This is a genomic window from Alteromonas lipotrueae (assembly GCF_019249255.1).
GTDB lineage: Bacteria > Pseudomonadota > Gammaproteobacteria > Enterobacterales > Alteromonadaceae > Alteromonas > Alteromonas lipotrueae.
The window spans coordinates 1-57,671 of sequence record NZ_JAESDJ010000011.1; the positions used below are offsets into that span (position 1 = coordinate 1).

General features: G+C 44.2%; 43 protein-coding genes (1 of these 43 running past the window's edge). 20 read left to right on the forward strand and 23 right to left on the reverse strand.

Going from position 1 to position 57,671, the window contains the following annotated elements:
• The first annotated feature begins 551 nt into the window (after nt 1-551).
• From KYS23_RS14780 to KYS23_RS14795, 4 genes are all read left to right on the forward strand, one after another.
• Complete coding sequence (locus tag KYS23_RS14780; protein WP_218419205.1) at nt 552-1,964, forward strand: alkaline phosphatase PhoX; 1,413 nt, start codon at nt 552-554, stop codon at nt 1,962-1,964.
• 385 nt (nt 1,965-2,349) lie between these two features.
• Nucleotides 2,350-2,502: a hypothetical protein gene (locus KYS23_RS14785; protein ID WP_159533405.1), complete on the forward strand. Its 153-nt coding sequence runs from the start codon at nt 2,350-2,352 to the stop codon at nt 2,500-2,502.
• 48 nt (nt 2,503-2,550) lie between these two features.
• Nucleotides 2,551-4,113 carry a catalase gene (locus KYS23_RS14790; protein WP_246604426.1) on the forward strand — a complete coding sequence of 521 codons (1,563 nt, stop codon included), beginning with the start codon at nt 2,551-2,553 and terminating at the stop codon, nt 4,111-4,113.
• A gap of 149 nt (nt 4,114-4,262) precedes the next feature.
• Nucleotides 4,263-4,826 carry an ankyrin repeat domain-containing protein gene (locus tag KYS23_RS14795; protein ID WP_218419214.1) on the forward strand — a complete coding sequence of 188 codons (564 nt, stop codon included), beginning with the start codon at nt 4,263-4,265 and terminating at the stop codon, nt 4,824-4,826.
• Nucleotides 4,827-4,926: 100 nt separating this feature from the next.
• Here the strand turns inward: KYS23_RS14795 and KYS23_RS14800 are convergent, their stop codons facing one another.
• Both KYS23_RS14800 and KYS23_RS14805 read right to left on the reverse strand, forming a co-directional pair.
• Nucleotides 4,927-6,564, reverse strand: coding sequence for an alkaline phosphatase D family protein (locus tag KYS23_RS14800; RefSeq protein WP_218419215.1), 1,638 nt, complete (start codon nt 6,562-6,564; stop codon nt 4,927-4,929).
• 79 nt (nt 6,565-6,643) lie between these two features.
• Nucleotides 6,644-8,899 (reverse strand): metallophosphoesterase, encoded by a 2,256-nt coding sequence (locus KYS23_RS14805; protein ID WP_218419217.1) that lies wholly within the window; start codon nt 8,897-8,899, stop codon nt 6,644-6,646.
• Nucleotides 8,900-9,056: 157 nt separating this feature from the next.
• Here KYS23_RS14805 and KYS23_RS14810 point away from each other — a divergent pair, with 157 nt between their 5' ends.
• From KYS23_RS14810 to KYS23_RS14825, 4 genes are all read left to right on the forward strand, one after another.
• A complete protein-coding gene (locus KYS23_RS14810) occupies nt 9,057-10,565 on the forward strand; it encodes an ethylbenzene dehydrogenase-related protein (protein ID WP_218419219.1) in 1,509 nt (502 codons plus the stop codon).
• A gap of 37 nt (nt 10,566-10,602) precedes the next feature.
• Nucleotides 10,603-11,238: an Lcl C-terminal domain-containing protein gene (locus KYS23_RS14815; RefSeq protein WP_159533398.1), complete on the forward strand. Its 636-nt coding sequence runs from the start codon at nt 10,603-10,605 to the stop codon at nt 11,236-11,238.
• 165 nt (nt 11,239-11,403) lie between these two features.
• On the forward strand, nt 11,404-11,925 hold the full coding sequence (locus KYS23_RS14820; protein ID WP_159533396.1) for a hypothetical protein: 522 nt from the start codon (nt 11,404-11,406) through the stop codon (nt 11,923-11,925).
• 238 nt (nt 11,926-12,163) lie between these two features.
• Nucleotides 12,164-14,617, forward strand: coding sequence for a S8 family serine peptidase (locus KYS23_RS14825; RefSeq protein ID WP_218419221.1), 2,454 nt, complete (start codon nt 12,164-12,166; stop codon nt 14,615-14,617).
• 9 nt (nt 14,618-14,626) lie between these two features.
• Here KYS23_RS14825 and KYS23_RS14830 read toward each other — a convergent pair whose 3' ends face one another.
• The 6 genes from KYS23_RS14830 to KYS23_RS14855 form a co-directional block, all read right to left on the reverse strand.
• Nucleotides 14,627-15,256: a response regulator gene (locus KYS23_RS14830; RefSeq protein WP_159533392.1), complete on the reverse strand. Its 630-nt coding sequence runs from the start codon at nt 15,254-15,256 to the stop codon at nt 14,627-14,629.
• Nucleotides 15,253-15,942, reverse strand: a complete 690-nt coding sequence (locus tag KYS23_RS14835; RefSeq protein ID WP_159533390.1) for a sensor histidine kinase — start codon at nt 15,940-15,942, stop codon at nt 15,253-15,255. Before KYS23_RS14835 ends, KYS23_RS14830 begins: the two co-directional genes overlap by 4 nt.
• Nucleotides 15,935-19,057 carry a serine/threonine-protein kinase gene (locus KYS23_RS14840; RefSeq protein WP_246604421.1) on the reverse strand — a complete coding sequence of 1,041 codons (3,123 nt, stop codon included), beginning with the start codon at nt 19,055-19,057 and terminating at the stop codon, nt 15,935-15,937. Before KYS23_RS14840 ends, KYS23_RS14835 begins: the two co-directional genes overlap by 8 nt.
• 88 nt (nt 19,058-19,145) lie before the next feature.
• Nucleotides 19,146-19,973, reverse strand: coding sequence for a GAF domain-containing protein (locus KYS23_RS14845; protein WP_218397702.1), 828 nt, complete (start codon nt 19,971-19,973; stop codon nt 19,146-19,148).
• Nucleotides 19,974-19,998: 25 nt separating this feature from the next.
• Nucleotides 19,999-20,826, reverse strand: a complete 828-nt coding sequence (locus tag KYS23_RS14850; RefSeq protein WP_246604423.1) for a DUF6689 family protein — start codon at nt 20,824-20,826, stop codon at nt 19,999-20,001.
• A 108-nt stretch (nt 20,827-20,934) separates the two neighbouring features.
• Nucleotides 20,935-23,415, reverse strand: coding sequence for a S8 family peptidase (locus KYS23_RS14855; protein WP_218419233.1), 2,481 nt, complete (start codon nt 23,413-23,415; stop codon nt 20,935-20,937).
• Between the two features lie 345 nt (nt 23,416-23,760).
• On the opposite strand from KYS23_RS14855, the gene KYS23_RS14860 reads away from it, so the two are divergent.
• From KYS23_RS14860 to KYS23_RS14870, 3 genes are all read left to right on the forward strand, one after another.
• The gene (locus tag KYS23_RS14860; protein ID WP_159533380.1) at nt 23,761-24,840 is read left to right on the forward strand and encodes a chemotaxis protein; all 1,080 of its coding nucleotides are present in this window, start codon (nt 23,761-23,763) and stop codon (nt 24,838-24,840) included.
• Nucleotides 24,841-24,858: 18 nt separating this feature from the next.
• The gene (locus tag KYS23_RS14865) at nt 24,859-25,911 is read left to right on the forward strand and encodes an aldo/keto reductase (RefSeq protein ID WP_159533378.1); all 1,053 of its coding nucleotides are present in this window, start codon (nt 24,859-24,861) and stop codon (nt 25,909-25,911) included.
• Between the two features lie 126 nt (nt 25,912-26,037).
• Nucleotides 26,038-27,189, forward strand: a complete 1,152-nt coding sequence (locus tag KYS23_RS14870; RefSeq protein ID WP_218397698.1) for a Na/Pi symporter — start codon at nt 26,038-26,040, stop codon at nt 27,187-27,189.
• 99 nt (nt 27,190-27,288) lie between these two features.
• Here KYS23_RS14870 and KYS23_RS14875 read toward each other — a convergent pair whose 3' ends face one another.
• Both KYS23_RS14875 and KYS23_RS14880 read right to left on the reverse strand, forming a co-directional pair.
• Nucleotides 27,289-29,289 (reverse strand): alpha-amylase, encoded by a 2,001-nt coding sequence (locus KYS23_RS14875; protein ID WP_218419235.1) that lies wholly within the window; start codon nt 29,287-29,289, stop codon nt 27,289-27,291.
• A 156-nt stretch (nt 29,290-29,445) separates the two neighbouring features.
• Nucleotides 29,446-30,612, reverse strand: coding sequence for a DcaP family trimeric outer membrane transporter (locus KYS23_RS14880; RefSeq protein ID WP_218419236.1), 1,167 nt, complete (start codon nt 30,610-30,612; stop codon nt 29,446-29,448).
• Between the two features lie 253 nt (nt 30,613-30,865).
• Between KYS23_RS14880 and acs the strand changes: the two genes are divergently transcribed.
• Together acs and KYS23_RS14890 are read left to right on the forward strand one after the other, a co-directional pair.
• Nucleotides 30,866-32,815 carry an acetate--CoA ligase gene (gene acs, locus KYS23_RS14885; RefSeq protein WP_218419238.1) on the forward strand — a complete coding sequence of 650 codons (1,950 nt, stop codon included), beginning with the start codon at nt 30,866-30,868 and terminating at the stop codon, nt 32,813-32,815.
• 11 nt (nt 32,816-32,826) lie between these two features.
• Nucleotides 32,827-33,480 carry a response regulator transcription factor gene (locus KYS23_RS14890; protein ID WP_013782560.1) on the forward strand — a complete coding sequence of 218 codons (654 nt, stop codon included), beginning with the start codon at nt 32,827-32,829 and terminating at the stop codon, nt 33,478-33,480.
• On the opposite strand, the gene KYS23_RS14895 is transcribed toward KYS23_RS14890, so the two are convergent.
• From KYS23_RS14895 to rimK, 4 genes are read right to left on the reverse strand one after another with little or no spacing between them, the layout of a single operon-like run.
• Nucleotides 33,464-34,447, reverse strand: a complete 984-nt coding sequence (locus KYS23_RS14895; protein ID WP_159533370.1) for a type 2 periplasmic-binding domain-containing protein — start codon at nt 34,445-34,447, stop codon at nt 33,464-33,466. The genes KYS23_RS14890 and KYS23_RS14895 overlap by 17 nt on opposite strands.
• A gap of 11 nt (nt 34,448-34,458) precedes the next feature.
• Nucleotides 34,459-34,893, reverse strand: coding sequence for an ATP-dependent zinc protease family protein (locus KYS23_RS14900; protein WP_159533368.1), 435 nt, complete (start codon nt 34,891-34,893; stop codon nt 34,459-34,461).
• Between the two features lie 14 nt (nt 34,894-34,907).
• Nucleotides 34,908-35,930: a succinylglutamate desuccinylase/aspartoacylase family protein gene (locus KYS23_RS14905; protein WP_159534707.1), complete on the reverse strand. Its 1,023-nt coding sequence runs from the start codon at nt 35,928-35,930 to the stop codon at nt 34,908-34,910.
• A gap of 6 nt (nt 35,931-35,936) precedes the next feature.
• Complete coding sequence (gene rimK / locus KYS23_RS14910; protein WP_218419240.1) at nt 35,937-36,842, reverse strand: 30S ribosomal protein S6--L-glutamate ligase; 906 nt, start codon at nt 36,840-36,842, stop codon at nt 35,937-35,939.
• A 232-nt stretch (nt 36,843-37,074) separates the two neighbouring features.
• On the opposite strand from rimK, the gene KYS23_RS14915 reads away from it, so the two are divergent.
• Complete coding sequence (locus tag KYS23_RS14915; RefSeq protein WP_218419242.1) at nt 37,075-37,710, forward strand: mechanosensitive ion channel family protein; 636 nt, start codon at nt 37,075-37,077, stop codon at nt 37,708-37,710.
• On the opposite strand, the gene KYS23_RS14920 is transcribed toward KYS23_RS14915, so the two are convergent.
• The gene (locus KYS23_RS14920) at nt 37,707-41,159 is read right to left on the reverse strand and encodes a PAS domain-containing hybrid sensor histidine kinase/response regulator (protein WP_159533364.1); all 3,453 of its coding nucleotides are present in this window, start codon (nt 41,157-41,159) and stop codon (nt 37,707-37,709) included. The two genes, KYS23_RS14915 and KYS23_RS14920, sit on opposite strands and share 4 nt — an antisense overlap.
• Before the next feature lie 256 nt (nt 41,160-41,415).
• Here KYS23_RS14920 and KYS23_RS14925 point away from each other — a divergent pair, with 256 nt between their 5' ends.
• The 4 genes from KYS23_RS14925 to KYS23_RS14940 all read left to right on the forward strand — a co-directional run bounded on the left by KYS23_RS14925 (nt 41,416) and on the right by KYS23_RS14940 (nt 46,036).
• A complete protein-coding gene (locus KYS23_RS14925) occupies nt 41,416-41,682 on the forward strand; it encodes a DUF4212 domain-containing protein (protein ID WP_057789264.1) in 267 nt (88 codons plus the stop codon).
• Between the two features lie 4 nt (nt 41,683-41,686).
• Nucleotides 41,687-43,393 carry a sodium:solute symporter family protein gene (locus tag KYS23_RS14930; protein ID WP_159533362.1) on the forward strand — a complete coding sequence of 569 codons (1,707 nt, stop codon included), beginning with the start codon at nt 41,687-41,689 and terminating at the stop codon, nt 43,391-43,393.
• A gap of 127 nt (nt 43,394-43,520) precedes the next feature.
• The gene (locus KYS23_RS14935) at nt 43,521-45,350 is read left to right on the forward strand and encodes a DUF294 nucleotidyltransferase-like domain-containing protein (protein ID WP_218397694.1); all 1,830 of its coding nucleotides are present in this window, start codon (nt 43,521-43,523) and stop codon (nt 45,348-45,350) included.
• 2 nt (nt 45,351-45,352) lie between these two features.
• Nucleotides 45,353-46,036, forward strand: a complete 684-nt coding sequence (locus KYS23_RS14940; RefSeq protein WP_159533358.1) for a 3'-5' exonuclease — start codon at nt 45,353-45,355, stop codon at nt 46,034-46,036.
• 42 nt (nt 46,037-46,078) lie between these two features.
• On the opposite strand, the gene KYS23_RS14945 is transcribed toward KYS23_RS14940, so the two are convergent.
• From KYS23_RS14945 to KYS23_RS14955, 3 genes are all read right to left on the reverse strand, one after another.
• Entirely contained in the window at nt 46,079-47,029 is a 951-nt protein-coding gene (locus tag KYS23_RS14945; protein WP_218419246.1) for a GGDEF domain-containing response regulator, read from the reverse strand.
• A 120-nt stretch (nt 47,030-47,149) separates the two neighbouring features.
• Entirely contained in the window at nt 47,150-47,566 is a 417-nt protein-coding gene (locus tag KYS23_RS14950) for an MAPEG family protein (protein ID WP_159533354.1), read from the reverse strand.
• A 145-nt stretch (nt 47,567-47,711) separates the two neighbouring features.
• Nucleotides 47,712-48,218, reverse strand: a complete 507-nt coding sequence (locus tag KYS23_RS14955; RefSeq protein ID WP_159533352.1) for a fasciclin domain-containing protein — start codon at nt 48,216-48,218, stop codon at nt 47,712-47,714.
• Between the two features lie 188 nt (nt 48,219-48,406).
• Here KYS23_RS14955 and KYS23_RS14960 point away from each other — a divergent pair, with 188 nt between their 5' ends.
• Nucleotides 48,407-49,576 (forward strand): tetratricopeptide repeat protein, encoded by a 1,170-nt coding sequence (locus KYS23_RS14960; RefSeq protein ID WP_159533350.1) that lies wholly within the window; start codon nt 48,407-48,409, stop codon nt 49,574-49,576.
• Between the two features lie 110 nt (nt 49,577-49,686).
• Here KYS23_RS14960 and KYS23_RS14965 read toward each other — a convergent pair whose 3' ends face one another.
• The 5 genes from KYS23_RS14965 to KYS23_RS14985 form a co-directional block, all read right to left on the reverse strand.
• Nucleotides 49,687-50,526, reverse strand: a complete 840-nt coding sequence (locus tag KYS23_RS14965) for an isopenicillin N synthase family dioxygenase (protein WP_061997909.1) — start codon at nt 50,524-50,526, stop codon at nt 49,687-49,689.
• 185 nt (nt 50,527-50,711) lie between these two features.
• The gene (locus tag KYS23_RS14970) at nt 50,712-51,923 is read right to left on the reverse strand and encodes a NupC/NupG family nucleoside CNT transporter (RefSeq protein ID WP_159533348.1); all 1,212 of its coding nucleotides are present in this window, start codon (nt 51,921-51,923) and stop codon (nt 50,712-50,714) included.
• 12 nt (nt 51,924-51,935) lie between these two features.
• The gene (gene udk, locus KYS23_RS14975; protein WP_061997908.1) at nt 51,936-52,559 is read right to left on the reverse strand and encodes a uridine kinase; all 624 of its coding nucleotides are present in this window, start codon (nt 52,557-52,559) and stop codon (nt 51,936-51,938) included.
• A 188-nt stretch (nt 52,560-52,747) separates the two neighbouring features.
• Complete coding sequence (locus KYS23_RS14980) at nt 52,748-53,686, reverse strand: hypothetical protein (protein ID WP_232370692.1); 939 nt, start codon at nt 53,684-53,686, stop codon at nt 52,748-52,750.
• 1 nt (nt 53,687) lies between these two features.
• Nucleotides 53,688-54,548: a PhnD/SsuA/transferrin family substrate-binding protein gene (locus KYS23_RS14985; protein ID WP_246604425.1), complete on the reverse strand. Its 861-nt coding sequence runs from the start codon at nt 54,546-54,548 to the stop codon at nt 53,688-53,690.
• Between the two features lie 445 nt (nt 54,549-54,993).
• On the opposite strand from KYS23_RS14985, the gene KYS23_RS14990 reads away from it, so the two are divergent.
• Nucleotides 54,994-57,671, forward strand: the 5' portion of a protein-coding gene (locus KYS23_RS14990) for a TonB-dependent receptor (RefSeq protein ID WP_218419247.1). It continues 343 nt past the right edge of the window; only the first 2,678 of its 3,021 coding nucleotides appear in the window; the start codon lies at nt 54,994-54,996; its stop codon lies off the right edge, out of view.

Below are 57,671 nucleotides of genomic sequence, written 5' to 3' on the forward strand. Positions count from 1 at the left end.
AGTGATTAATCCCATCAGAAATGCGGCGTGAATCCATCAATGGAGCCTGTGCAGTCGCATCTATGCTGTGGAAGGTTTTAGATGGGGGCTACTCCCTCTCTTGTAAATGCCAGCATCTACTATTGCTATAGTAGGGGATAACCCATCCATGGGGCCTTCGCTATAGCATCCATGCTGTAGAAAGTTTCCTAAGTGCTCAAAACTCTATTTAACAATGAGAAGTTTGATATGAAGCCTAAGCTGCACTCAAAAGCTGACTCATTTTAGTTTTATCACTCTGAACTCATCCCTTATCTCTCGGTCTATTGCCATGTGTTTTCACCAACACAAGTAAACTTTGTCGTGCTTTTCTTTAAATATCATAGACCGGTTTAACTGCAATGGGTTACTAGGGTAGCTATCTTCTATAAAAACATCGGTAATTGTCATAGAGAAAAGGTAACAAACGTTATAATGTAACAATAGTGTGTGATGATAGATGCAGGCAGTATTTGGTTTAATCGGGTACACGTAAATCAGGTGCGTAAGTATTAGTACAAAGAGTGATAATAATGATTAATAGAAGGCAGTTTTTTAAAGGGGCGGGTACCTTGGCATTTGCTGGGTTGGCATCAAGTGCGTTGGGTAAGGCGAATGCGGGTGTGTTAACGCCAACCACCAGAGGCTATGGGCCACTTGTGCCTGATCCTAAGAAACTTCTCGATTTACCTCAGGGTTTTAGTTACCAGGTTATCTCTGAACTGGGTGATGCCATGAGCGATGGATTAAATGTGCCCGATAGAGCTGACGGCATGGGATGTTTCTCGCTAGGTAACAATAAGGTTGCCTTAGTACGAAATCACGAGTTACAGGCTGCTCATCTATCTATCCAGCCTGAATCTATTCAAACTCATACTACTGATTTAGCTTACGATAAATTTGAAAACGGTGTCGCGCTGCCAGGAGGCACCACCACGCTGGTTTATAATCTCGATACCAAGGTTGTTGAAAAAGAGTTTGTTAGCTTAGTCGGTACTATTCGCAACTGTGCTGGCGGTATTACGCCTTGGGGGACGTGGTTAACGTGCGAAGAATCGGTCGATAAACCTAACGGTGTTATTTCGAAAGAGCATGGCTATATCTTTGAAGTACCTGCTGATGCTGAGACGTTAGTAGAGGCTAAACCGCTTAAGGCTATGGGGCGGTTTAATCATGAAGCGGCTTGTGTCGACCCAGAAACGGGTATTGTTTATTTAACGGAAGACAGAGGTGATAGTTTGTTTTATCGCTTTATTCCTAATGTTAAAGGCCAGCTGGATAAAGGCGGTAAGTTACAGGCTTTGCGCATAAAAGGTGTGCCTCAGTTCGACTCTCGTAACTGGGATAAGGCGCGTATGAATCTGGGAGAATGGTTAAATGTGGATTGGGTTGATTTACATACCCCAGAAAGCCCTAATGATGACTTGCGCGTTCAAGGTTATAAGGCGGGCGCAACGTTGTTTGCTCGAGGTGAAGGGCTGCATTGGGGCAGCAACGAGCTTTATTTTTGCTGTACCAATGGTGGGGCAAAGCAACTAGGTCAGATAATGCGTTACCAGCCACACCGCTCTCAATCACAAGGCTCTCAACCACAAAGGTCTCAGCAACAAGGCGCTACAGCTGATTCTGCTTCAAGCCTAGAGACCTCTGGTGGCAGATTACAATTATTCGTTGAAAGTGATGACGCTAGCTTATTTAACTTTGGCGATAATCTAACAGTAAGCCCTAATGGCCATTTGATTGTATGTGAAGACCAGTACACCGAAGTGGTAGATAACCACCTTCGCGGGGTTACACCAGAGGGCGATATTTATAACGTTGCCAAACTACACGCGCAAACCGAACTTGCCGGCGCGTGCTTCACTAACGACGGCAGTGTGTTGTTCGTGAATATGTACTCTCCCAGTAAGACCTTGGCCATTACAGGCCCCTGGATGGCGCTTTAACTAGCACCATGTTCAAGTAACTGATTATCGGTAATGTGCTTTGTGTATGTGAAGTACATTACCTTTCTGTCTATCTTCCTACCTACCTTTGCTTCTGCCTTTGACCCCTTTGTGTATTCTCTTATCTACCATCGTTGTCACTCTGAAATAAGTATCAAAGATACTAACCTTTTGGTGTTAAGTTAAAAATTGACTTGTTAATTAAACTATCGAACAAATCGCAAATTTTCCCAAGCTCACCCAGTCTAAAATACCAATCGAAAAACTCAATCAGTTTTCTATTCTTTAGTCACATCTATAAATCAAATTAAGTTAATCAATTAATGTCATTTTAATAGTTTTCGCAGAACGTGAATAATCCTCGCATCTAACAAGGAGAGCTGATGTGAGCACAATTTTAAAAAAACTTACACCGCACAAATTCGTTGCTAAACCAGCACAATCGGTTTGCAACTATGCAAATAACTATTATGGCGACCAAGTTTGTGTCGCTCAGAAAACCCCGACCAATAAAACTCGTTTTTCAGGAGCAGCATAAATGAAGCGATCGTTTACCCGTAGTATTATAAGTTGTGTAACCGTAGGTATGTTAAGCATGGGCTTAACTGCTCAAGCGGATACCCTTACTCGTCAAAATGGCGCACCAGTTGGTGATAACCAGAACTCGCAAACTGCTGGTCCTTGGGGCCCTGTGCTTTTACAAGATTCTCACCTAATTGAGAAGCTAGCGGCGTTTGACCGTGAGCGTATTCCAGAGCGTGTGGTTCATGCCCGTGGTGTCGGTATTCATGGTTACTATGAAAACTACGAAGATTTGTCTGACGATACAGTTGCTGCACCTTTCCAAGGTGAAGGTAAAAAGACCGAAGTATTCGTGCGCTTTTCATCAGTAGTACACGGCCACCTTTCGCCTGAAACACTTCGTGATCCTCGTGGTTTCGCCGTTAAATTCTACACCGAACAAGGAAACTGGGATTTAGTCGGTAACAACTTCCCTGTGTTCTTTATCCGTGATGCAATTAAATTCCCAGATATGGTTCACGCATTTAAACCGTCTCCGGTAACCAACAAGCAAGATGCTAAGCGTGTATTCGACTTCTTCTCGCATGTTCCAGAGTCTACGCACACACTAACCATGTTGTTCTCTGACTATGGTACGCCTGCAAGCTACCTAAATATGGATGGTTCAGGTGTTCACGCATTCAAATTTGTTGATGATGAAGGCAATGTTAAATACGTGAAATTTACGTGGAAAGCGAACCAACCTATTAAGAACTTCACTGCTGAAGAAGCAATGAAACAACAAGGTATGGATTTCCAGCCACACACTACTGACGTTTACACTCGCATTGGTGAGAAAGGCGAAACCGCTTCATGGGATTTGTATTTGCAAGAACTTGAGCCAGAACAGTTAGACGATTTTGACTTCAACCCGTTAGATACCACAAAGATCTGGCCTGAGAAGTTAGTTGCTTCACGCAAAATTGGTCGTATGGTGTTAAACCGTGTACCTGACAACTTCTTTGAAGAAACTGAGCAAGCTGCATTTGCACCAAGCAACTTAATTCCAGGTATTGAGCCGTCAGAAGATAGAATGCTACAAGGTCGTTTGTTCTCTTATGCTGATACCCAGCGCTACCGTTTAGGTGTTAACGCTTACCGTATTCCGGTAAACGCGCCTAAAAATGTTGAGATTAATAACCACGAGCAGCATGGCCAGCTTCGTACTACATCAACTAACCGTGATGTTAACTACCAGCCTAGCCGTCGCTTAGACTTGAATGAAGATCCAGCATACCGTTACTCAAGCAAGCCGCTTGCAGGTATGACACAGCAAATTCCTTTCTACAAGGAACAGAACTTCAAACAAGCGGGTGAGTTCTATCGCAACCTTGATAAGCAAGGTCGTAAGAACTTGATCAACAACATGGGTGGTGCATTAGCATCGGTACCTGAAGAAGAGATTCGCGTTATCATCAGTGCATTCATGTACAACGCTGATAAAGAATACGGCACCGGCGTTGCTAAGCTAGCTAAGGTTTCTATCTCGCAAGTACGTGCAGAAGCAAAAGCACTAATGGACGAGCAAGCAGCCCGCGCTGCTAAAGCGAAGAAAGTAGCGGAAAGCTTAACTGCCCTTATGCAATAAGTAACACCACTATCAACTCGCCCTACCTATTTAGGTAGGGCAGTTATCGTTATCAAAGACTTCGTTTGAACCACCTGTTTTACCTTGTAGCTTTTTTCATATCAACTACTCATATTTATCATTGCCAACGACGACACAGGAGACCCACAATGCACATCGTTAAACGCACACTATTGTTTTTTACTTTAATGCTTAGCGTGAGCCTATGTCATGCGCAATCCAGTATTGATGACCTGAAAGCGCACTATTTTGATGCCGCTCGTGAGGGCAATGTTGAGTTGCTTCAAGCCTTTTATCAGGCAGGTCTTGATGGAAACGTAGCTGACGATAAAGGTTATACCGCACTTATTCTAGCCGCTTACCATGGCCACAACGATGCGGTTACTTATTTACTTGGCAAGGAAAATATCAATGCCTGCCAGGAAGATAACAAAGGTAACACCGCACTAATGGGGGCTATTTTCAAAGGGCATTTGAGTGTGGCTAGAAAACTGATGTTTGCACAATGCAATATCGATGAAACTAACTCTCAAGGTCAAACGGCACTCATGTTCGCTAGTTTGTTCGATAGGCAGTCTTTAGTGAATGAGCTAATTGAGCAAGGCGCTAACCCCCAGCACAAAGACTTGGCAGGTAACTCAGTGGCCGATATTGCGTTATCGCAAGGCAATTATAAGTTGGCTAAGTCGTTAAATGAATCAAATACTAATTAACGACAATTAATTACGAATCAATTCAAATGGGGCATACGCCCCATTTTTGTTTTTTGAGCTTTATAACCTAAAAACACAATCTTGGCGGCAAGCTACCTTTTTACTTAAACGGATTGTGTGTGTAATCGAAAGATACTCCAAGCGATGGCTGTTCCGATAGACGTTGGCTACCGCTAACTGTATACATGCTTTTAGCTAATCGTGCCGTATAACGAGGATCTTCAATCGTATCAACGTACCACCAATCGCAAACTACCTTGTGGCGGGTAACATCCACTACCATAAAACCATGGGTTTTAAGTTCGACGTATTTCATGTGGGGGTTCATAGTAGGAATAAGCAAGGCGAGTGGGTCTGCAATTTCATCAGGAAACCCAGGTGATGTTACTGATGGAGTCACAAACTCTACCGCTAAAGGCGATTCTCCTAAGCGAATTCTATCGTTATAGGTATACCCGTTAGTACTGTCTTCGAATACTTCCATTCCCCAAGAGGTATGAATATCGCCAGTAAGCACTACCGTATTTTCTATTTTATAGGCTTTAATTACATCCAAAATGCGCTGCCGAGATTCTGGGTATCCATCCCATTGATCCATATTCAGCGCAACAAGATCTTGCGTAAGTGGAATACCCGCTGCAGATAGGTTTGGAGCATTGATGCCTTTTAACTGGCCAAACATAACCTGTTGCCCTAGAAAGCGCCAATGTGCATTAGAAGCTGCAAGATTATCGAGTAACCAGCGTTCTTGTTCGTCACCCAGTAGTGTGCGGTTACTGTCACTACGCTCTGGCGCAACAGATGAATCTACTTGCGCATCTCTTCCTTCAATGCGTGTGTCTAACATAAAAAGGTCGAGTAACCCTCCCCATTCAAACTGGCGATAAATACTTCCTTCTCGTATTGGCATCCATTCATAGTAGGCTTTAATTGCAAAATGCTTACGCTGCTGATAATCCCCTTCGCCTTCATTGTGATTTTCAGCCCCATCTTTATAGGCGTCGTTAGTAATTTCATGATCATCCCATACGGTAATAAAGGGATGCAAAGCATGAAGTTTGGCTAAGTCGGGGTCGGTCTTATACTGTGCGTGGCGAGTGCGGTAATCGCTTAGCGTAGTTATTTCTTTATCAGGAAGTGGGGCGCGGCCAAGTCTCGAACCATCACCATATTCATCTTCTGCATACTCATATAAGTAATCGCCCAAGTGTAAAATGGCATCAAGATTATCAATATTGGTTAGCGCATGGTACACATTGAAATAGCCTTCAGGGTAGTTTGAGCAAGATACAACCGCAAAGCGCGCATGTGTCGCCTCAAGTGGTGCTGTCTTGGTTTTACCAATACGGCTTCTATAACCTGATACTTCGAACTGGTAGTAATAGCTAGTGTTGGGAGTTAATTTTTCCACGTCAACTTTAACCGTAAAGTCGCGCTCGCTAGAGGCTTGTACCACACCTGTTGCAACCAAGTTAGTCATGCCCTCGTCAGTAGCAACGTAGAAATTAACCGGTACGGTGTCTGTGCAAGAACTTACTCTCGTCCAGATTATGACGGCGTTAGGTAACGGGTCGCCACTGGCTACGCCGTGTTTAAAATAGTGCTGATTATCAGTTTTGTAATTAGCCAGCAAACTAGAATGTAGTGGCGTGGATAGGGCATTAACTGAAAGTAGCGTAGCAGAAGCGCCCATGTAGCGTGCAGAATGTCGAAAGAAATTACGTCTTGAAATATTCATTGTTTTTGTCCAAAGCGATGAAGGTGAGTGCTGTCGCTTTTATCACCCTCACAGCAATAAAATGTTAATTAAGTAGGGCTTATTTTTCAGTAATGGTAAGTGATGCGCCGCTGTATAGGCTATGAGCGTGAATGCCTATTGAAACAGGTGTACCCTCTGGTACTTCGAGTAAACACACTTCACTTTCGTGTTTTAGATAAGGGCGGCATTCATAGTGATTAAGACTGACTATACCGTTTTTCAGTACATATAAATCGGGGTCGCCATACCCTGAACGTAAAACAAATTCGAGTGAACGCGCTCGCGAAACTTCAGGAATATGGTAAGTAAGGAAATCACCCTTATTCGCGTTGAGTTCGGTAATTTGGGATGGCACGGCTAGAGAATTACTAGGCTGTTCGAAGCACGCCGCAGTGGCACTAAAGCGAGTGCGCAGTGTAGCAGCATTATGATTTTCGCTATCACTAACAAAGCGGTTCACTATTGGATGGGTTGCACTAATGCCAAACCCGAAAGCGTGGTATTGCTGAAATTGTGCGTTTAGTTTTGCGAGCGTCACTTCATTGAATGTGAAGGTGATAGTATTTCCTGCCGCAATGGTTTCAAAGCTGTCGAACTCCCCACTTGATGCACTTGAGAATAGGATGTTGCCTGTAGTCCAGTTCACTGCGCTTTCACTGAATTGAGGCTCAATCAATGCTAGGTTCAACATGACACCAAGTTCAGCGAAAGTGGCACCGGTCTCAGTTAAGGCTGAAATATTAGATTCGATCGTTGAATCGGTAGGTTGTACCGACAGAGTCAGATTCGCTTCAGTTAACGTTGCACAGGTACCCACTACATCAGGAGTGAATTTGAGTAGCGCTTTTGTTTCACCATAGGTGACATCGGTATTTCCCACTCGCATGCCTGTAGGGTAGGCATTGTAGTTTTTGGTAGGCTGTTCGCTTGCAATGAAACTATCATCGGAGACACTTAGTACAAACTCTCTTTCATTATCGGCGAGTTGTTTTGCATGTTGGGTTAACCCAGTGGTAGTTTTAATTAGCGGGAATACATCGCCAATCCCGTTGGCCGACCACCATGCTACCTTTTCTGGTAGCGCTAGCGGGTCTTGCTCGCGATCATCAGCAGAGAGCGCACGGGCGTTATCATCAAATTGAGCTGTGCGTATCAATATAGACTCTTGGGTAACGCTCAATACTTTAAACTGCTGAATACTGGCAAGATCAATTGTCCAAGGAAAAGCCTGATTGGCTGAACGAGCAGGTGCCCCCCAGCTTCCTTCTCCAACAAATACCGTGCCGCCGTTGTTAGCTTGAAGATATTCAATGCCGGTTTCTGCTGGTTTTAGCGGGTGTGTAAGTTTATTGATGTGAGTGTCCGATTCTACCACTAGGTTCATGTTGTGTTTGTAGAACAAGGACGCCCACCAGTTAAATAGACCTTCGTTGCTAGGTTTACCGTCATAATGAGGAAAAATAGGTTTGTGGTATTGGGCTACGCGCCAAAGCGGAGCATTGGCATATGTACTTAAATCATCAGCCAGCCAATCGTTCATTTGTGTCGCTAGAACTGACCATCCACTTTCTTGAAATTGACTGTTCAGGGTATACACACGGATTAAATCGTTGATGGTCATTGCACCATAGGCGTCCTGTTCGTTGCATTCGCCATCTTGAAAGTAGTCAACGCCAAACACCTCGCATAATGTTGCGTAGTTGGTGTCTTCATGATTTCCGTGGGTAGGAACAATGGGGTAGATACGCTTGTAGCCGATGTTATCAATGGTGTCATCAGAGAAAGTGAGTTGCCAATCCGCTAGGAAGCCAGCCATTTCAAAAGGAGTGTTTCCATTCGTGAAGTCACCGCCGTGCATAATAAATAGTGGGCGTATTTTGGCTACAAGACGGTTTCCATCCTGACGTGTAGTCCAGCCTGTTCGGGTATCACCTCCTGCAATAGCAACGAATGGCTTTGGATAATCGGCAGCGGTTTTGAACCACATTCGTTGGCCGCACCCGTCTTGATCACAAACATGAAAGTAAATATTACTATCTGCGGGCAGGTTTTCCAGCCTGACAAAGTGTGACTCAAGCGTAAAGAAGGTGGCATTTAGCGATACATCAGCTTTTTGCCAAGAGACTTGGTTAGGAGTCGATCCATACATGACATAAGGAGCAATACTCAACCCCTTCGGGCTAAAGCCAATAACGGCTTCGTGTTGCGGGTTTTTATCCCAACTCAATCGGTAGAGGTGGGTGGCAGCTTGTACTGAATTCATCGTTAAAAAAAGCAATACGGGTATAAGAATACTAGCAAGTAACATTTTCATTTGAGTGCCTAAAGCAGCTATAAATTGATGCCGCGTATTGAATGAAATTTAAAGAGGAGGAGAAATGGGGGGATCACCCTATTGTGGGGTGAGTCATAAAAAATTAATAATTCTGTAGCATTTTAACTCATTCACTTTTCTGCTTAACAGGCCTTGTATGAAGTCACGTTCTTTGTTTCTGGTAAGCCATTTCGTTGTATTGATTTGCGTGGTTATTTTGCTTTTATCAGGGCTTCGGATCGCGACTTTACAGCATAGTTTTTGGCTGCATGTAAGCTGGCTTCTTCCTCAGGGGTTAGTGCATCTTTGGCATATTTTGGCAGCATCATTCCTGTTGCTCGCGTTACCTATTATGTTGTGGTGTCTATACAACAAGCGCCAAGAAAATGGGGCTTTTAAAGCATGGAACAAGCTAGGGTCATATCTGTTAGTTGTATCTTGCACTACTGGTTTACTACAGGTGTTTTCTGAAGCGGCGCAGGCTCAAGTTAAGTGGGTACATTATTATGCCGCACTAGGGCTGCTTCTCTTTTTTCTATTACACCCTATTCGTTACTATTTAACTAAGCCTTTACGGGTTTTATCGACTTACTTGCTCTCGCCATTTTTCAATAAACAAAATGTCGGGTTGCTGCTAATTACCATTGTTATCGGTGCGGCAATAAGTGCGTACATACTATCTAAACCGGATAAGTTAGTTGTGTACCAGATTGAGAATGATAGCTTTATTCGAATAGATGGAAAGGATGACGAGCTTGATTGGCAAAGCGCTAATGAAGTATCAATAGGGACGTTTGGTGGCGCTAACTTTAATAATGGCGCATCGAAGGTTAGCGTTAAAGCATTACACAATGAATCTGAAATATATTTCTTTATTCGATGGCAAGACCCATCGGAAAGTTTACTTCACCTGCCTTTAATCAAAACGAACAAGGGGTGGAAGGTGAAAGAAAATGGATTTGCGCACAATAATGAACTGAGCTTTTATGAAGATAAATTTGCCATGTTACTCTCGAAAAGTTGCTTTATTGCCGCAGCAGGCACTGCACACCTAGGGGCTAATCCTTTAAAAGGGAAGCCTGCTAATACACACAAGAAAGGTTATCACTACAGCCACTCTCGCACCGCAGATCTCTGGCACTGGAAAGCAGTGCGAACCAATAATATGTTTATCATGGACGATAATTTTATTGGTAAACCTACAGCACCTATAGCAGGCATGTCTCGCTATACTGCGGGTTATCGTCAGGATAGTTCATTAGGAGGAAGTTACATCATGAATTGGAAATGGTACTCCCCTAAAGGTATTGAGCCTAAGCGCCTGCCTCGTTTCACTGAAACTTCAGCTGAGGGAGAACGGACTTGGTTTAGTTACAAAGCGTATTCGCCGACGGACGATGATTATTCAGTGGGTAGTACATTACCCTCAGTATTGTATCGTTCAAATCAATTAGAGGGAGGGCGAGCACATGTCAGAGCGCGAGGGCTTTACGACTCTGGTTATTGGCACCTTGAGGTGGTAAGAAAAAAGCAAACCCAAGATGATTTAGATATCGCCGTCGAGGATGGAGTATGCATGTGGTTAAGCGCCTTCGATCATGCACAAATTGCGCATACACGCCACGTAAGACCTCTCCAATTACGCTACCAAACGCAATCTAAGTAATGCTTATTTTAATACCAACTGTATGGGAGTTGCTATTGTGAAAAAGCGTATTGTGCTGCGCGCTGGGCTGTTAATCACCATGCTGGTTATTTTAAGGTTATTGAGCATACCTGCGCTGCCAGAACCACCCCTTGAAACAAGCCGGTTCGTAAAAGTAGACCCTAAAGGCACAGAGATAGAAGAAAATGATGGCCCTTGGCATTGTATTAAAGACAATGAACAACGTCTGTACTGGATGGTGGGGCGAGATGATGAATCGCCTTTTGATAGTTATTGGACATACAGTTGGTATTCATCTTCATTGCATATTGGTGAGCCTCATAAAGGTAGTTGTTTTTATAAAACGCCAGGGTGCAATGTGAGCGATATAGTTGCACAAGCAAATTTGCAAAAAGTGTGCGGGCTCAGCACGTGGCGATTGCCGACATCTCAAGAACTGCTGTCACTAGTTCAACCCCCGACAAAGCCCGAGGGACCGTATATTCAAAGCGGATTTTTCCCCCATGCCCATAAGGGCGACTATTGGTCTGGTGATGCTGCAGAAGCGTTAATCATCAATGCCTTCACCCACCTAAACCAAGGTGCTGTTGCTGTAAGTTTTAAAGATGGCACTAAAAGAGTTCTCCCTTATAGAAACGCTGCCTTCGTTCGGCTAGTGGCCAGCGGACAATGACAGGCTAAAAAGTAGGGGGAACTCCCTATGGCTGGTTTACAACGAAGACTAGATACTAGATACCAAGTAATAAGCTTAATAGCCGCTTATACATTGAAGCTAAAAGTTAAATAAAGAATTAAAAACAACGCATTAAGCCTTAATATTTTATAAGTTGGAAACCTTATGAGAACATTATTTACGTTAATTTTGCTTACCATTGCCTCACCTACATGGGGCGCGTTAATTACCTTCGACTTTGATGAATTAACGTTAACCAACGGTTCGTCACAAGCGTTTGTTTCTGGATCTATCTCTTTTGATGACTCGGTCTCTGACTTTAGTGCCTATACATGGGAAAGTTTTGGTTTTAATTTTGAATATGATGGAGATACCTTCCTACTTGATGAAGATCATTTAAGCGATATTGAAATAATTGATCTAGACGACCTTATTTTCGGTGACGATGATCCAGAAGGCTTTGTCTTCACATTTTTTAACGGAGATTATGTGCTAGCTACTGGACGGGGCGGTATGGGGGGAGATGAAACCTGTTTTTATACTACTACCGATAGCTTATGTGCTAACGGGTTATTTAGTTTAACTAAAACGCCGTCACAAGATGGCTCTGTATCAGTAAGCGAGCCTCCGATACACATGTTTGTTCCATTGTTGTTGATGGTTCTTTTTTTTAAAACAAGAAAATAGTAAAACGCGAATGGTGTTGATAATACCGTTGTAGCGCATCAATACGTTCCCGCCAACCTACAAGTTTCTCGTAAGTTGGTGCCTCCACGGCCCCCACACTATTGTGGGGGCTTTTTTTATGCTCAACACAGTGTTTGGCTAGCTCGTTTTATTAGACTTATGGTTATAGGGGGAACCCCCCATAGTGTGTTCGCCTCGCTTACGAAATACTCAAAGGGTAAAAACAACGAGGTGTACTATGAAAATTTTAAACAAGAAAAATGCAATAGCAGTTGCGGTAGCATGCGCTTTACCAGCAAGCATGGTTAACGCAAAAACTTTCGATACTACGCTTGCAGATAAATTGCTAGCGGCACCAACAGAGCTACAGCAAGTGATTGTAACGTTTGAAGGAAATGGACCCCTTTCATTTGACCAATTAACCGCACTCGACGCGCTGGGTATCACATCGGGTGTTAGCCTTCAGAATTTGCCTATTGTTGGCATTATGGCCACCAAAGCACAGGTTGAAGCCCTTTATAGCCGCGACGATGTCGTGTCTGTGTGGAATAATGATCCACTGGTACTAGAAAATCATGAATCTACCCAGATTACTGGCGTGCAAGCATTACGAGCAGACCGAGATTTGCGTAATAACGGCGTACCATATTCTGGCAACGGCATTGGCGTAGTCGTTAATGATTCAGGCGTAGATGGAACACATTCCGACATTGCTTATCCTGATCACGTGGTACAAAACGTACTAGCACAAGTAAACTTAAATAGTTTTAGCGATATTTTACCCATAACTTATCAAGAAAATGTGCCTAACACCGATATCGGCGGTGGGCATGGTACTCACGTTGCTGGCACCGTTGGTGGTAATGGTGCAAAAAGTAGCGGCCTGCATGCTGGTGTGGCTCCAGGTGCTGATATCATCGGTTACGGTTCGGGTGCCGCACTATTCATATTAGACACCCTTGGTGGTTTCGATTATGCCCTTACTCACCAGTACGACTACAACATTCGTGTTATTTCTAACTCATTTGGTAATACAGGTGATGTAGGTACTGACTTTAATCCAGATGATCCAACAAATGTCGCGACGAAAGCATTGGCAGATAATGGCATTATTACGGTGTTCTCAGCAGGAAACTCAGGCTCTGGTGAGTCGACAATTACAGGTAACTTTAAAAAGGCGCCTTGGGTTATCACAGTTGCGGCTGGCGATAAGGAAGGCAATTTGGCCGACTTTAGCTCTCGTGGCGTAGATGGTAAAGGCGGCCAAGTGGTTGTCGATGGTGAAGTATTTACTTGGGAAGATCGCCCTACTATTACAGCACCTGGCGTAGACGTTATTTCTGCAAGAGCATCTACATCTAGTTTAGGTGCACTTAGCGCTTCCGATGACGCTGCGATGATAGAGCCTGCCCATTTACCTTTCTATACCGTATCAAGTGGTACTTCAATGGCGGCGCCGCATGTTTCAGGCATAGTGGCATTAATGCTAGAAGCTGACCCTAGTTTGCAGTGGGAAGATGTGAAATCAATTATTCAACAAACCGCTACACCAATGGCGGGCTTGGCTGAATGGGAAGTAGGTGCGGGTTACGCGAATGCCTATGCCGCAGTGAATGCGATTGTTAACGGCGTAGAAGTATATGGTGATACGTTAAAGCTAGACCGAAAATTTAACGGCTTTGCCAATGTATCGGAAGGCGAAAGCTTTACTCTGCCAACCACTTACCTTCCTGTTGGTGAGCCTCCGGTAGAAACCTTCGATGTTGGGCCAGACGTGTCTATGGTATTGGCAAGTGCCACGATTGAGACGGCAACGGCCTTCGTACTGGAAGATCCCGCGGGCAATCGTTACGGGTCAGGTATCGGTTTGCCGCTTCTGGGCTCTTCAGTAGGTACTGCAGCACCCGGCATGGCAGGTGAGTGGAAACTATATAGCAGCGGTATTGGAAGCGTCAGTGGTGTATCTGTTGACCCGTTGGGCGTAACGAATGGCGTGGGTATTCCCTCTACAACAGACGTGAATATTCGATTACTTGAAACTTCTGGGTATGTGGGCATTGACGATGTCGCTGGTCACCCGTCGCAGCCATACGTTGAATATGTTGTAGCCAACGAATTAATGGATGCCGCGACTGATGGCTTTAAGCCGGACGATGCACTTACACGTGTTGAATTTGCGGATGTACTTACCCTTAGCAATAGCGTACGCCAGTCTCTTGTAGGTAACACTGCGATGTTTTTTGACGTGGATTCAGCGTTTTCTGGAGCGGTTAACGCCGTAACGTCAGAAGGCGGCGTGTTGCGTGATCTTACCTTCAGTGATAGCCCTCTCATGCTTACCGGAGGTAGTGAGCATTTTGGCGCTGCCGATACTGTGACTAAAGAAACGATGGCCTATTCTTTAATACAGGCACTAGGGCTGGAAGCATCTGCACAATCTTTCGACACGGCTGAAACGCTGGTAGCCATTGTATTTGACCAAGCAGTGCCTGTTGCAGATAGTGAACTTATTGCGCCTGAAATGCGCGGCTATGTTCAGCAAGCGTTAGCCATGGGGTTAATGCAAGTGCAAGTGGAAGTAGAGCAGGGGCCATTTGATTTAGAGCCTACGCTGGTGGCTTACTTCAACCCTACTGATGAAGTGACACGCGGAGAAACAGCCTTCGTCGTGTCTCAGGCTCATCAGTTATAAAAGCAATCGCTATTCAAGAAGGCCGGCTTTGCCGGCCATTCTTATTAGCTCGGCTGAACTGCTCAAGTTGAGCTTTTTGTATATATTACTTCGGTGATTTTCAGCAGTTTTTAGGCTCATATTCAATAACTCACCTATTTTTTTGCTTGTATTACCGGCGGCAACCAAAAAGAAAACTTCGCGCTCTCGGCGCGTTAGTACGCTTAATGGACTAACGTGTTTTTGAAACTGTTCATCCTGGCTATCACTCACCCTGTCGGGGAAGAACGTTTGTCCTGCCGCCACTTTTTTTATTGCTTCAACAAGTACATCACCAGATGATTCTTTTAGCACATACCCTCTAGCCCCTGCATCACGCATGGCTTCTACATACTCAACTTCGTTATGCATCGACAACACAAGTACTTTGGCATCGCATCGCTGGGAAAGTATTTTATCAATGGCCACAAGGCCACTCATCCGAGGCATGGAAATATCCATGAGAATGACATCGGGTGAGAGTTTAACCACCGTCGATACAAGCTCGACGCCGTCATCACATTCACCAATAACACTGATGTTATCAGTGGCATTTAACATTTGTGATACGCCTTGGCGCATTAATACATGGTCGTCTGCGAGCACTACACGAATTGTCATACGGGTACCGTTACTGTTGTTCTTGTGCCTTGACCTATAGCCGACGTTAACACTAATTGTGCGTTGAACGCCTTAGCTCGATCTCGAATGCTCGATAAGCCCACACCAGGCTCTACGGTTGTTTTATCAAATCCGTCACCATTGTCCACAATATCTAAGCGAATAACATTATTATGAAAGGCAAGACTTAACGTTACTTTGCTCGCGTGGCTATGTTTTATGGTATTAACCAAGGTTTCTTGTGCAATGCGAAAGAGTAAAATACTCACATCTTTAGCAATATCTGCTGGAATATCAATGGTGCATTCATACTCGATATCTTCAGAGCTGAGCAAGTTACGGCAAAGCCAGCTTAATGCAGGTTTTAACCCCAAATCATCTAAAATGGTAGGGCTCATCAACCTCGATAATTGGCGCACATCATTTAACGCCATTTCTGCCAAACCATGCAAATTTTCAAGCTCAGGCGAATCTGCTGACAAGGCCTGCAAGCGTCGAGTTAGCCCTGTTAAAAGCTGACCAATACCATCGTGTAATTCACGGGATAACTTTGCTTTTTCAGATTCTTGTTGCGCCCATAAACGTTTAGCGAGCTTTTGAAGTGTAGCTTGTTCGTCATCAAGTCTGTTTTTTAAAGAATCTTGAAGGGCTCGAATTGAGGCCAGCTGCTGCTCAATATCACTCAAGGTAGGCCTGCCTATATTCTAATGCTTGCGTTTCAGAAAGCTGCTCTAGCCACTGTGTACGTAATGGCTGTAGTTTGGCTTCGTACTTTGGAAAAACTGAATAGTAAACGTGATTGCGCCAGTAATTGGGATGCACTGCTAATTGTTGCGCTAGGGTTTTGGCTAGCTCAGTTTTGCCGGCCCTTACCTCAAGATATAGCCAATGTAGATAAGGCTGATAATAAGTTGGCTTAATAAGCGTATTAATCGTCTGCATCACTTCACTGTCAGGCTCAAGATTAAATCGGTGTTGAATATCCAATAAAATTTTAAGTTCTGTGACTACGGGAATATGAGATGTGTCGAAAGACGGGCTAAAGCCGGTTGTATTTATTGGTTGTTGTTGATGTTGTGATGCTAACAGTAGCCACTGCATGACAGCATGCTGATCGCGCCTTTCTTTAACAACTTCGCTGTCGATACTCGAAAGCACCTCTGTTACGCATTGCCAATCTGCTGTGCGAAGACAGACTTCGCCATGCCATAAACTTACCTCAATCAGTGCTCGAGTGTCTGATGCACGCTCAGCTAATTGCTTCGCTTGCTCTATTTGGGTAAGGGCTTCAATTAACTTCCCATTAGTAAAATGGAAGTAACTTAACAGCAGGTGGTTTACCATTTTTTCTTGGTCGTTTTGCTGGTTCAACTTACCCTCAACTTCAGAAAGATAGCGGGTGGCGGCATTATTGTCGCCCTTTACTAAACTTAACTGTGCAAGGTTTTGATACGTACGAAGCAGATGAGACTGATCGTTGTTCCTCTCAAATAACGTTTTCGCCTGTTGCCAATAAATATCAGCAAGGGACAGATCGCCAATCAAAAAGTGCATATAAGCTACGTTACTCATGCTTTCTGGTTTTAGCACTTTGTCATCGATTTGTACCCGAATATCTAAACCACGTTTATAGTGCAAAAGCGCTTTTTCGAACTCACCTTGCTCTTCATAGAGAAACCCTAACGTGTCATTGATGTGAGCTTCTTGTTCCAGATCACCAATATCCATTATGAGTGACAAAGCCTCTTTTAACGAAGATTCGGCTAGTTCGATTTTGCGAGTAAGTGATGCTGCGATAGCTAAGTTGGCAAGTGTTTTGGCTCGTTCAGAAGGTTGGGATGTAGCATCCCTAAGTGATAGTGCATCTTGAAAATACGATGCTGCGGTAGCGTGCTCTGCAATACGCAAGTGAGCGATACCAAAAGCATTAAGTACTAAGCTTTCACCTACCTTGTTTTTAACTTTTCTAAAGGCAATTAGCGCTTGAGTAAGGGTTTCACTAATGGCAGTGTCAATGTTGCCATCCATTATTTGCAAACGCGCAAGTTCAAACCAAAGTTGGCCATCATTGGGACGTAATTGCAACGCGGCTTGGTAATCGTCCATGGCCAATAGTGGCTCGTTAGCCCACTGATGGATATCAGCTCGAATGGCAAGTAAGTCGGCACGATTAGGGTAATGGCTAATTAACGCATCAATGGATTGTTGGGCCAACGAAAGATTATCATCTATTTGCGCCCGAAGTAGCTCTCCCTGCAAACGCCAATACTCGCCGATGTCGGGCATTGCCATTAAGGTATCTAGAGACTCTCTGGCGACCAAAATATCGTTATTATTTAACGCTAGTTCAGCATTAGCTACCCACCCCCCAGGGTAATCTGGTGTACTGGTTATCATCGCCTCAATAGCATCTTCACGAGCGAGGGCCGGCCCGGCCTCCCAGGCATCATGTAACGCATTTAAGTAACGTAAGTCTGGGGTGTCTACCTCGGTTTTTAAATGAGAAAACAATGCTTCAACGAGCTTGTCGGCAAAGGCATCTAAATCGTTAGCCAAGCTGCTGGTAGTTATAGAATGACTTACCGTAAATATCTGCGTATTGGCCGGCATACTAAGTACGCTGGCGTGAAGTAAGTAAGACTGACTGCTAGTGGGAGTTGCATCAAGTAACAACAGACTATCGGTACCAAGGATTGCACTGAAATCCACTCTATCATTGTCATTATCCATAGGGGACAGTGCTAAATTTCCAATTATCGTAGTGCTTTCGTTTTCGCTGACCAAAGCAACATCAGGGTGGGTTGAAAGAGGGTAGCGAAGTAAGTCACTAATGGTGCCTAATAGTGGATAGTTGTTATCGTGAATTATAGCGAGTTGTAAGGTTTTACTGCCGAACCCATCCTGATTAGATTTTGTTTTATTCACCATAAAGGTAATTGCAATCGTTGCTAACACAAGTATAAAAATGATGAACACGGCTACGAATTTTGACGATGAAGCGGGCGTGTTAGCGTGGTTCAGCGCTTGTGTTAGGGTGGGGCGTTTTTCTGGAATTTGATGGGTAAGGTTACGAATAAACTGAGTTTGCTTTCTAAGCCACACAGTGTCAGATAACGAAAATGATGATAACGCCACACAACCGAGCATATCCTTAAGCACTTTACCGGCACTGTAGGTATCTGAAAATTCACCTGCCGTTCCCGAGTGAATCACTTCTGGAGCCGAGTACTGTAAATGGCCACTCGTTTGCTCACCATTTTGTTCCGATTGGCCTATGCCGAAATCAATGAGTAATAAGTTATCATTCGAATCAATAAGGATATTGTCGGGTTTTATATCACCGTGTTTAATATCTACGCTTTGACAGGTGGCAATAGCATCAAGTAATTGGTGCGACCATTTTTGATATGTGGTGCGAGAAATAGGGCGTTGAAGGCGCTCGAATAATGGCTCACCTTCTATGTACTCCATAGTGAAAAAGGCGTAATACTCGTCAGCAAATACATCGTGAACACGAATAATATTAGGGTGTTGAAGTTGTCGAGCAATAACAACTTCATTGCGAAGTACCTGCATACTGGCTGGATCAGTTGCGGCGCCAGGGATGAGTTTCAGTGCTACATCAACCGCAAGTAACTCGTCTTTGGCGGCATAAACACTGGCCTGAGTGCCTGCCCCTAACTGTTGAATAATACGAAACCTATCAGAAAGTATGGTTCCGGAGGCAAGTCTAGGCCCTGATGACAAAGCCTCAGTTTGAAAATGTTCTGGCGTTGAAGGTATATTCCCCGGCCCAGTCAAACGCATCTCCACACTACAATTACTACAGCATAGGCTTCATCTCGCGCGCTTTGCTGGGCATATCGCAACGAGTGAAACCAATATTATTCTAATTAATTAGAGAAAGTTTATGCTCTATGGCGTGGAATAACAAACGAAGAGACAATAAATTAGCGAGAGACCTGGCAAACTCGATGTCAGTTTCGGTGAAATAGCGTCTCCCCACAAGGGAATCGGCGTATAAAACCCCTACTGGTTTACCGTCTATGCAAACGGGAACACTGATAGCGGCCTGAATGCCATTGCGAATAATACTTTGTTGAGCGTTAAGAGAGTTGTCGGCAACAATATTGCCTACCGCCAGCACCGCGTTTGTTTCCATCGTACGTCGAATAATAGTGCGGCTACCGGTGAAGTTCTCCGAATTCATCCATGGCTCGTGACCCAAACCAAACAATGCTTTATTTTCCTCATCAAATAAGATGAGTGAGGCGCGCTCGCAAGCTAACGACTGAATTAAACATTCTCGAGCTAAATGAATTAGTGCGCTACTGTCATTACAGTTTTGAAGTTGGTTTTGATAACGCTTTAGTTGTCGCTCTCGCCATACGCGTTGACTATCTAACTGAATAACTTTGCTATGCTCAACCGGTGTAAGTTTGCATGATATTGGGCCGAAAAATAAATGCTGAGGTTTATTAATCGCAATATTTTTAACGGGCACACCGCCACTGAAGCAACCTGTTGAACTGGTATCATTTAATTGCCATAAACTGTCGTTAGTGGCCTGTAATTCGGCATGCAAGCGAGAGATTTGAGGATGCGCAATAATAATGTCAGCATTTTGCGCCCGACCTATTCGATACTGTCTACCCTCAAAAAGTACGTGCTCTGCTACGCTGCCATTAGGCTGAGATACTGCAATTTGCAATGGCATAACAAGGCTCCGTATAACTCGCGATTTACAGTGTACGTAAACTGAAACGAAGGGTTTGCATTTGTGTAAGCAATATCCCTTTTGCGTTTACCACACTACCGTTGGCAAGCCATACATCAGGAATCTCACTACCAGAGGCATTATCAACAACCGAAATTAGGCTGTCCACTGCAGTTAATGCAGCGGCATCATCATTTATTGCTAATGCATTTTGAATGTCGTTAATTCCGCTATCTAGTGCTCCTTGAAGTACCAAAGAGATATCGCTTCTATTGTTATTGACGGTTTGGCTGATATTACTGACTTTATCGCTAATGACTGCACTTGACGCGCGCGTATCAAGCAGAATAATGAAGTCAGAGAATTGGCCCGTGCTGCCTCTTGCGCGAAGGCTACCGGAAGATGTCAGTGTGGTGATATCTTCAAAAGTGCCATCTGCGTGAGAGGTAAAGAGCCGAAATGGAGTGGTAGGGACGTAATGAAGCGCTTTGGTATAAAGCTCTACCATGGCAACGCCTTCAAAACCAAAACCCGAATTTGCTTTTGGTGATATTGATACCAATACCGGAAAGCCCGATGTCGCGCTAGTTAATAATGATGGTAGGCGGTCGGTAATTAATAAGTCACTAGGGTCGAGAAGCTCGGCCGTAATGTCAAAGTTACTAGCATGAAGGCCAATACTATTTTCAAACTCGATGGTAAGGTCTACTTCAATCGCTGTAGTTAGTGATAATTTTGCTTGAATGCGGTTGTTATCGACTGTAAGTAAATTGGGTAGAACGACTTGAGCTTGGGCGGCAGAAAACATCATTACCGCAAGGGTAGCAACGCTGATTAAGAGCTTAAACTTCATTTGAGATATCTTCATAATACCAATCTCTATTAAACCTTGTTCAAAAAGTAACCCGAATTGGAGCCGTTATCAACTACTATAACGGCTCCGTTTCTCATTTAGCTGTTATCACTCATAATATTGGGTAAACAATCTTGATGAAAGTACAGCGTAGTGCGCCCGCGTTACAGTCGTCTCAGGGTCAAAACTTGCTGTCAGCGTTGGGGTAACACTAAAAGGGGCCTGTTCAGTACCAAAAGAGACATTAATTAGCGACATCGTGATAGCCAATTGGACGTAGCCTTTTAACTCCGCTGGAATTTGGTCTTGATCGGCGAGAACGATTTGTTCACCGCTGTAATCGACAATAATGTCGGCATCAGGGTCGAAACTGGTGGCAACCGACTCTAATCCTAGCATTTGCACCATAGCATAAGCCGTATCTAACTTACTCATTACCCCAAACGGGTTGGCGCTGCCGTCTTCGCTATAAAGTACGGGTGATTGGTTGCGTAAGTTATCTTTTAATGCGCCGCCACTCACCATAACCGACTCAACAAATGCTTTATCAAAACCTGGAACGGCACCAATGTTAGGGACGTCTTCGTTTAATAGGTCACGGTATTGTCTTACTGCGCCGCCCATTACAGCATAGCGGGCAAAATCTTTGCGTTTTAAGCCCGCATTTGGATAAAAGCCTCGGTTGTTAAGGGCATCCATTAAGCGCTCACTAATCGCAAATTCAATCGCGTTTTGTTGTGCATGGCCTTCAATATCATCAATCCCTTCATAACCACCGCTTTCTTCGAACGAAACAGTCACATCAAACGTTTCAGGAACGCCTGGGCCATTGGTGATACCTAGAGGGTCCGCTTGAACACCTGAAAGAGATGTTAAACCGTAGACATAGATTCCCCAGGTGCCCGGCATTGCTGGAGCTGAAACACGCATTGTAGTGCTCAATACTGGTGTGGTTAAGTTTCCAAAGTACTCGGTACCATCGGGCGCGACTAATACCAGTTTAGTTAAATTGGCGAGGGTGCTTGCCGAGGCCTTAACGAGCACTTCGCTTTCGCCTACCTCAAAGGTCTTTACTTCAGGCTCTCCCACTGGTGCGTAGAACAAGTCGAACACTTCTGTACGCTCACTGGTTGATACCAATGCGTTGGCCTTGAAGGTTTTCGACGGCAAGTTGTTTACAGTTATGCTGTGAGACATATCATAGTCGAGTGCAGCAGCTACTGCAGAGCGAGCATTAACGTAGCCCGCTCCTACCTCCCAACGCTCGTAACCTGGCATATTGGTAGCTGTTTCTTGCAAAATTTGTTTGATTGAGGTGTTATCTAAAGATGGGTTTGCTTCTAGCAAGAGTGCAATGATGCCTGACACGTGAGGGGTTGCCATCGAAGTGCCTGAAATCATGGTATAGAACGGCAGATTCTGTGCTTCAATGGCATCAATATCTGCTTCGCCACCATTCGCCGCTAAATTCGTTGTTGCTCGGGTAGAAACAATATCTACACCTGGGGCGACGACGGAAACTTCGTTGTTATAAGTCCACTCGGTGCCATCAGGCATAGTGAAATCACCAGACTCACTGTTTAATCCCCGTGAAGAAAAGTCTGCCAAGCCGCCAAATTTGTCACCTGCACCTACCGATATGCCCCATGGAATTTGCGCATAGGGATTATGTGAATCTTCACCTGGACCATCGTTACCAGCAGCAAAAACGCTTATCATACCTAGCTTGTGAGCCTTGTAAGTAGCTAAAGACACTGGCCCTAATGGCTCGTACTTACCGCTTGAGCCCCAAGAGTTACTAATGACTTTGATTGGGTTGTCGTAGCTGTAAACATTACTAATGGCGAAGTCGAAACCGCCAATGGTATCTAGTAAAAGAACAGCCCCGCCGGAACCATACCCAATTAAATCAGCGTCAGGCGCGGCGCCTATATATTTGCCATCGGACATGTTGCCGCTACCCGCAATAGTACCTGCCACATGCGTTCCGTGACCTGAGTTAAGGTCGGTATTTACTTGGCCTTTCAAGGTGAAGCCATCAGTCACACCGGTAATGCCAATTGCAGAAGCATGGGTAAGGGCTTGTACATTTTCTACTACGGTATCACCGAAAAAGTGATCTTGGTGAGAGGCATCAATACCCGAGTCTATCACCATTACGGTAGAGCCTTTACCAGTAAATTCCATACCGTTGCGCTGAATAAATCCATCGCTCTGAAGGTCTGCAACACCCGTAATTTCACGAGCATCTGCGTTATATAACTTCATTTTACGGTTCGCAAATACAGAGCGAACGCCGTCAATTTTTGCAATGGCATCTATCTGTGCCTTCGTGGCGATAACACCAACGATTGGCAATGATTTGAATTGAACCCCCTCTGAAATGCCGAGATTTAAGAGTTGTTGTAATTGAGATTCGGCTAGCGGGTCTAGCTGATCGTAAGTCACGACCGCCATAAGTGAGTCTGTTGCATCAAGAGTGGTGAGTGTTTCGGTAAGCTGAGCGCCAATGTAGGCATCAGCTAACGTGTGAGCCGCTGGGCTTGCGAGCATGGCCGCAGCTAAGGTAGATAGGGCAAACTTTTTCATTATTCTCTCCAAAATGAGACTGCATTTTTGTGTAGATAATCCCGTTTTAAGACTGTCATCTTCTTCAGGTATCCTTTGCAGCAAGGTACGCCCTTATAATGTCGGTTTGTTTTTTGTTCGAACATAGGGGTTTCACCCTATATGTCAGCGAGCATTGATATTGACTCCTGTTACTGCGTACTTGGAGAGTGCATATACGGGAGGAAGTACCAATAACAGTGCCGGTGTAGATGCGGGTATAGCGGTTGCTCTAAATGGCAGGTTTTAGGCTATCTTCAATACACGTGCTCGCTTTTGATACGCCCTGGCGTTAATAGACAACATTTTCTAGGAGACATACCAAGAATGAAGTTTGACTCTATAAAATCTAGGCTTGTTCTAATGACACTGATTTGTGTTGTTGGCATGGGCATGCTGGTGGTCAGTCAGCATTATTTTACGCAGCGGCTTATTGAATTAAACCAGCAGCGAGACCTATTGCTTCGTATGGGGCAAGATTTGTTGCAGATGCGCCGGCATGAAAAAGACTTTCTGATGCGCCATCAGCAGGAGTACTTTCAGTTATTTATCGAGCGTTCTGAGAGTTTTAGCACTCGGCTTAACCAGCTTACGCCATTAATTAGCGATTATGATATGCCTACGTCGCAGTTAGGAAACTTAGCCGAGGGAGTACATGAATACCAACAACTTTTCCAACAAGTGGTTACGTTACAAACCGAAATAGGGCTGACACCAACATCTGGTTTGTTAGGGGAAATGATAGAAACTGAGGGCGCATTGCTCAGTCAGTCGTATTTCGACGTTGGATCTAATGCGCTCATTCAACTTGACAGCGCAAGGTTGGCCATTCGCGATTTTCGGTTAACCCGCAATAAGTATTACGCTACCCTTGCCGTTCAGAGTATAGAGCGGCTGGCGCAAGCGCGTAGTGCGGGCAAATCTGAACAGGTAAACGAATTACTTGGCTTATATAAAGAAGCTGTGGGGGCACTTGCTGTTGCCCATCAAACATTAGGTCTTACTCATAATGAAGGATTGGTGGGACGCTTTCGGCGACAAGCGCATAGTGTGGAACAACAGCTCACGTTAATCGACAAAGCTTTACAGCCTATTATTGAAAACCAAGAGCAAAAAGTAAAAATATACAGTATTAGTATTGCGGTGCTCACGTCAGTGCTTTTAATTTTAATCCTAGTGAAGAGCTTTGCCACATTTCACCGCGCTTTTTCTAATTTCGTTATGTTCTTTTATCGGTGTAAGCGCCAATATCAGCGAATGGATCCGAGGAAACTCGGTTTTGCTGAGTTCAAATCGTTGGCTGAGCTTGCCAATGAAATGGTAGAGTCTCGTCAAGCAATTGAAGAACGACTCGCTATTGTGGAAGCAGAACTAGCACAAAAGCAGAGAAAACCAGAGACAAGTTGAAGGTGGGTGAACGTAGATATGCAATTTAACAAATTAGGCGGTAGCGACTTATCGGTATCGGATATTTGCCTTGGCACCATGACATGGGGCATTCAAAATACGCAGCAAGACGCCGATGAGCAATTAGCAATAGCAGTTGATCATGGTGTGAACTTCATCGATACCGCCGAAATGTACCCTGTTCCGCCGAACGAGAAAACCTATGGTGATACCGAGCGAATCTTGGGTCACTGGTTAGCAAGAAATCAATCAGCACGTGATTCCCTTGTTATCATGACAAAAGTGGCCGGTAGCGGCTTGAGTTATATAAGAGAAGGCGGGCCTATTACTGCCAGCGCGGTTGAAGCGGCACTGAATGATTCGTTAAGTCGTTTAAATACCGATTATGTTGATGTTTATCAATTACATTGGCCTAATCGCGTTACGCCACATTTTGGAAAGCATTGGCCTGATCGTGCTAACCCCACAAAAATAGATAAGCAGCAAGAAATTGAGGGTATGCGAGATATTTTAACCGGCATTAAACAAGCACTCGATGTTGGAAAGATTCGCCATTGGGGGCTATCTGATGATACGCCTTGGGGCATTCATACGTTTTTGACGCTGTGCAAAGAAATGAATATTCCTTTTCCAGTTTCTATCCAAAACGAATTTAGTTTGCTGCATTTAAAAGATTGGCCTTATCTGATTGAAACCTGTGTACTTGAAAATATTGCCTATTTACCTTGGTCGCCACTCGCTACGGGTATGCTAAGTGGTAAGTACATGAATGGAGATAGACCCAAAGGTTCTAGATGGACACTGGTTCAGCGCCAAGGATTATTCAGAGATAAAGAGCCCGCCCGTGAAGCCACCGCTCGTTATGTTGAAATTGCCAAGCGAGCAAAGATTACTCCCTCGCAATTGGCTTTAGCATGGTGTAAACAAGTGCCAGGTGTTACTTCTACTATTATTGGCGCAACGACCTCCGAGCAGTTAGCTGAAAACTTGTCTGCGTTTTCACTTAACCTTGATGAAAGCACATTGAAACAAGTCGGAGAGGTGGTACGCCGCTATCCTCTAGGTTTTTAAGCGGCCTAAAGATAGGATGCAGTAGGGCTATAAATTACGGTGAATTTTTCTGTTGAAGGTGGTCATTTATCTGTCACATCTTCGTCATAGTATAAATTCACTGTTATTTATAGACTGTTTTACTGTATGTCTCTATCAGATTCGCCTCTTGTTTGTGAAACCGAAACCCAGCATGGTAACTGGCGCCGTTGGCTACTGCTTCTCGCCCTCGTTTATTTAATGTTGTTAGCCGTTAGCATGATAGGCAGTGGCTTCAAATTGGCCGCAGGCGATCACGCTAAAACGCTGTTCACTTTTGCCAGTAACCCCATCATGGGGCTGATTATTGGCATGGTAGCCACCGCACTCATTCAATCGTCAAGTACGGTAACCTCTATTATTGTTGGTATGGTGGCAGGTGGATTACCTATCACCATTGCCGTGCCCATGATGATGGGAGCTAATATTGGCACCAGCATCACTAATACCCTCGTTAGCCTTGGGCATGTCGCCAGAAAGGATGAGTTTCAACGAGCATTTAACGCCGCAACTATTCACGATTTCTTCAATGTGATGTCGGTGATTATATTTTTACCTCTAGAAATGGCCTTTGGCATTTTAGAGCACTCCAGCGCCTTTGTAGTGTCTATGCTCAATACGGGTGGCACGATGGGCGTTGAAGGGTTTAATCCTATTAAAGCACTTACCCAGCCAGCTCTTAACGCGGTAACAGGCATGGTTAGCGGTTTGCCTTCGGTGTACCCCGGTATTGTTAAGATCATTCTCGGTATTGGGCTTATTGTTACCTCAATTACCTACATGGGGAAAATCATGAAATCCCTTATGGTGGGTAAAGCAAAAGACATTCTGCATAAAAGTATCGGTAAAGGGCCTATATCGGGTATTTCTTCTGGTGCGCTAATGACAGTGCTGGTGCAATCTTCTTCTACTACGACCTCGCTGGTTGTGCCTTTAGTGGGGAGCGGAATTCTAAAGGCAAAAGATATTTATCCCTTTACCCTTGGCGCTAATATTGGCACCTGTATTACCGCGTTAATTGCAGCGCTTGGTGTGGTGGGTGTGAATGCCGCGTTTGCATTACAAATTGCCCTTGTACATCTGTTATATAACGTTTTTAGCGTGGTGTTAATTTACGGTACGCCGATGTTGCGCAATATTCCGTTAGATTTGTCTTATAAACTGTCGGTCATTGTAGCCGAGAAGAAATTTTACGGTGTCGCGTATATTGGTGGGCTGTTTTTCTGCATGCCGTTAGGTATCATTTTTATGTCGGTGTAGGCGTTTCCCAGCGCAGCTATAGCAGTAAGCTAAGGCAGGTACCTCAGCGGGGCCTGCCTTATTGTAGTTTGAGAGAGTATAGTTATTAAATGTGTAGCGCTAGAATGCGGTTATGTCGGCGCTACTTTGCCCAAACACAAACATATTGCGCTTTCCACACTGCGCCATATGATTACTAGATGTATAAGGCGTACCTGATTGAGTTACGTCACTTTCCCATCCTTGCCCATTTTTAATATACGCTTTTAGTTCAAACCAACCGTTTATGGTTTTACTGCAATCCATTTGAACATCTAGCATCCAATAATGATCGCCCCACAGGTTCAACGGTGTTTCACCAAAACCATCATTGTCGACGGTTTTAATGGAGCCCCACGCTGAAGGCCAATTATTCGTAGTCCAATCAAGCGCGCTACCTTCAGCTTCACTACTTTGGCTAGTTTCAACACCGTACCAATCAAGATAATTGTCGTTGGCTTTCCAAGGTGCCGTCGTCGTGTTGCGCATATTGTTGTGGATGATGGGAATGGCACACGCATAGTTACTCGTTGTGCAAGAGAGCCCTAAATTTGATGCTGCATAGTCATGATCGATTCCGCCTCGAATAAACATGTCTTGCCCACTTTCGGTGGTGGCTTGTACAAAAATGATAGTGCGTTGCCAATCTGCATTGGGTTCATCTGTGGTTAGCATTGCCCCTTGATGAATGGCAATGGCGTCCCATGAAGCAATATTCACGGCTACAGAGCCATCGGGGGCAACGGAAATAACTTCGCCGCTACATTGGGTTTTGGCGGTATTAATATTACCGGTTAATACGTTGCAATATTGGCCTGGTGCCATGGATGTGGTTAGCGTGGTATCCATGGTATAACTTTCTTTGTTTATTGCCATAAATCCACTGTCTGCGCGACCAAAGGCGATTTGGTTGCCTCCATTGCTCCACCAGTCGGTTACCACGAAATCATCTGACGTGTTATCTCTGAAATCAACGCCGCCTGAAATATACGACCAACGATGTTCGCATTTCCACTTATCAGCAAAGCATTCAAGTGTTCCGTTGTTATGCACTGACACTGATGGGGCACCCGCATCGGTGTCGCCGTGGAAGTCGTAACTCGACATGACTTTGGGGTAACCATAAGGCCATGCCAACATAAAGATATTCGCAAGGTCGTATAAACGTCCATCTTCAAAGGTAATAACATTACCGCCTCCACCATGGCCTCGTTGATTATCGTGGTTATCAACAAAAACAACGGCTTTATAGCTTGGCATGAAACCCCATGCTTCGCCGAAGTTACTAAGCCAAGCAAGTGATCCATTGCGAAAAACATTGCCAATTTCAACTGAGTATTTAAATTCGGTCACCAGGCCATTTGAGAAATATTCATCGGCACTAATGGCCTCACCGCCTTGATCTATTACTTCTTGAAACACAAGCGGGGAGCCGTTGACCTGATTGATGATACTCGATATATCTGCCGCAGGCATATGTTTGGAGGCATCTAGTCTAAAACCTTCCACGCCAATATTTACCAAGTCATTAAGGTAGTTTGCTAGGGTGCTTTGTACGTAACTAGATTCGGTTTTCAAGTCGGCTAAACCGACTAATTCACAGTTTTGAACTTGCCACCGGTCTCCATAATCATCAACTGAGCAGGTATCGTGAAAATCTTGAGGCGAGTACATTGGGTAATTTTTATTCCCAAAAGTATTTCCGTTTGTTCCAGTACCCGATCCTGCGGCCATATGGTTAATGACAGCGTCTACGTATATATCTACACCCACTGCGTTGCAGCGCTGAACCATATTTGTAAAGTCTGCGCGAGATCCGCCGCGACTTTCTAAATCATAGCTAACAGGCTGGTAGCGAGCCCACCACTGAGGAACATTAATGTGTTCGTTGGGCGGGGAAACCTGCACTGCAGCAAACCCATTTTGACTTAAATAGGTTTCACATTCGGTTGCTACATCCTGCCAATCCCACTCGAATAAGTGCACGAATGTGGAAGGCTGTGAATGCGCAAAAGGGGAGGCTATACCATAGCCTAGTAAGGTAGCGACTGCACTGGAAGCCAGCAATTTACGGTTAATCATAAAAGAGTCCTAGTGACGTTATTTAACTGCATGGAGAAAACTAACTAGACACTAGAATGTAAATTAAATGTAAACAATGTGAATACGTATGCAGACAGGCGAAGATAAAAAGGGCGCCTCAAGAGGCGCCCGTATTCATTACTGATAAGTATCAGATTAAAATGCGTATTTTGCAGAAACCTGAAGGCGGTTCATATCACCTTCCAAACCTTCTTCAATTTCGCGATGTGCAAACGCGTACTCTGCACCAAAGGTAAGGGCTTTGGTAGGCGAATACAGTAAGTTAGCACGCGCGCTGTAGCTGCTTTCTGTCACACTAAGGCCGGTAAGAGTAGTGTCGTTATCAATATCTAATGCTGAAAACATGAAGCTGCTTCGCATTCTGTCGTTCCAAAGGTGACGATAGGCAATAGCGTAACCCGTTGAATCGATAGCTTCCAAATCGCCATCGGCTGTGATGACTGCGCCATTTGCGGCATTCAATGCGGAATATCTACCCATCCCTTGGCCTGTATTCACCATAAAGCGAATATCATCGCCGTTCGATAGTTTGTATTTTCCTGACAAGGCGACACCATAACTGGTTTCATCGGCATCTATACCACTGCCGTCATCATATGAAAGTTGACGTACAAGGCCTGCTATTTTTACGTAACCCCAGTCTTGTTTAGCAGTGTAAGCTGCAACAAAGTCAGGAACGGCATTATCGTCAGCTACAATACGTCCGCCACCACCGTTGGGTGTTACTGTAGTTTCAGGGTTTTCCAACGCCAATTGTAAACCGCCGTTGGTGTATCGCACCATAACTTGTCTACCGAATGTAATGCCGTCTGTCGTACCAATGAAATCAAGAGATTCCGGCAGGGAACCCACATCCATAAATGTGGTCCATGTTTGACCCACTAACCATTCTTTATACTGAATGTAGGCGTGGCGAACACGGGGTGTATAAGAGTTACTAATACGTTCATCACCACCGCTAGTGACGATAAAATCTAATTCTAATACCCCTTTGATTTCGTCACCTTCCGCTGTTGGCGTGTTGGTGCTAAATCTAAAGCGGGATTGACGAATATGTGCATCGAATTGGGTGCCTTCATCGCCGCCTGAAACCGGAGTCAGCGAGGGTATGTAAAAATCTCGACCAATACTACCGGAACCTAGCGTGCCCTCAGAGTAGTTGCTCACCATCGCATCGGCTTTTATGTAGCCGGTGAATTTAACGCTGGTATCGCCTAAGGCAGCGGCGCTAACGAGAGTGGCGTTAGACGCTGCAAGTGCTAACGATACGGCTAGCACTGAGTTTTTTATTGTGGCTTTCATTATATTTGCCCTAAAGTGTGGTTAAATAAATGTAAATTCAAAGTTAACTTCTATAGGTTTGCCGACCTTGATACAAATTGGAATAAGCTAATGGTCGCATACGACTATAGTCGTAATTGGCGAGCAGTCGAATTCCTAGGACTAAAGTCCATGAATCGTAAGACCAAAGTCGCATTTTTACTTTATAGTCTAATCATTACAGTGTTTAGTATATAAAAGCATTTCACATTATTGATATTGGAGGCAATTTTTTATGACTGCCAGTAAGATTTTTTCTGTTCCTGACGCAATTAAAAGTACGACCCATTTAACGGATGCTCAGTACGCTGAGATGTATGCTAATTCTGTAGCACACCCTGAAGCATTTTGGGCTGAACACGCAAACTTACTTGAATGGTTTAAAAAGCCGACCAAAGTGAAAAACACCCATTTTGGTGACAATGATGTTTCCATAAAATGGTTTGAAGACGGCGAGTTAAATGCCAGTTACAACTGTATCGACCGCCACCTAGCAGACAATGCTGATAAAGTGGCCATTCACTGGGAAGGTGACTCCCCTGAAGAAAGCCAGGATATTACCTTTCAAGAAGTGCATGATGAAGTCTGTAAATTAGCTAATGCACTTAAATCACTTGGTATAACTAAAGGCGATAGAGTCGCTATCTATATGCCTATGGTCCCCGATGCTGCATACGCTATGTTGGCGTGCGCCCGTATTGGTGCTATTCACTCCGTTATTTTTGGTGGCTTCTCGCCGAATGCGATTGCCGATCGTATTAACGACAGCGATGCTAAGGTAGTTATTACAGCAGATGAAGGCCGCCGAGCGGGGCGATCTGTACCTTTAAAAGCCAATGTAGATAAGGCCTTGTCAAAGGGGGCCTGCCCCTCAATTACTCACGTAATCGTTAAGAAAGTGACAGGCGAAGATGTAGCGTGGAACGAAAGTCACGATGTATGGTGGGATGAGCTTGTGGCTGAGTGCTCCACGACGTGTGAGCCTGAAGTAATGAACGCGGAAGATCCACTCTTTATCTTATATACATCGGGCTCAACGGGCACCCCTAAGGGTGTAGTGCATACTACCGGTGGCTATTTGCTTTATACCGCAATGACATTTAAATACGCCTTTGACTATCAAGATAATGATATTTACTGGTGTACTGCCGATGTAGGCTGGATCACTGGGCATAGCTATATGGTGTATGGCCCTATGATTAACGGTGCATCTCAGGTGTTTTTTGAAGGTGTTCCTACCTATCCTGACGTGCGACGTATCGCGCAAGTAGTAGAAAAATACAAAGTAAACAGCCTTTACACCGCACCAACCGCTATTCGTGCATTGATGGCTCACGGTGATAAACCCGCTGAGGGCTGTGACCTTTCATCGTTACGTTTACTGGGTACAGTGGGTGAACCTATTAATCCTGAAGCGTGGGAATGGTACCACCGAGTAATTGGTCAAAGCCGTTGTCCTATCATGGATACGTGGTGGCAGACTGAAACCGGTGGTCATATGATAACGCCATTGCCGGGGGCGACAGCACTTAAGCCTGGGTCAGCTACGCGACCATTTTTTGGTATTCAACCTGCGCTTTTTGATGCTGAAGGAAATGAACTTGAGGGGGCATCCGAAGGTAATCTGGTGATTAAGGATAGTTGGCCGAGCCAGGCTAGAACTGTGTATGGCGATCATCAACGCTTTATCAGTACCTACTTTAGTGCGTACAAAGGTGTATACTTCACCGGTGACGGTGCAAGGCGTGATGAAGATGGCTACTACTGGATCACAGGGCGTGTAGATGACGTGTTAAATGTATCTGGTCACCGTTTAGGCACCGCTGAAATTGAGAGTGCATTAGTGGCCCATCCCAAAGTGGCCGAAGCAGCTGTAGTGGGCTTCCCACATGATATTAAAGGGCAGGGTATTTATGTTTATGTTACCCCAATTGACGGTGTTGCCGTTGATGATGCGCTAACCACAGAGCTTAAAAACTGGGTTAGACAAGAGCTTAGCCCCATTGCGACACCAGATAAAATACAGTGGTCGGCTGGCCTACCTAAAACCCGTTCAGGTAAAATAATGCGTCGTATTTTGCGTAAAATTGCCGCGAACGAACATGAGCAACTTGGTGATATATCTACATTGGCGGATCCGTCAGTTGTTGATACACTCATTGAGGAGCGACTAAACAAATCATAAAGGATAATGCAATGACAACCCTGTTAATTGCCGATGATCATCCGTTGTATCGGGATGCCTTAAGAGGCGCTTTGTCATTGTCTTTACCAGCGCTGACGCTATCAGAAGCTGGTGATTTAACATCGACAGTCGATATTCTCAATCGCGAGGATATCGACTTGTTGCTGCTTGATTTACATATGCCAGGCAGCAACGACCTTTTCGGGTTAATTCACATTCGTAAACTGTTTCCTGACGTACCTGTAGCGGTAGTGTCTGGCACGGAAGATACCCAACTTATATCAAAAATCATGAGTGCCGGGGCGCTGGGATTTATCCCTAAAACTGCCAGCTCGGGTGATATTGCCAATGCGGTACAAGCCATTTTAGATGGGGACGTATGGCTGCCACCTAATTTAAGCGATAGTGTAGATGAGATTGACGAGGAGTTTTCTGAGCTTGCAGATAATGTTGCTTCACTAACGCCTTCACAATACAAAGTACTGTGCTTTATGCGAGACGGGTTACTTAACAAGCAAATTGGTTATAATTTAGATATTGCCGAAGCCACGGTAAAAGCCCACGTTACCGCCATTTTCAAAAAGCTTGGCATCAATAATCGTACTCAAGCGGTATTAATTGCATCTCAACTAGAGCTAGAGCCGCCTGCTACAAGTGATCACTAGTCTTTTCTAGCGGCACTTCAACAGGCTCAACAAGCAAAGCGGGTTCAAAATAAGTAAGATAATGCTTAAGTGCAGCCTTACTTTGTTCGCTTAACAAAGGGTTCTCAATTTCAATCTCAGTACGCCCACGCATTAGCATCGTGCTTTCTTGGTAAACAGGCTGCGCCTTTAAGAATGTCTGAAATTCTCCAGATTCTAGCAAGATAGTAAGCCCTTCACTGATTCGGTTAGCCAAGGCTTCCTGATCTAATGCAACAAAGTAAAACAAAGGACTGTCGTAAGACACCAACAAATGGGGCTCAATTTTCAATGTGCTGTCAGGTTGCTTGTCTAATTCATGTTTTATTTCCATTACACTGCGCGGAAACATATCGGCAAAGCCTTCAGCGACAATTCGAAATGATGCTTGATAAGTAGTTTCAAGGACGGGAATTTCATTGTGACGAAAAATTCGGGTGTCAGGCCAGTCGTAGCCTTGCACCGCACGCATTGATTTTAGGCTCTCAAGCGTTAACGGGTTATCGAAGCGATTATCGTCGGCGCGAATAAGCATAATGCGCTTGCCAAAAAATCCGCCCATGATAGGAATACGTATTGCCCGATGTTGTTTTTCTCTGTCGATAGAAGACACACTCCACGTTACATCTAACATGTCGTGCTCTAAGCTTCTTAATTGGCGCTCTTGCGCAATTTCCTGTTTACTGACTTGTAACTCAAAGGTGCCATACTTATCTTCTGTCACTTCCAGTGCTTTTGAGAGTAGTGTTTTGGCGTATGCGTAAACGGGATCTCGACCAGGGTGAACATTAGGAAGGCGCAGCATTCTATGAGGCAACGCTGCTTTACTGTTCTTTTCTAGGCTAGACGAGTGAGTGACCTCGCCAGCTAGACCTAGTGGAGTGAATAAGCCACTTAGCAGTAGGAGTGTTGACGTAAGTATAGTTCGGCTAATCGTATGTCCTATCATTGTATCGACTATTAATCCTTCCCTGTTAGTAAAAAGTCGTGCTCAGGATCTACCAAAAAGCGGCCGCTCATGGCCTCTCTGCCAAGTAACATAAGGTAGGTCATTTCAGAGCGGTCTGTTAGGGTTAACTGTATATCCCATTGCACACTATCCATGATTATAGGCGTTACTATCACATAACGCTTCTCTCTTGTGGCGGTTGAGCTTTTTACCCGTTTTTTTCCTTCAACTTTTACTTCTCTTCTTACCACTCTATCAACATTATGAATATCAGGGTGGATATCGAAGCGTATCCACAATTCATCATCTACATCAAACTCTTCAATGTTATCTACGTGCAAAGAGGAGGTTGCTGCGCCAGTATCAACCCGAACATTTAAATCTGTGATGGTAAAGGCAGGAAGGTCGCATAACTCAACCGCACCCACTACTTTCTTATTTGTCATGTATTCGCCTTAAATCAAGTATATTCCGCTTCACCTGGTAGCAGGTTGTCTTGCAATAACTCAACGTGTTCTGCCACTGTATCGGGTTGTGAGAAATAGGCAATATGATATACCGCTTCTCCTTCTTGAGTCAGTGGTATGTTTTGTTTACCCACCACCACGCCCTCGGCTGGACTTTCAATACTGGCCAAATACCCACCAAATGGGTCGGCAATAGTCGCCAATTTATCCCCTTTGTTCACATGGTCGCCCAATTGGGCTAAATGGGTAACAAAGCCACTTTCTGTTGCCCGTATCCAGCCACTTTGGCGGGCAATAAACCGTTCAATACTATGGCCTTTACTGCGGCTCTTATTCAGCATACCCAAATGACGCATGGTATTAATAATACCGCGAAGCCCAGCTCGAATTGAGAACTCATCGTATCGAAGGGCTTGCCCTGCTTCATAGAGCAAAATTTTAACGCCACTCTCGCTAGCGGTTTCTCGTAAGGAACCTTCCCGCAGCTCAGCATTTAATAATACGGGAACGCCAAACGCCTTTGCCATCTCTAGTACTTCAGGGTCGTCTAGGTCTGCGCGAATTTGCGGTAAATTACTGCGGTGGATTGCACCAGTATGCAGGTCTATGCCTACATCGCACTTTTGCACAATTTCCTTCAAGAACAAGTTGGCTAGTCGACCTGCAAGCGAGCCTTTTTTGCTGCCAGGAAAGCTGCGGTTTAGGTCGCGGCGATCTGGCAAATAGCGAGACTGGTTCAACACGCCATACACGTTAACCATGGGCACCGCGATAAGGGTACCTCTTAACCGTTCAATGGCCCGTGAGCGAATGAGTCTGCCTACAATCTCAATACCATTTAGTTCATCACCGTGAATAGCGGCACTCACAAACATAGTAGGACCAGGGCGTTTACCTCGGGTAACATAAACGGGAATACTCATGTTTGTCGCGGTGTATAATGGGGGCATCTCCAGCTCAATTTTAACCGATTCACCTGGCGCGATACTTTGCCCACCAATGACTAAATTATCCACTGCCACTTAGCCTTTACCTCGCGTCTTCGTTTTGTGCGGCTCTGCACTTTTTTCAATAAATTCAATGATCATACCGGCGACATCTTTGTTAGTGGCTTTTTCAATGCCTTCCAAACCTGGCGACGAGTTTACTTCCATTACCACGGGGCCGTTGTTTGAACGTAAAATGTCTACACCACAACAATTCAAGCCCATAGTCTTGGCTGCATCTACGGCAGTTTTGCGTTCATCTGGGCTTAGTCTTACCAAGCTGGCTTGACCGCCTCTATGAAGGTTAGAGCGGAACTCACCCGGTGCAGCTTGACGTTTCATCGCGGCAACGACTTTACCGCCTACCACGAAGCATCGAATATCAGAGCCACCGGCCTCTTTGATAAATTCTTGAACTAAGATACTGGCATTTAATCCCATGAAGGCTTCAATAATTGATTCAGCCGCTTTATGGGTATCAGCCAATACCACACCAATACCTTGGGTACCTTCAAGCAGTTTAATGACCACTGGTGCGCCACCCACGGTTTTTATCACGTCTTCTATTTTATCAGGGTGATGGGCAAAGCCTGTACGCGGCATGCCAATGCCTTTGCGCGATAGTAATTGTAGAGAACGTAGCTTGTCTCTAGAACGACTAATTGCCACAGACTCATTAACACTGTAAGTACCCATCATTTCGAATTGACGTACCACAGAGGTGCCGTAAAAAGTAACAGAAGCACCAATGCGAGGAATAACCGCATCGTAATAAGGCAGGCGTTTACCTTTATAGCGCACAGATGGCCGCGAACTGGTTATATCCATATAGCAATGCATGGTATCAATAACATCTACTTCATGACCGCGAGCACGACCTGCTTCTACTAAACGAGAGGTAGAATAGAGACGAGAATTCCGGGATAAAATCGCTATGCGCATTGTAAATTGCCTGTGGTTATAAATTTTTTAAAAAAGTGCTGTTTAATCATTAGCACCTTTTTAGGTGCATAGCCAGATTAGTCGTTGTACAGCGAATTGGCGCGCATCATAAAGCAGCTTTTATTAATGGTCTTACGAATTATTATTGTGGTGGCGACAGTAATATCTGGATGAACTCAAAATCGTTACGCGATAGCATGGGGTAACATGAGGATATAATGAGTTTTTTACTATGATGCAGTGGTGGCAAGAGGTATTGATTTGGCTTACGAGCTACCAATCAAACCTTATTTGGAGTGGGTTGGTTTTGCTTTTTTATTTGGCGGCTTCAAGAAAAATCCTACCCAAACTTGAAACCAATATCGAGAAAACCAAATTAAAGTCTACCAGCGCAATCAAAGGATTATTTGCCGCAAGAGTTATCGTGGCTACAGTATCGCTAGCGTTATTGCTGCTTGCGTGGGGAATAGACTTCTCAGGCCTATTGGTATTATCAACCTCTATTATCACGGTAACTGGAGTAGCGCTTTTCGCCAGCTGGTCATTAATAAGCAATATTACCGCTTACTTCATACTGTTGACGAACGTTGCGTATCGCCGAGGAAATTTTATTCGTATCCTCGATGGCGATAATTTTATAGAGGGTTATATTGCTGACTTAGGGCCATTTAGTACTCGGCTGGTTACTTCTGAGCGCGAAACCCTCATGTACCCCAATAACCTAATTTTAACTCGTCCTGTGCTTATTAATCCCAAATCAGCGTGGGGCACCATGGGTAAAGTAACCCCAAAGACGGCGGGTAAAATAGAAGAAAAAACCGATAAACCGACGAAAAAGAGCAGGGTGAAAAGCGACCCGCAAATTTAGTCGCTATCGGTATAGTGTGACTCCCGAATATGGCGAGTCATGCTTTGAAGTAACGCTCTTAGTTTTGCAGGTTTTAGCGGCTTAGATAGGTAGTTAACCCCTTGCTCCTTACATTTAGCCACTAAATCTTCATCTGGTGTGGCTGTGATAAGCGCGGCGGGTAATATGGCATCAAGCTGGAACCTAATCTTGTCTATTAAGGCTAAGCCGTTTTGCGTTTCATCGTGGCTTAATTGATAGTCCATCAATAATATCTGAGGTAATGTTTGCTCAATAAGGGCAAGGGCTTCATCCCAAGACCCCGCCACCATCACCTTGACACCCCAGCGCGCTAGCAGCGTTTGCATTGCATCTAAGTTTTCCCGTTGATCATCTACGCAAAGTACCTGCAGTCCAGTGAAGGTTGTGTTTTTAGGCTTAGCTGCCGTACTTGTTGAAGAGCCTGGCTGAGCTTTTGGTAGGGTAAAGGTAAAGCAGCTACCTTTTTGCGGTGAGGACGACACGGTTATATCGCTACCCAACTGTTGGCTTAACCTACGTACCACGCCTAGACCTAAGCCAATACCATGCTCTGCACTTTGATTAATGCGGTAGAAATCACTAAAGATGTTATCTTTTTTATCTTCCGAAATTCCAATTCCCGTGTCGTAAACACGAAAAGAAACGGCTGATTTTACGGGTTTTATAACCAATACAACTTTACCATTTTGGGTGTATTTCACAGCATTTGACAGCAAATTCTGCATAATTCGGTACAAGTAGGTTTTATCCGCCATTACCCATAGGGGTTTCACCCATACGCGCAGTGAAAGGCCTTTTTCCAGTGCCCGCATTCTTATGTCGTCGATAAGCGGGCTGAGCAGAGCGTGTACATCCACGGGCTCAATATCTGGTTTCATTTCACCTTGATCTAGGCGTGAAATGTCTAAAAGCGTACCGATAAGTGCTTCACTTGAGGTCACTGAGTGATGCAGTTTTTGAATAATTTCGTGTACCCCATTCGATAGTTCTTGTTCCTCTAGCGCTGATATATATAGCTTGGCGGCGTTGAGAGGTTGAAGTACATCATGACTGGCAAGTGCCAGAAAGCGAGTTTTACTGGCATTTGCATCTTCAGCTGCCTTTCTAGCGCGTATAAGTTCAGTTTCTGCACCAGAGCGACGCTCTATTTCAAGCCGCAGTTCGGCGTTAATGGTATGCACTTCTTCGGTACGCCGTTTAATTCTGGCTTCTAAGTCGATGTTAGATTCTTCAAGGGCTTGTTGAATCTCAATGTGATCGGTGATGTCATTGAAACTAGTAACAAAGCCGCCCCCAGGTAAGGGATTGCCCACCATTTCTATCACGCGGCCATCTTTTCGTTGTCGTTTAAATCGGTGGGGGGTACCAGAGCGCAAATGTTCTAGGCGCTTTTCGACTTCCGCTTCTACGTCCAGTTTGCCAAATTCCCCCTGTGATGCATTGAAGCGAATAAGTTTCTCAATCGGTATGCCCACCGCAAGAAAATCTTCAGGATAGGTGTATAGCGCTGCGTACCGCTTATTCCAAGCCACTAAATTTAAATGTTTATCCACTACGCTAATACCTTGGTCCATATTCTCCAACGAGGTCAGCAGCGCGGTCATATTGAATTGCATGGCCTGTGTGGTGTCGTCGAAAAAGTTAATCACTTCCGTGAAGTCCATTTTCTTGCCACGCAGTGCACTGTCTAATAACACTTTGGCGCTGGAAGCACCGATAACCCCCCCCAGCGCCCGTTCACAAAACGTAAGAAAGTCTTCATCGGGAGAAGCTTGATGGTTCAAGATACAACTGTTGAGATGCTGATATTGCTCAATAAGCTGTTCGCATCGACCTGTGCCCATAAAGGTCGATAGTAGCGTAATAAGATCAGATACCGTTACATTACTATTTGGCCCCTTTACTACACTGTTTTTAACCACAGCAGGAGACACAAAGGCTTCGGCTTGAATTCTGTCGATGAGCCGGTGCGGGGCAAACCAAGAGAAAATAATATACATCACGGTATTAGCACCAAGGCTTATCATCGCACCTTGGCTGATAAGCTCGTTATTAGCAAATTGTGATGTTTGCTTTCCTACCAGTGGGAACACTAACCACAGCACCCAAAGTATAATTCCAACTAACAAGCCCGCGTACACACCATGGGCATGCGCGCGCTTCCAATATAATCCACCGAGGATCGCTGGCATTAACTGAATAACTAATGAAAACGCGATAAGTCCAATTGAGTGTAGCGAGCGACTACTGGTCATTTGTTGATGGTATAGGAACGCCATTAGCAATATAAAACCAATAACAATACGCCGGATAAGGCGTATCTGCGCAGAGAAGTCTCTTTTTTGCGCAGAGTTTCCTCGAAACGCTAAATAGCGGGGCAAGATCACATCATTGGTTAACATGGTGCTTAAGGTTAGGGTTGCCACAATAATCATTGCAGTTGCGGCTGATAACCCTCCTACAAATACAATAACCTGTAGCCAGGCCGAGCCAGAGAACATGGCGAGTGACAATACATAGGAGTCTGGCTCAACGCTGGCGCCAGCAAAAATAGCTTTACCCGCAATAGCAATAATGGGAATAACCGTAGAAATAATTGCGAGATAAAGGGGAAACAACCATCGGGCTGTTTTTAAATGCGAAAGACTAAGGTTATCAATCACCGCCACATGGAATTGTCGAGGCAGACATACAATGGCAGCCGCGGCCATGATGGTTTGGGCGATAAAGTTGAATGAGCTAAATTGTGAAAGTGCAGCTGTATTCACAAAGGTTTCTAGAAAAGGGCCTGTTTCGGTTTGTCGCCACGCGCTGTAGCCCACAAAAGCAACTAACACCAACGCCAGTAACTTAATAGTAGACTCAAAGGCGATAGCGAGCATTAACCCTCTGCGGTACTCGGTTACATCGGCATGTTTAGTACCAAAATAAATCGCAAATACAGCAATAAACGTAGTGGCAGCAATTACGATAAAATTACTATTAGGCTGTTGGGTTAACAGCTGAAAAGTGGAGCCAATCGCTTTTAACTGCAACGCAATATAGGGAATGGTTGCCAGTAGTGCGATAACGGTCACTAGCAGAGCGACGGTTTGGCGCTTCCCATAACGAGACGCGATAAAGTCAGAAATTGTGGTGATATGTTGCTTTTTACTTACCAGCGTCAGCTTATAAATAAATCGGTACCCGAGCACATAGACCAAGATTGGCCCTAACATAATAGGCAGGTAAATCCATGTGTCGCGACTGGCTTGACCCACCATGCCGAAAAATGTCCACGCCGTGCAATATATTGCGAGTGCCAGCGAGTAGATCGCTGGGTGCGAGGTTAACGCTCGTGCTCGCGGCGAGTTCTTATCGCCCCAACTCGCCAAAGAAAAAAGCAAAAATAAATACAGTACCGCAAGCGTAACCCAACCGAACGTCATGAATTTCCTTTAACCAAAAGTTAACAAGTCTGTGTGCATTATAAGCATTTCGACCTTGGTCTACCTACGACCATGGTCTCATTTGGAATTTTAATGGTGAGGTCTAGAGTATACATCGTGCTCCTAAGTGCTTGACTTTTGCCGGTCTAAGGCCAGTTGGTCTGAACGAGAAAGCTTGGCAATAATGTTAGCAAAGCCGGGCGTTAGGAAAATGTAAAAATAAAACAATTGATTAACCTGACATGAGGACGGAACAATGGCATTTAGAAATGATGACGACAAAAAAGCGTATTGGAAGGAGAACTTGTCTCTCCTTGCCAAGCTTTTAGTCGTTTGGTTTGCGGTGTCGTTTGGCGCCGGCATTTTGTTTGTCGATGTGCTAAACAATATCCACTTTTTTGGATTTAAACTGGGCTTCTGGTTTGCGCAACAAGGTTCCATTTATGTGTTCGTCGCTCTAATTTTTGTTTATATGTCAAAGATGAAGGCGATGGATAAACGTTATGGCGTAAACGAGGAGTAATACCATGGACGTTCAACTACTAACATTTATTATTGTAGGCGCAACATTTGCGCTATATATCGCCATAGCTGTATGGGCTAGAGCGGGTTCTACTAACGACTTTTACGTTGCTGGCGGCGGTGTACCTCCCGTATTAAACGGTATGGCTACCGCTGCAGACTGGATGTCGGCAGCGTCATTTATTTCAATGGCCGGACTTATATCCTTTATGGGATACGACGGCGCAGTTTACCTAATGGGATGGACAGGAGGCTATGTATTACTTGCCTTGTGTCTAGCGCCCTACCTACGTAAATTCGGTAAATTTACTGTACCGGATTTTATTGGCGACCGCTACTATTCACAGACCGCAAGAACCGTTGCGGTTTTCTGTGCCATCTTTGTTTGCTTTACTTATGTGGCAGGGCAAATGCGAGGAGTGGGCGTAGTATTTAGTCGTTTCTTAGAAGTCGACATCGTGGTTGGTGTGGTTATCGGCATGGTTATCGTGTTTTTCTATACGGTGCTAGGTGGCATGAAAGGCATTACCTATACCCAAGTTGCGCAGTTTTGCGTAATGATTTTTGCGTATATTGTGCCTGCGGTATTTATCTCTATCATGGTAACAGGCCATATTCTTCCACAAACGGGGTTCGGCGCCACGCTCGCAGATGGGTCAGGGATGCATATTTTGCAGAAACTCGACAACCTGTCGGTAGAGCTCGGATTCCATGAATATACGTCCGGCACTAAGAGTACCATTGATGTTTTCTTTATTACTTTTGCATTGATGGTAGGTACGGCTGGATTACCTCACGTTATCGTTCGCTTCTTCACCGTACCGAAAGTACATGATGCACGTAAGTCTGCTGGTTATGCACTCGCGTTTATTGCTATTTTGTATACCACTGCGCCGTCGCTGGCTGCGTTTGCTCGAGTGAATATGATTGAAACCATTAACGGGCCTGAGCTAACCGGAACAAGTTACGAGCAAGCACCGTCGTGGATTAAAAACTGGGAGCAAACTGGGCTTATCGAGTTCAACGATAAGAACGGTGATGGTGTGATGTTTTACTCTGGTGATGAGCGCAACGAAATGAAAGTCGACCGTGACATTATGGTGTTGGCTAACCCAGAAATTGCGAATTTACCGGCATGGGTCATTGCATTAGTTGCCGCAGGTGGTGTTGCCGCAGCGCTGTCTACCTCCGCAGGTTTACTGCTTGTTATCTCCACATCTGTGTCTCATGACTTGTTGAAGCGCAACTTTGCGCCCAATATTACCGATAAGTCCGAGCTTTTTTATGCACGACTTGCGGCGGGTGTAGCCATTGTTATTGCGGGATACTTTGGGATAAATCCACCGGGCTTTGTGGCGCAGGTGGTCGCCTTCGCGTTCGGTCTGGCGGCATCCAGTTTCTTCCCTGCCATTATTATGGGTATCTTTAGCAAACGAATGAATGATAAAGGCGCAATTGCGGGCATGGTTGCAGGTATTGCTTTCACTGCTGCCTACATTATTTACTTCAAGTTTGTGAACCCTGCGGCAAATGTACCTGAAAACTGGTGGTTTGGTATTTCTCCAGAAGGTATTGGTACCTTGGGTATGATGGTTAACTTCCTTGTTGCTTTCATCGTGTTTAAGTTTACCGATGAGGCGCCGGAAGAAATCCAAGAGTTGGTAGAGAGCATTCGCTATCCGAAAGGCGCGGGCGAGGCATCTGCACACTAACTGTTAGAAGCTATAGTAAAACAGCAAACTGATGCTCGGCACGTGGTCGAGCCTTTTCCAAACCAACTCGTTCTAAGAGGAGACTCTAAAAGGCGAGTTGGTTTTTATCGTTTCAGGAGCATTACATATGACAGCTATTGCCCAGCAAGTCGCAGATTTTGTTGCTGCTTCTGCGCCCTTTGACACGCTCGATGTGGAATCGTTAACTGATTTACTTACCTCGGCAGAATTGCTCTATGTAACAAAAGAAAATCTAGATACCCTGATTGGGCAATCTCGCCGAATTTATCTCATTCAAAGTGGTCAGTTTTCAGTAAGTGCAGGGCAAGAAAATCCGCGTTATGTCAGCGAAGGAGACTATTTTGGTTTTCAGCGTATTTTGGATGGTAGTGATTATCCGATGGCGGTGACGGTAGAGAGCCCTGGTCTGGTGTATAGCTTCCATGAAGCACCATTTAAAGCGCTTCTTCGTTACGATAGCATCGCTACCTTTTTTAATGGTTTGAGACATGATGCGCTGCAAAATCAAGCCATTACTGAGTCTAAATCTATGTGGTTGTATAAACCACTTTATGACTTAACAGAGAAAACCCCCATTGGCACAGACGTAAATACCCCTATTCAACAAGCGGCTCAGTTGATGACGGATAACCGGGTATCTTCCCTTTTAATCACTGAAGCAGGGCAGCTAGTCGGTATCGTTACCGACAGGGATTTACGTTCCCGAGTGGTTGCTGCTGGCGTTGATTTGACGAACCCTGTTAGCAGTGTTATGACCTCGTCGCCGGCTAATGTTGCCAGTAACCTAACGTTATTTGACGCCATGGCGTTAATGACCGAAAAAAACATTCATCATTTACCTATATTAGATAAAGACAGTCAGGAACCCGTAGGTATGGTCACGGCCAGCGATATTGTCCGCCACCAACGAGGCAGCGTACTTTTTATTATTGGTGAATTGTCGAAAGCGAGCAGTTTGTACGAATTAACACGTTTAGCGTGGCAGCTACCGCATTACTTTTCTGCACACGCTAAACACGCTGGCGATTATGATATTGCGGGTAAAGTGCTTTCTCAGGCAACCGATATTATGACGCGAAAACTGATTGGGTTCTTTCAGCAAGATCACGGTAAAGCCGGTATGATGTTTTCGTGGCTAGTATATGGCTCACAAGCGAGAGAAGACCAGACAATGGGATCTGATCAAGACAACGCGCTGCTTTTAGCTGAATCGCCCACGAAAGCTCAAGCTGATTACTTTGCTGCCATGGCTGACTATGTCTGCAAGGGGTTGGCAAAATGTGGTATTAAACTATGCAGTGGTAATATTATGGCGAGCAACCCTGAGCTTCGGTTATCGCTAGAAGAAGCGGTTGAGCAAGCGCGGCAATGGGTAAATGCGCCTACCAAAGATGCCATTATGCACTTTAATATCTTCCTCGATGCACGCTGCGCTGCGGGTGATGTGGGTTTGTTTAAAACGCTACAACACCAACGTATGCCTTTGCTTAAACAAAGTTTGTTTCTCGCTGCATTGTCTCGTCATGCAAATGAAGTTTCTGTGCCCCTTTCTATGTTTCAAAAGTTTACTTATGAAAAGGGAGGGAAACTAAAAGATACGATTGATTTAAAAGTACGCGCGGTGGCATTGATAAACAATATTGTGCGTATTTATGCCTTAGCAGGAGGTATATCGGTACCTGGTACGCTTGCGAGACTATCTCTGCTGCCCGAAAATTCAGAGCTTTCAACCAAGGATGCCGCGAATTTGCGGGATATTTGGATATTTTTAAATCGCTTACGATGGCGGCATCAACTTCAGCATAACGTGGCCGATAATAGTGTGTCAGTGTCGTCTTTATCTTCCATAGAACGGCATCAACTAAAGGCATCGTTTCAAGCCATTGAAAGAGCACAGAAAGCGATTATCATGAATTTCTCTGGCGGTATGGCGTAAGTATGCTGCAATGGTTAAGTGATTGGTTATCTGGGCGTGGACAAGCGTCATTCGATAGGTTTAAAGGCGCGACCTTACAAGACACTACCCTGATGTCTATTGATTTAGAGCTGACCTCTTTAAACGCCAATGAGTCAGAAATTACCTCTTTTGGCTGGGTATGTGGGCGAAATAGTAGCATTGCTTTAGAGACTAGCGCTTATAGCATTGTGAAAACCAATGCGTCTTTAGGGCAAAGCCCCGTTATCCATGGACTTATTCAGGATAATATTGCAAAGGGCGAAAAAATAGAGGATGTACTGACTGAATTTATCGCACAGTTACCCTCGAAGGTTTTAGTTATCCATAATGCGAATTTAGATTTGGCGGTGCTAGATGCGGTATTCAGGCGCTTAAACTTGCCAGCACAAGAGGTTTACTACATCGACACCTTGCAACTTGCTTTGTATGAATTGAAAAAAAAGCATGAAGTCATTCCCCCTAATAGCGCTTCTCTAGGAGCATGTTTACTTAGGGCCGGTTTACCGGAGGTGCCTCAACACAACGCATTAGAAGATGCCATGGCAGCGTTACTCCTATGTTATGCACAGCTTGCGTCATTGGGGCTAACACAACAAAGTTGTTTGGCGGACTTGTCGCACACTAAAGCCCTCGGAAGGAAAACACTTGGGGTGGTTAAACCTTAATAAATTATCCTAGACTAGGCTTTAACATATTACTTAAGCTTCCTACTCCATTACATTGTGAGCCGTTTCCACACTACTTACGACACAATTCCTACCTTGCCCTTTTGCGGCGTATAAGTTTTTGTCAGCCCGAAGCATAGTGAAGTCGATGGTTTTGCTGTCGTCTGGTTTTTTTGTCGCAATACCAGCGCTAATGGTAACCCTTGCATGGTTTGAGTCAGCATGGGCGATATCCAAGTTGAACACGGTGGCCAAAATACGATCAGCGACCAACTTTGCGCCTTCCTCATCGGTGCAAGGTAGAATAACTAGAAACTCTTCGCCGCCCACCCGAACTAGTTTGTCCATAGGGCGCAATAAGCTATCTTTAACCGCTTTGCTAAGCTTCCATAAGCAGCTATCACCCTCCATATGCCCGTATCTGTCGTTGTAACGTTTGAAATAATCAACGTCGAAAAGTACAAGAGAAAGGGAATTATGGCTCCGCTTGCCATCTTTCATAAAGCGCGGAAGGTAGTCTTCTAAATAATGCCTATTGTATGCTCCTGTTAGCCTATCGATATAAATGAGGTTTTCTAACAGGTCTTTTTTGAGCTTATGATTGAGGTGCGCTTTAACACGATTTCGTAACGTACACGCATTAAAGGGTTTGGTCACAAAATCTACACAGCCAGAATCCCAGCATTTTGATTGGGCTTCGTCTGAGGTTGTGGCAGTGACGAAAATAATCGGAATGTCAGACTTACTCGGGTTCTCAAGCAAGGTCTTTGCAACCTGATGGCCATTCATGCCTGGCATATTAACATCCATCAGAATCAGGTCGGGCGTGTTTTCGTCACAATAAGCTAGCGCTGTTCCACCTGAAGAAACTGATGTACAACTTACCATATCACCAAGAAGGCCTTCTAAAATCACTCGAGAGCTTGCTTGATCATCTACAATTAATAAGTGGCAGTCCGATAATGTTCGTTTATTTACTTGCTCAATAAACATGTGAGTCCTTTACCTACAACGCAGCCGTTTTCAACTATTTGGAAACGTTAAACCCAGAGTAGCGCGGTGTGTGTAAAAAATGCATTAAACATAAGTTTAATTATTAACATTTTTTTATATCTATATTAACGCCATAAAGAGAAGCACATACAATATTAGGTTGATTACCAGCCCAATCATATAAAAATAGGTTCTTGGACTTGGGTTACTCTCTGTCGCTACCGCATAGTATAGTGCCATATGAACGATTCTACATAAGCCATACACCCAGACTAATATAGCCATATAAAGTGGGGCCACGCCAACGAACATGCACAGTATTGCTGGAATAATAAATTGATTTACGTTCTCAAGTGAGTTGTGAAACGTTCTATGGCTTCTAAACACAAAGCTATTGTGACTCAAGTCTTCTGCGACTTTTCCTGGTACATAAGATGATTGTTTACGATGCGCGACTGCGGCAACGATATTTTGAACTAATACCGTAAAAATGATTACCGCAAGGCCCGCGATAGCGTAGGTGTATACAGTGAACATAACTTCTTCCTTGTAAGCTGATTGATGGGTATACGAATAACAAGAAGGTTATGGATTACAAAAACATCAGTGCTGATGAGTTTTGAAGTGTTGTTTTACATGAAAGGGGGTAAGTAGCGGAAGCCCGCTACTTATCTAAAATGAACTATAATGCTTTTTTAACTTCAGCTGGAAGTAAAACGGTATCGATAACATGAATGACACCGTTTGATGTATTTACATCGGCTTTAATCACGGTAGCGTCGTTAATCATCACTTTTCCCATGGCGGTAACCACAGTAACATCAGTGCCTTCTACGGTAGTGGCACTGGTTAACGACATAACATCTTCAGCCATCACGTTACCTGACACCACATGATAAGTAAGCACTTGTGCTAGTAATGCCTTGTTTTCAGGCATAAGTAACATCTCTACAGTGCCTTTTGGTAGCTTAGAGAACGCTTTGTTTGTTGGGGCGAATACCGTGAAAGGCCCATCACCTTTTAATGTATCAACTAAATCCGCAGCTTTAACTGCCGCCACTAAGGTAGAAAACATCTCTTTACTAGCTGCAGTATCAACGATATCTGCCTTCTTCGATTCCATATGATGCCCAGCAAATGCTGATAGACTTATCAAGCTCATCATTACCAACGGGATTAACTTAACCATAAATACCTTCCTTTAATTGTGGTAGAAAATAAATTGATGTCGCGAGAATGGTTACGTGCCCTCTACCAAATATGATGATTAAGTTTACGTAATAGAAAGAGACAGGTTAGGTGTGGATGTAAATATAATGTTAAATTTCACTGGCTGCGCTATACTTCTCTAAGGTGTTAATAGGGGAGGGCTGCTTTATGTTACTTCGACAACTTATTATCGCACTACTCGTTTTATTCAGTTCAGCTATGCTAGGTTGTGCTAGCACTGCGCCTGTTGTTGCCAAGAATCCTTATCCAGCATTACACGATCATTTATTTCCAAGCTATGCGTCTTTTCCGATTGAAACGGAAGAGGAAGTCTTTGCACTAGAAGAAGATGCTCAGTTATTTGTAGACGAGGCGGTCTTTGAGTCAGGAGGAAAGACAACCAACGTAAAAGGCCTGATCTCATCAATTTTTGATCATTCTGAAATGGGGTTATTGTACCGCAGCAATGCGAATTCGATTGCTAGTGAGACGTTTTATAATCGTTCGGCGAACTGCCTTTCTTTGTCTATCATGACTTATGCTATGGCTCAGTACGCGGGCTACGATGCCACATTCTATGAAGTAGATATACCCGAATATTGGACCCGACGTGACGGCTTCAGTTTCTTAAATGGTCACGTTAACTTAACCATAAATGTACCTAAAAACCCGTTAGTGACTAACATCGGACCAAGTCGCGCAGATGTTGATTTTGACCCGCAAATGATTAGAACGCACTTCCCACGTGTACCCGTTACGAAGCGCCTTGTGCTGTCTATGTTCTATAACAATAAAGGCGCTGATGCGCTTATCGCGAACAGTTATACTCGGGCATATAGTTACTTTAGGGCTGCTGCGGTGTTATCACCAGAGTTACAACAAAGTTGGGTTAATCTAGGTGTGTTGTACCGTATGGTAGATGCATTTGAAGCCGCCGAGCAAAGTTATCGTTTCGCCTTAAATATCGATGAAAAGAACCTGACAGCATGGGACAACTTGTCCATTTTGTATTACCACCAAGGGCTATTTGATAAATCAGCAGAGATTAAAGCGAGGGTAGAAGCGCAACGAAAAGAAAACCCCTTTTATCATTTCATTCTAGGGGAGCAAGCATTGGATGACGGGGAGTTTGCAGACGCATTGGAACACTTCCAGCGGGCGCTTCGCTTAGACAATACAAGACACGAGGTGCTCTTCGGGTTGGCCAAATCATATTACGAGCTAGGTGACATCAATAACGCTGAACGATATATAAAACGTGCTATTCAATTTGCGCCCAATTCGCAAGATGAGAATCGTTACATGAGCAAGCTTTCTACGATTGCTCGCAATTACTAGCTACTCGACGCATAGGTGATTACCTATTTAAAGTGGCATAAGTGTCAATAAATCGTACTAGCAAAAAAGCCACGTTAAAACGTGGCTTTATTTTAAGAGAATAGCACTCTCTAGATAACACCTAGTTCTTTCAAACGCTCTTGCAGATATGTACCTGCAGTATGACGTTCTGAAAGCTTTACATCCGGACGAGGGTGTAAGAACAGTGGTAATGAAATACGCGACTTGGTCATGTCTGCGCCATCTGGATTCACAACACGGTGAGTGGTTGATGGGAAGTAGTGACCTGAAGCTTCTTGAAGCATGTCACCGATATTCACAATCAGGCTACCAAAATCGCAAGGTACGTCTAACCAACTGCCGTCTTGCGCTTTTACTTGTAACCCAGGTTCGTTAGAAGCAGGAAGGATAGTAATAAGATTAATGTCTTCGTGAGCCGCCGCGCGAATAGCATCCACTTCTTCTTCGCCACTTAAAGGTGGGTAGTGAAGTACACGTAATAGGGTCTGATCTGAATCTTTGATCATGTCGCCTAAGGGTTGGCTATATTTGTCGCTGACTTCTTCTGGCGAATGTTTCTCAATCCAACCTAAAAGCTCAGAAGCAAGCGTGTTTGCTTCTGAATAGTACTGCGATAGTAAAGGACGAAGTTCGTCAGGGCATTGACCCCAAGGGTAATAATGGAAGTACTCTTTAATATCTTTTTTCGTGAAGCCTTTGGCTACCTCTGAAACACTTTGAGGGAAGAATCCATCTTGCTTGCCTTTGTTGTAAAGGTAGTCATTTTTTTCTTCACTATCGAAAAATCCTTGCCAGCTATCGTAAATGCCTTGCACGAGTGATTGTTGAATTGGGTGGTTTTTCAATACCCCAAAGCCCGTCTCTCGTAGTGACTTAACGAATTCTTCTTGGGCGTTTTCCGCCGTGTAATCAACAGCAACTAATTGCATAACTTTATCCCGTTTATTTTGATTGCGGCATTATAAAGGTAGACGGGCCGCCAAAAAAGCTTTGGTAGTTGACTTAAATCAATCAACGTCATCTAAGAAGCCTAATGTAATCAATGTAGACCATTTAGTCTACATTTGGGCAAAAACTTAGCCTAAAACTTAATCTAGTACTTCAATCTGACAGTTTAGCCAAGTGTTAAGTAAAAGCCTGCAAGCGCTGCGCTCATCAAGTTTGATAGCGTTGCCGCAACAACTGCTTTTAGGCCTAACTGAGCAATTTCTTTTCGGCGTGTAGGTGCCATAGCACCAATGCCACCCATCAAAATAGCAATAGAGGACAAGTTTGCAAAACCACAAAGTGCAAAAGTGACAATAGCTTGCGTTGATTCAGACAGGTTAGGTTGGTGCTCAAGGTAGTTAAGGTAAGCCACAAATTCGTTAACGACCATTTTCTGACCTATAAAGCTTCCTGCTATCTGCGCTTCTTCCCATGGAACGCCAATTGCCCATGCTAAGGGTTGAAGAATGTAACCCATAATCCCTTCAAAGGTGACGTTTTCATACCCTAATAAACCCCCTGTCCAACCCACTAGGCCGTTGAACATAGCAATTAGGGCGATGAATGCAAGTAGCATAGCGCCCACGTTTAATGCGAGTGTCATCCCAGATGCAGCACCGCTAGCAGCTGCATCGAAGACATTGGCGTAGCCGGTGTCTTCAGCGTCTATTTCGCTTAAGCCGTCTTTAGGTTCTTCCGTTTCTGGCAGAATAATTTTTGCCATCAACATACCGCCAGGCGCCGCCATAAAGCTTGCAGCGAGTAAGTATTTTAAGTCTACGCCCATACCCGCATAACCCGCCATTACTGAACCAGCAATAGAGGCTAGGCCACCTACCATCACGGCAAATAGCTCAGAACGCGTCATATGAGGTATGAAAGGGCGAACTACCAATGGGGCTTCTGTCTGCCCTACAAATATGTTTGCTGCCGCTGACATAGATTCAGGACGACTGGTTCTTAATACCTTTTGAAGGAAGCCACCAATCACTTTAATAATTAAGCCCATCACTTTTAAGTGATATAGCACCGCAATAAGTGATGAAAAGAAAACGATAACGGGCAACACATTAAAGGCGAATATAAATGCAATGGACTTATCGCCAATAGGACCAAAGAGAAAGTTAATTCCATCTTGACTGTAGGCAATGATGTTAGCAACAAACCCTGTTGCTGCTAACAGAACTTCTTTGCCAGGCTCAGAATACAGAACAAATGCGCCGATTAAAGCTTGCATAGCAAAGGCGCCACCGACAGTACGCAAACTAATGCTGCGTTTCGCCGACGAAAGCGCGAATGCAATACCTAAAAGGACTGCAATGCCCAGTAAACTCACCATAATATCAATCCTTTATAGAAGCGCTTGCTGTATGTGAGATTTGATCACATCTAGAGCAATTTGGTTTTTACCACCTTGTGTAACTACTACATCAGCAGTGAACCGACTTGGCTCGATAAATTGGTGATACATGGGTTTTACCGTTTCTTCGTACTGTTTGGCAACTGACTCGATAGTGCGCCCACGCTCTTTAATATCTCGTATCATGCGGCGCATAAGACAAATATCGAGTGGGGTATCGACAAAGATTTTAACGTCATAAAGTGGCAGAAGATCTGCACGGGCAAGCAGCATAATTCCTTCAAGAATAATGACTGGCGCTGGGTTCAAACGTTCGGTGTCCGGCAGGCGAGTATGCGTTTTAAAGCAGTAGTGAGGATAATCAATAGGCTGACCATCTCTAAGTGCCTGCAAATGCGCTTTAAGCAATTCATGCTCAAAGGCGTTGGGGTGATCGTAATTGTTTTTCTCTCGTGCTTCCATGGGCAAGTGGTCTTGTGCGCGATAGTAATGATCTTCGCGAAGCACTTGCACAGGCCTTCCTTGAGCAGAGAAGCCGTTAAACAAATTTTCGGTAAACAGTGACTTTCCAGAGCCTGAAGCTCCAGAAATGGCAATAATTAAAGGCGATTGCATAATCTTAGAAAGCTGATTTTATTGGAGCAAAGATACGCGTTTAACCTCTATGAATCAATGTTATATTCATACCAATTGGTCAAATGGATCGCTATTTGCTAGCCGAATCAATAACATTCGCTTAATTTGAGCGCGTTTTCATTTCTTAATTTATTTTCATATTACGGTCATAGTTGATTAAAAAATAGCTAATTCCCTATGATTTCGACATCGTCAGGAGATAAATTTGTAAGCGCATAAGAGTGTTGTTTTGAACGAGAGCCTTCACCTTGGGCACGTGGAGGATAATAACGTTCTTTCTCCTCAGGATACAAAGCAAACACCTCATCAAGTGATGCCCTGATTTCACTTAACGTCTTGTCTAAATTAGCGTTAAAGTCTGGCCTTTTACGTTTTGTATGCCCTAACTCAATTAATCGCGAAAAAGCTTTATTGGCGAGTGTAATAAGCTCAATAGGTACATCTTTATGTGGGGGAAGCGGGTGATCTGGGTTCTCTGTGCAATATTTGACAAGCGCTGTATAAAAGCAAAGAGGCTTGTTTTGCAATATAACAACGGTGTCATTCACGCTATTCCCTAACGTCTTATCTCGTAAATTGATAACCAGTTTAGGCTTAGGTGGGGCAACTAACTCTTCACTGACAGTATGTTTTGCCTTTCGCTGTCTAGGGATTGCAAACGCTGGCGCGAGCAATACTGATATTACTAACGCCCACCAACTAAACGTTAGGTTTTGATACATGGGAAGCGATTGCATGGTTAGTGTAATTTGTTGCTCAGCGTTTTCAAATACAAGTGTATGGGATAAGCTGTATTCAGGGTAAGTTACATCAGCGCTTACCCCCTGAATTGATGCGACTCTAATAGGATAATTATCAGCCGCTAAATCTTCGTTAATAGTCGCGATATAGCGCCCCACCGCATAGGTGTTTACGGGTGTGTTTAGTGTTGCATTCCCAACATCAAGAAACGCACTGTCCAATATTATTCTTCTTTCTACATTGTCTTTCGCATTATGGCGAGCAGACTGGATACCAATAATCTGACCAAACGTACTGATGATTTGAAGTACCGCAAAGAGTATCAGTGCACAGATTAGGGTAAATGGGCGAACAGTTGACATCATACTACTCATCTTCACTACATCCATTCACGAGAACTAGGGTTTTATAATAGGGACGTGCGTGAGAATCGGCTATGTCTTTCACTACAGACTGCATGGCGCAGAGTAAATCAGTGTTTTGCATTTGCATCTTCAAAAACCATTGCATGCCGCTAACACTTTTTAATAAAGGCGTTGCATAGTTCTTAGATAATATTTGCTCATCTTCTTCGGCCCAATACGATGAAATAATATCGACTTCCCCAGCAAGCAATGCTCTGCGCAAGTCTTTGTGGGAATTGAAGTACACAATGTTCACGTTATTCTCAGTTAACCCAAGGTTTTGAAGTATGGTTTTTGGAACTATGTGCCCTGAGCGGCTGGAAGGGTAATCAAGCAAGCCAATTCGTTTGCCAAGTAAATACTCTTTTTCAAGTAGCGGTTTTTCACGCTGAGATATAAAGAAAGCGCTGTAATTGGGGTGCGATGCTATTAGGGTTAAACCATAAATTTGATCTGCACCGAAAGCATCTACTACATTACGTTTAATTAGCGCTAAATCGACCACTCCGTGGTTTATATACCGAAAGGTATCATAGTCGCTTTGCCCGACGATGACCCTGACTTGGCCAAATTGCCTTTTGATGATTTTGTTGTCGCATAAACGTTCTAATGCCATATTCGCGATAGAACCATCTGTGACATACACTGAAAAGATATCTAAATTGTTTTGTAACTCTGTTTGGCAGGTTAAAGTTCGACCAGTTTGAGGAGGCACGGGAATAAATTCTATTTTCTTTGAAAAATAGCCAGCGCTACCGCAAACAAGTGCGGCAATAAGGAGTATGAGCCACCTTCCGGTAGCAATAATTCTGACTTTTGGCAAAAAAATAACCAAATGAGTTAGTGATTTATGTGCTGATTTCATCAGCTAAGGTTATTTATTGCAATAGGTAAATTTATTTTAATTGATTATGAGTATGAAAAATAAAGTTTTTTTACAAATCAGACTGAATTTTATTAAACGCTGTTTATTAGTCCATGATATGTCATCAATAGAAACCACAAGAACAAGTCAGACGACCTTGGTTTTGATAAGTAAAATAACTTGACCAAATGGTCAGGTGTGTGGTGCAAAAAATGAGATGAAATCACGTCACGGAATTGACGCAGAATTGACGAAATATACAAAACTGTAATAAATATGACACGAAGGTCTATAACAATTTCATCCACTCAAAGAAGTCTTTTAGTCAATATCAGAGGTCGTAGAGGGGAATAAATTCCCTCTGCGCTAAAAAAAAGAATTTTAAACAAAAAGGGAAACACACATGTACTCATCAGCTAAGCTCAGCCGCGTTGCTGCAGCAGTTGCACTAACAGTGGGTCTAACCACGACTGCAATGGCTCAAGTAACGTCTTCAGATATGAACGGCCAAATTGTGGGGCCAAACGGCAACCCTGCTGTTGGAACCGTAGTTAAAGTAACTCACGTACCAACTGGTGCGGTTAAATCAGTCACAGTAAATAGTGCTGGTACATTTAACCTTCGCGGTTTACGTGTAGGTGGTCCTTACACTGTTGAAATCGACTCAGATGAATTTGCAGATCAAACGATCAGCGATATTTACCTAGAGCTTGGTGAAGCGGCAACTATCCAAAGAACTCTTGAGTCTGCAGCCGATTACGAGAATATCGTAGTAACGGCCTCTCAAGTAGGTAGCTTGGCGTTCGGTCAAACTGGCCCTTCAGCAAATTTTGATTTGGCGACACTTCAACAAGCGCCAGCGATTAACCGTGATATCACTGATATCGTTCGTATTGACCCGCGTATCTACGTAGATGAAGGCGGTAGCGGTGGTATCCAGTGTGTTGGTAAAAGCCCACGTTTTAACAGCTTAACTGTTGATGGCGTTCGCATGAATGACCTTTTCGGTCTTAACTCGAACGGTTACCCTACAGAAAGAATGCCTTTCTCTTTCGACGCTATCGAAGGTGTGTCAGTAGAAATTGCTCCTTTTGATGTAATCTACGGCGGTTTCTCTGCGTGTAACATCAGTGCGGTAAGTAAAACAGGTACCAACGAAGTTCACGGTTCTGCGTTCTATGACTATGGTAGCGATAGCCTACGTGGTGACTCTCTTGAAGGTGATGATATCAACCTTGGAAGTTACACTGAAAAACGTTACGGCTTCACAGTGGGTGCTCCACTAATTAAAGATAAGTTGTTTGTTTTTGCAGCTTACGAAAAACTTGAAGGCGCAAACACGTTTGACCGTGGTGCTATCGGTTCTGGCGCAATTAATGAAGTAGCGCTTACACAAGCCCAGCTTGAACAAATTCAGTCTGTATCTCAGTCACTATATAACTTTGATGCCGGTACAACGCCGCTTAGCATGCCTAATGAAGATGAAAAGCTTCTTGTTAAGTTAGACTGGAACATCAACGAAAATCACCGTTTTGCGTTCACGTACAACTATAACGATGGTAACAACTTCTCAGAATCTGACGGCGACGCAGATGAGTTTGAACTATCTAGTCACATCTACGAGCGTGGCGCAGAGCTACAATCATTTGTTGGTGTACTTTACTCAGACTGGACAGACAAATTCTCGACTGAAATTCGCGTTTCATCTATCGAGCTAGATAACCTTCAGCGTTCTATGTACGGTGACGGCACTCCAGGCGGCAACGATTTCGGCGAAATCAAAATTGAGCTAGGTAATGATACAGATACTTCTGATGACGACTTAACCGTTTTCTTAGGCTCTGATGACAGTCGTCAAGCGAATGAGCTTGATTACGAAGCGTTAAGCCTAATGTTCCGTGGTAACTATTACTTCGACAACGGCCATGCGTTAACTTTCGGTTACGAGAGCGACAAACTAGATATCTACAACCTTTTCGTTCAGCACTCTGAAACCTCTATTACTTTTGAAAGCTTAGAAGATTTCACTAACGGAACTAATGCAGAAATCGAATACGGTTATGCTTATTCTGGCGAGCTATTAGATCGTGCTGCTGAGTGGGGTTACACGTCACACTCTACTTACGCACAAGATGAGTTCTATCTTACTGATGATTTGAAAGTGGTTGCGGGTTTACGTTATGACTGGATCACAACGTCAGACGAGCCTGTTGGAAACGCTGATTTCGTAGCTGGAAACGGTTATGACAACACAGCTAACCTAGACGGTCTTAGCTTACTACAACCACGTGTTGGCCTTAACTACACAGTAAGTGACTCAACTGAATTACGTGGTGGTGTTGGCTTGTTCTCAGGCGGTAACCCGAACGTATGGATGACAAACAACTATCAAAATACTAACGTTATTGGTGGTGAAGTTGATGGTGAATACGCTGACTTATTTGACGGCAGCATCACATGGGTTAATACAGAAGACGGCGTAACAGCTGGCCCTGGTTACTCAGTACCTTCTGATTTAGACGAAGAAATGTCTTCTGGTGCAGGTAGTAACTTTGAAAGTAACAACCTAGATCCAGGCTTCGTAATGCCTCGCGAATGGAAAATCTCTGCGGGTATGACTCACATCAATGATGAAGATTACGTATTCAACTTAGATTTCCTTTTAAGTGTGACGCAGAAACAAGCCATGATTAAATATGTGGGTCTTGAGCGTGTAGGCACAACTGACGAAGGTTACCCTGATTATGACTCAGTAGGTTACGGTTCACTTGAACTGACTAACTCTGATGAAGATTCAGTGTCTTACTCACTAACAGCGACCATGAACAAGTCTTGGGACAACGGTATTACTTTCACCGGTGGTTATAACTACAGCCACGCTGAAGATGTACAACCAATGACGAGTTCAGTAGCGTTCTCTAACTTCCAGTACAGAGCATTTACCGACATTAACGAAGAAGTATCTTCAGTGTCTGATTGGAATATCGAGCACCGCTTTACTGCTGACCTTCGCTACACCACTGAACTTATCGACGGTTACAGCACTATCTTCTCTGCTTATGCAGTAGCGCAGTCTGGTCG

What these genes read in the sequence shown, in the direction of transcription:
- KYS23_RS14780 (WP_218419205.1), top strand. Translation starts at nt 552, where the DNA reads ATGATTAATAGAAGGCAGTTTTTTAAAGGGGCGGGTACCTTGGCATTT.
- KYS23_RS14790 (WP_246604426.1), top strand. Translation starts at nt 2,551, where the DNA reads ATGTTAAGCATGGGCTTAACTGCTCAAGCGGATACCCTTACTCGTCAA.
- KYS23_RS14795 (WP_218419214.1), top strand. Translation starts at nt 4,263, where the DNA reads ATGCACATCGTTAAACGCACACTATTGTTTTTTACTTTAATGCTTAGC.
- KYS23_RS14800 (WP_218419215.1), bottom strand. Translation starts at nt 6,564, where the DNA reads ATGAATATTTCAAGACGTAATTTCTTTCGACATTCTGCACGCTACATG.
- KYS23_RS14805 (WP_218419217.1), bottom strand. Translation starts at nt 8,899, where the DNA reads ATGAAAATGTTACTTGCTAGTATTCTTATACCCGTATTGCTTTTTTTA.
- KYS23_RS14810 (WP_218419219.1), top strand. Translation starts at nt 9,057, where the DNA reads ATGAAGTCACGTTCTTTGTTTCTGGTAAGCCATTTCGTTGTATTGATT.
- KYS23_RS14820 (WP_159533396.1), top strand. Translation starts at nt 11,404, where the DNA reads ATGAGAACATTATTTACGTTAATTTTGCTTACCATTGCCTCACCTACA.
- KYS23_RS14825 (WP_218419221.1), top strand. Translation starts at nt 12,164, where the DNA reads ATGAAAATTTTAAACAAGAAAAATGCAATAGCAGTTGCGGTAGCATGC.
- KYS23_RS14830 (WP_159533392.1), bottom strand. Translation starts at nt 15,256, where the DNA reads ATGACAATTCGTGTAGTGCTCGCAGACGACCATGTATTAATGCGCCAA.
- KYS23_RS14845 (WP_218397702.1), bottom strand. Translation starts at nt 19,973, where the DNA reads ATGCCATTGCAAATTGCAGTATCTCAGCCTAATGGCAGCGTAGCAGAG.
- KYS23_RS14850 (WP_246604423.1), bottom strand. Translation starts at nt 20,826, where the DNA reads ATGAAGTTTAAGCTCTTAATCAGCGTTGCTACCCTTGCGGTAATGATG.
- KYS23_RS14855 (WP_218419233.1), bottom strand. Translation starts at nt 23,415, where the DNA reads ATGAAAAAGTTTGCCCTATCTACCTTAGCTGCGGCCATGCTCGCAAGC.
- KYS23_RS14860 (WP_159533380.1), top strand. Translation starts at nt 23,761, where the DNA reads ATGAAGTTTGACTCTATAAAATCTAGGCTTGTTCTAATGACACTGATT.
- KYS23_RS14865 (WP_159533378.1), top strand. Translation starts at nt 24,859, where the DNA reads ATGCAATTTAACAAATTAGGCGGTAGCGACTTATCGGTATCGGATATT.
- KYS23_RS14870 (WP_218397698.1), top strand. Translation starts at nt 26,038, where the DNA reads ATGTCTCTATCAGATTCGCCTCTTGTTTGTGAAACCGAAACCCAGCAT.
- KYS23_RS14875 (WP_218419235.1), bottom strand. Translation starts at nt 29,289, where the DNA reads ATGATTAACCGTAAATTGCTGGCTTCCAGTGCAGTCGCTACCTTACTA.
- KYS23_RS14880 (WP_218419236.1), bottom strand. Translation starts at nt 30,612, where the DNA reads ATGAAAGCCACAATAAAAAACTCAGTGCTAGCCGTATCGTTAGCACTT.
- acs (WP_218419238.1), top strand. Translation starts at nt 30,866, where the DNA reads ATGACTGCCAGTAAGATTTTTTCTGTTCCTGACGCAATTAAAAGTACG.
- KYS23_RS14890 (WP_013782560.1), top strand. Translation starts at nt 32,827, where the DNA reads ATGACAACCCTGTTAATTGCCGATGATCATCCGTTGTATCGGGATGCC.
- KYS23_RS14895 (WP_159533370.1), bottom strand. Translation starts at nt 34,447, where the DNA reads ATGATAGGACATACGATTAGCCGAACTATACTTACGTCAACACTCCTA.
- KYS23_RS14900 (WP_159533368.1), bottom strand. Translation starts at nt 34,893, where the DNA reads ATGACAAATAAGAAAGTAGTGGGTGCGGTTGAGTTATGCGACCTTCCT.
- rimK (WP_218419240.1), bottom strand. Translation starts at nt 36,842, where the DNA reads ATGCGCATAGCGATTTTATCCCGGAATTCTCGTCTCTATTCTACCTCT.
- KYS23_RS14915 (WP_218419242.1), top strand. Translation starts at nt 37,075, where the DNA reads ATGATGCAGTGGTGGCAAGAGGTATTGATTTGGCTTACGAGCTACCAA.
- KYS23_RS14920 (WP_159533364.1), bottom strand. Translation starts at nt 41,159, where the DNA reads ATGACGTTCGGTTGGGTTACGCTTGCGGTACTGTATTTATTTTTGCTT.
- KYS23_RS14925 (WP_057789264.1), top strand. Translation starts at nt 41,416, where the DNA reads ATGGCATTTAGAAATGATGACGACAAAAAAGCGTATTGGAAGGAGAAC.
- KYS23_RS14930 (WP_159533362.1), top strand. Translation starts at nt 41,687, where the DNA reads ATGGACGTTCAACTACTAACATTTATTATTGTAGGCGCAACATTTGCG.
- KYS23_RS14935 (WP_218397694.1), top strand. Translation starts at nt 43,521, where the DNA reads ATGACAGCTATTGCCCAGCAAGTCGCAGATTTTGTTGCTGCTTCTGCG.
- KYS23_RS14940 (WP_159533358.1), top strand. Translation starts at nt 45,353, where the DNA reads ATGCTGCAATGGTTAAGTGATTGGTTATCTGGGCGTGGACAAGCGTCA.
- KYS23_RS14945 (WP_218419246.1), bottom strand. Translation starts at nt 47,029, where the DNA reads ATGTTTATTGAGCAAGTAAATAAACGAACATTATCGGACTGCCACTTA.
- KYS23_RS14950 (WP_159533354.1), bottom strand. Translation starts at nt 47,566, where the DNA reads ATGTTCACTGTATACACCTACGCTATCGCGGGCCTTGCGGTAATCATT.
- KYS23_RS14955 (WP_159533352.1), bottom strand. Translation starts at nt 48,218, where the DNA reads ATGGTTAAGTTAATCCCGTTGGTAATGATGAGCTTGATAAGTCTATCA.
- KYS23_RS14960 (WP_159533350.1), top strand. Translation starts at nt 48,407, where the DNA reads ATGTTACTTCGACAACTTATTATCGCACTACTCGTTTTATTCAGTTCA.
- KYS23_RS14965 (WP_061997909.1), bottom strand. Translation starts at nt 50,526, where the DNA reads ATGCAATTAGTTGCTGTTGATTACACGGCGGAAAACGCCCAAGAAGAA.
- KYS23_RS14970 (WP_159533348.1), bottom strand. Translation starts at nt 51,923, where the DNA reads ATGGTGAGTTTACTGGGCATTGCAGTCCTTTTAGGTATTGCATTCGCG.
- udk (WP_061997908.1), bottom strand. Translation starts at nt 52,559, where the DNA reads ATGCAATCGCCTTTAATTATTGCCATTTCTGGAGCTTCAGGCTCTGGA.
- KYS23_RS14980 (WP_232370692.1), bottom strand. Translation starts at nt 53,686, where the DNA reads ATGATGTCAACTGTTCGCCCATTTACCCTAATCTGTGCACTGATACTC.